This is a genomic window from Chelatococcus sp. GCM10030263 (genome assembly GCF_042666455.1).
Lineage (GTDB): Bacteria > Pseudomonadota > Alphaproteobacteria > Rhizobiales > Beijerinckiaceae > Chelatococcus.
Map to the genome: position 1 here is coordinate 225326 of NZ_JBHTDB010000016.1, position 57089 is coordinate 282414.

Genomic DNA, 57089 nt, shown 5'->3' on the forward strand with positions numbered 1-57089 from the left:
TCTGTCTATCGGAATTTCCGCGAGCCCCAGGATTTCAAGGCGCTGATCGGCGAGCTCGCTCTGGAGGAGCCGGGCGGGGAGGGTGAGGCGGAGGCCGCCACGAAGGATCGCTGATCGGCAGATCGCTGTCCTTCTGTCCGTCCAGCTTTCGTGTCACGGTTTCGCATGCCATCACCGGTCCTGAGCGCCGATCCCGCTGCCGACATCCGCTTCATGCGCGATGCGCTGGCGCTCGGCGCCCGGCATCTCGGGCTCACCTGGTCCAATCCGTCAGTGGGCGCGATCGTGACGCGCAACAGCCCGACGGGGCCGGTCATCGTCGGCCGTGGTATGACGCAGCCCGGCGGGCGCCCGCATGGCGAGCCCGTGGCACTCGCCGCCGCGGGAGATGCTGCGCGGGGCGCGACGCTTTATGTCGCCCTGGAGCCCTGTTCTCACTGGGGGCGTGCAGGCCCCTGCGCGGATGCGGTGATCGCCGCCGGCATCGCCCGCGTCGTCTCGGCCATCGAGGATCCCGATCCGCGGGTCGCCGGAGGCGGGCATGCCAAGCTGCGTGCGGCGGGCATCGCGGTTGATACCGGCGTGCTCGCGGCGGAAGCCGCGCGCTGCCATCGCGGCCATGTCCTGCGGGTGCGGCAAGGGCGGCCGGCGGTGACGCTGAAGCTCGCCGCAACTGCAGACGGTTATGCCGGGCTCGCCGGCGAGCGCCTCCTCATTACCGACCCGGCGGCGAATGCGCGCGTGCATCTCATGCGCGCCCATGCGGATGCGGTGATGGTGGGCATCGGCACGGTGATCGCCGATGATCCCCTGCTGACCGTGCGCCTGCCGGGGCTCGCCGAGCGTTCGCCCATCCGGATCGTCATCGATACGCATCTCAGGACACCGCTGACGGCCCGCCTCGTCGCGACGGCCCGCGAGCGGCCGACCTGGATCATCGCGGGCACTGCCGCGCCGGTGGGGACGGAGCGCGCGCTGGTGGCGGCCGGCGTCGAGGTGATGCGCGTCGCAACAGTGGACGGCCAGGTCGATCTCGCTGCCGCCCTGCAGCTCCTCGGCATCCGTGGCCTCACCCGCATCTTCTGCGAGGGCGGCCCGCGTCTCGCGGATGCGCTGGCCGGCGCCGGGCTCGTCGACGAACTGATCACGATTACGAGTACAAGACGGCTCGACGATGCAGCCGCCCCTCTTGGCATTTCCGCTTTCGGTCCCCATCTTGCCGCGGCCCTCGGCAACGGCACCTTCACCGCCGTCGACAGCTACCTGATTGCCGGCGACAGGTTCGCGCATCTGGAAAGGCCCGCCCTATGTTCACCGGCATCGTGACCGACATCGGCAAGATCATCGCCGCCGAGGACTACCAGGGAACACTGCGCCGGCTACGCATCGCCTGCCACTATGCACCCGAGAGCATCGCGATCGGCGCCTCGATCGCCTGTTCCGGCCCATGCCTCACGGTGACGGCCGTGGGGCCGTGCGAGGGCGGCGCCTGGTTCGAGATCGATGCCGCGGCGGAAACGCTGGCGCGTACCACCGTTGGCCGTTGGACCGTCGGCACGCGTATCAATCTCGAGCGCTCGCTCAAGATAGGCGACGAACTCGGTGGGCATATCGTCACGGGCCATGTGGATGCGATCGCCACCATTGTGGCGCGCGAGGATGTCACGGGAACCACCGATGGCGCATGGGGCGCGACGGCGCGTTTCGATATCCGCGTTCCGCGGGAGGTGGCCGCTTTCATCGCTGCCAAGGGGTCTGTCGCCCTCGATGGCTGTTCGCTGACCGTCAACAGCGTCGAGGATAGGCAGTTCTCGGTTCTCCTCATTCCGCATACGCTGGACGTCACCACCTGGGCGGACCGTCGCCCGGGCGACGAGCTCAATCTCGAGGTCGATCTCATGGCGCGCTACGCCGCGCGCCTTGCAGAGGCGCGGGCGGCGGGCTACTGAGCAAGGCGGTTCGACGACGCGTTCTTCCGACCGACCCCTCACGATTGCAGTTCGAGGTTCGATCTTTCCCATGGCAGTTCCACGCCAAAGCCAGCCGTTCGTTCCTGACGCCGCCGGCGCGCGCGTGCTCATCGTCGAAGCACGGTTCTATGACGACCTCGCGGATGAGCTTCTGCGGGGCGCCCGTCAGGCGCTCGCGGCGGCGGGCGCTGTCGCCGATGTCCTCACCGTGCCCGGCGCGCTCGAATTGCCGGCGGCGCTGGCCATCGCTCTGGATGCAGCGGAGGCCAAAGGGGCGCCTTATGACGCGGCGGTGGCGCTCGGTTGCGTCATTCGCGGCGAAACCGGCCATTACGACATAGTGGCGAACGAGAGCGCCCGCGCCTTGATGGATCTCGCAGTGGGGCGGCGGCTGCCTTTCGGCAACGGCATCCTGACGGTCGAGAACGACGCGCAGGCCTGGGCGAGGGCGCGCGTCAACGAGCAGGACAAGGGCGGCGGCGCCGCTATTGCAGCGCTCGCGGTGCTGCGCATCAAGCGCGACCTCATGAGCGGGACGCGGGCGTGATGGCGAACGCGACCTTGTCGAAAGGGGAACGACGCAGCGCCGCCCGTCTGGCGGCAGTGCAGGCGCTTTACGAAATGGATGTCGCCGGCACGGGCGTGCTGGAGGCGGTTGCCGAATTCGAGAACCACTGGATGGGCCTCGAAATCGACGGCATGTCGTTCAAGCAGGCGGAGGCCGCCTTCTTCCGCGACATCGTCGCTGGCGTCGTGCGTGAGCAGAAGCCGGTCGATCGCCGTGTGGATGCCGCGCTCGCCAAGGGCTGGCCGCTGACGCGAGTGGAAATTGTGCTGCGCGCGGTGCTGCGTGCTGGCTGCTACGAACTGATGTTCCGCCCCGACGTGCCCGCCAGGGTGGTGATCACCGAATATGTCGACGTTTCCCGCGCCTTCTACAGCGAGGACGAGCCGGGCTTCGTCAATGGCGTGCTCGATGCGATCGCTCGCGAGGTGCGGCCGGGCGAGCTCGCACCGCGCAACTGACGATCCGGGCCGGCGCGGTACCTCGCCGGCCCTCGCTGCCTCTTGTCAATCGACCGGCGCCGCGTCAGAACAGGTGCGACGGAGAGGTGGCCGAGTGGTTGAAGGCAGCGGTCTTGAAAACCGCCGTGCGGGCAACCGTACCGTGGGTTCGAATCCCACCCTCTCCGCCAAATGCCGTTGATTATTGAGCACTCCACCGTCAAAGCCAAAACGGTCCGAATCGTCCTACCGCAACCAAAGCCGGGCCATGCCGCGGTGTCTGCTTCTGACTCATTGACGTGCTGCAGCGGGCGCATGCGCGTCGAGTTCATCGTGGTCGGCTATCAGCCGAGCCAAGCCATGGGCGGCGGTTGGGCAACCTGTGCGCCTGGCGCGACGAGACCGGATAGCTGCCTTACGCTGGCGGAGTCGGCGTCGGCCAAATTGATGTGCCGAGTGGGCCGCCGGGACGATCCGACGCTTAGCGCATGGCCTTGGCATCGGCATGCTTGAGCGCGCCAACCGTCGCGCATGAGCATCCGCCGTGTCGCGATCGACGAGCAGGCCTGAAGTCCGGCTGTCAGTAGGAGCTCTTCGCGCTGACGGAGCCCATGCCCGACCGCATCGAGCCGACGCTCGCCGGCCCCACGCGCAGCGGCGAAAGCGTCATCATGAGAGCGATAGGGAACAGCACAAGCATAGAAATAATCGAGAAGACCGCGGCGACGTTGCCGTAATTGCCGCCCACGGCGGGGCAACCACCATAAAAGCCGAAGAATATGAAACAGGCGATCGTCATCACGAACTGACGGCGGAGCACATCGTCGCTGTAGACCTTATCCAGGACAACAGGCGCGAGGCGGCGGAAAAAATCCCAGGCCGCCCATACGGATGGCAGAACCACGAACGGAAACAGTGTCCAGGCAGAGATGCCGAGCCCCTGGGCGGCAAGCGCCATATCGCCATGCGTCGTAATCGTACGCACGGGCGCATAGCTCCAGAGATTGGCGCAGGCCATGAGCGCCAGCCAGAATAGAAACAATGCACTTGCGGGCCGCATCCGGGACAGATGTCGCCTCAGGATCAGCCTGAGGGCCACGTAGAGAACGCCGTTGCCTATCGCTGCACCAGACAGCGCGATCGCCGCCGCGGCATAGCCATGCCCGGCATCGAATATCGGCTTATAGTCGACATTCTCGTCGATCTCCTGTTGCAGCAGGATGTTCGATAAATCCAGATGACCGTAATGAAGGTGCAGGGGGTTCGACTTGAACCCGAGCAGCCACGCCATTGCAGCATGAGAATACTCATGCAAGAAGAAGGCAATAGCGTGCGTGACGAAGAGAGCTCCCACTGTCACGATCGCGAATCGAAGGTCGGTCGCACGCGTCGCAGGGTCGAGAGGCTCAAGATCAACCGCGCCTTTGCCCATAAAAACCCCTACTTCACCGTGGCTGGGTTCGGCGGGTGACGACGGCACTGTCAGCTCAGCCGGGCGTGTCGGTAAGTGCCCACGCTTCTGTTACGAGTATACGACTTGAGCCTTATGGCAAGGCTCGTGCTTAGCCTTCGATCAACGACGCGTCCCGCAAACGCGAGGCGCGTCAGTTTGAGTTCGGCCCAAGCCGCGTGCCCCGGCCCACGATGCCAAGCAATTGCGTTTAGGCAGCGGCGTCCCGGCTGTTGGCAGCCATTCCCGGCCATGCCTGCGGTGGCGTCCATTCTTGCGCTTCACACCGACTGCCGCATGGGCCGCGATGAGGCCATTTTTGCCGTCTCGGAATGGACCAAATGTGACGTGCGCGCCGGCTCGTCAGGCCGAGGCGTTGTCGCCACCCATCATGGCTTGAGGGTCCATCCACACCAACTCGAACACATGGCCGTCGGGATCCTCGAAGGTGCGGTTGTACATGAAGCCCAAATCCATCGGCTCGCGGATATCTGCCTTGCCGCCGGCCTTTGCCGCGGTTTCGGCGAGCGCGTCCACCTCTGCGCGGCTATCGCGCGACAGGCAGAGCAGCACCTGGCAGGTGGCATGCGCGTCGGGGATCTGCTTCGAGGTGAAGGTCGAAAAGTAGTCGCGTGTCAGCAGTTGGAAGGTGATCACGTCCGACCAGACCATGGAAGCTGCGTTCTGGTCACTGAACTGCTCGTTTTTCTCACAACCGATCGCCTGATAAAAGCGGGCGGAAGCGGCGAGATCCTTCACCGGCAGATTCACGAAGATCATCTTGGGCATCGCTCGTCTCCTTTGATCGAGGCTCCTTGCCTCTGCGCTGCGCACATCTTACTGGCCGGTGGCTCGCAACGGCGCCGCCCCTGTTGAGTCAGCTTTGCCGGACGGCTCCCGTACAACGGGAAACAGGGCCCTGAGGCGCGGGTCGCGGAGCCAGAGGCCGCCCCACATGAACAGTCCGAGATAGACGCTGAACAGGATATGGCTGAAGAGCGGGCTGCCGGCCCGGATCTGGGTCGCCATGGCGCCCCCGAGCAGTCCCATCATCAGCACCGCGCCGAGCAGCCTTGTGCGTGGGGCGAGGTAGAGCACGAGGCAGGTCAGCTCGATGATGCCGATCATGAAAGCATAGCCGGGAGGCCAGCCAAGCTGGGCCATCGTTTCCTCCGCCACAGGCAATTGGAGCAGCTTGGGAGCGATGGAGGCGCCCAGCAGGAAGAGGGCGAAAAGCCCGGTCAGAATGCGACCGGTCCAGAGCATCGCGGGCGTGTTCATGCTGTCCTCCCGTGTTTATGCAGCCAGTGCGCGAGCCGGTCGAAAGTGCCCGTCCAGCCGTGGCGGTGCCCGGCAAGGCTTTGCTCGGACTTCAATCCCTGCTGCGTGAAGTCCATTTGCGTCCGCCCATCGGGGAGCGGGGTGAGGACGACGGTTACGAGCGTCTCGACCGGGGTGCCGTCCTCATGGTCGTCGCTCTCCCATTTGAAGCTGAACACCAGCCGCTCGGGCGGAACGACCTCGCGGTAGATGCCGCCCTGCCAGAGCAGGCGATCCTCCGTCGGCGAGCGCAAGCAGGCGCGCCAGGCACCGCCCGGACGCAAGTCCTGCTCGGTGTGCACCGCCGGCCATTCGGGCGGCCCGAACCATGCGATCAGCATCTCCGGCCGCGTCCAGGCGTGCCAGACGAGTTCGCGCGGCGCATCGAAGGTGCGGCGCAGGTGGAGCGACGGCGGGGCAGGGCCCTCAGTGGGGGGCGCCATCGTCGCCAGCCGGTTGAATGCTCTTAAGGTAGACGTCCAGCCGTTCGAAGCTCGATTCCCAGAAGTGACGATACTGATCGATCCAGTCGGCGATCCCCTTCATCGCAAGCGGTTCGATCTTGGCCGGCCGCCATTGCGCGGTGCGGCCGCGACTGACGAGGCCGGCATTCTCCAGCACCTTGAGGTGCCGCGAGATGGCCGGCAGGCTCATCGCGAAGGGCGCCGCCAGATCGTTCACCGACGCCTCGCCTTTACTTAGCCGGGCAAGTATCGCCCGGCGTGTCGGGTCCGCGAGGGCCGCGAACTGGATGCTCAAGGTATCGGTCTGCAACGGCAATCCTCGTATTTAACAGGAGTGTTAAGTACGCGGCGGAAGGCTGTCAAGCACCGGGCTGTGTCCGCTCGCAAGCGCGCAGCTCAGCGAAGAAGGGCAGGTGGCCGGTATTCCGCTGATTTTCACGCCTGACGAGACGTCCGGCGATGGCCGGATCCGGCGGGAGCTCGCCCGTTTGCCCCGGGCTGCTCAGTCGATCGGAATGTCGAAATGCAAAACTTCCTCCCTGACGCCGAGCTTGTCATAGAGCGCGACGGCAGGTTCATCCGGAGGATCGGCCTGGACGAAGATGACATAGGCACCGCGTGCCGCGCCTATGGTCTTGAGCCGGTTGATCAGGGCGGTCGCCACGCCCTTTCGGCGATGGGATGAGGCGACAGCCAGGTCGTAGATATAGATCTCGCTGCGCGCCTGCTCGAATTTCGGCAGTTCATAGGCCGCAAGTCCGCCGATCACGGTGCCGGCCTCCAGTGCCGCCAGGGCAATGAAATGTTCCCCGGCCAGCAGCTTGCGCAGATAGGCCGTGTCCGGTTGCGCGCCCGTATAGGTGTCGAACTCATCGAAGGCCTGGCCCATGACGGCCAGCATTTCGCGGAACAGCGCGATATCGTCACCGGTCAATCGGTGAAGGGTAGAGGATGTCTGCGTCATGGCCTTCTCCGGCAATGCGCGCGACCATAGCCCAATCCCTGTTACCGCGACAGAACGGGTGACCGCACCGGCGCGCCGCCGGCCGCTCGATTTCGCGACTGGCTCTACCCTCGATTTCGCGACTGGCTCTACCAAGGAGTTTCACCGAGCTGCGCGGGAACGATAGCCGTTGCGAGGCCGTTTCGGTGTTGCGGTAACGGGGTGAGTATGCGTCGGCGATGGCCAAGGCAGGGACGATCCGCATCGGCATCTCCGGCTGGACCTACGGCCGCTGGCGCGGCGTTTTCTATCCCAAGGGTCTGCCCCACAAGAAGGAACTCGCCTATGCGGCCGAGCATTTCCGCTCGGTCGAAGTCAACGGCACGTTCTATGGGCTACAGCGCCCGGAAAGCTTCGCCCGTTGGCGCGAGGAGACACCGGATGATTTCGTCTTCGCCATCAAGGCTTCGCGCTACATCACGCATATGCTGAAGCTCAAGGACGTGGAGACGCCGCTCGCGAATTTCATGGCCTCCGGCCTTCTCCGGCTCGGTCCGAAGCTCGGTCCCATCCTTTGGCAATTCCCCGAGCGGATGCCTTTCGATGCCGAGCGCTTCGAGGCTTTTCTCAAGCTCCTGCCGCGCAACACAGCGGAAGCCTCGGCTTTGGCGCGGCGCCACGATGCGCGGCTCGACGGGCGCGACTGGCTCGAGAGCGACGTCGAACAGCCGCTTCGCCATGCCTTTGAAATCCGGAACGAGAGTTTTCGCGCGCCCGCCTTTATCGAACTGCTGCGCCGCTACAATGGGGCGCTGGTCTGCGCGGACACGGTCGACTGGCCGCTGCTGATGGATGTGACCGCCGACTTCGTCTATTGCCGGCTGCACGGCTCGGAAGAGCTCTATGTGAGCGGCTATGACGACGAGGCGCTCGACCGCTGGGCTGCCCGCGTTCACGCCTGGGCGCATGGGCGCGAACCGGAGGACGCCGAGCGCGTTCTCCCGCCGACCAGGCCGCGCCGTGCCGGGCGGGATGTCTTCGTCTACTTCGACAACGACGCGAAGGTGAGGGCGCCGGCCGACGCCTCGGCCTTAGCGGCGCGGCTCGCGCGCATGGCTGAATAGGGCCGTGCGCCGCTGAAGGTTTTTTGCGCTTCCTTGAAGCGCGAACAGAACTCCAGCCTCTATCGCGTTTTCCAACGCGAGCCGCGATCCGCGTCTCTAGAAGAGCGCTTATGCCCGCCGCTTCAATGCTCGCGGAAGGCTTTCGACAAGGCGTCGGTCAAGGGGCGCACGAGATAGCTCATCACCGTGCGCTCGCCCGTGTTGAAGATGACCTCGGCCGGCATGCCCGGACGCAGGCGTCCCCTGAGCGCCTCGGGAATATCCGTATCGGCGACGGCGACCTGAGCGAGATAGTAGGGCTCGCGCGTCGTCTCGTCGACGAGGCGGTCCCGCGAGACATTGCGCAGCCTACCGAGAATGAGCGGCGTCGTGCGGGAATGAAAGGCAGGGAATCTCACCTCCGAGGAGGCTTCGCCGCGCAGGTTGTCGATGTCGTTGACCTGGACATGGGCCTCGACAATGAGTTCGTCATCCTCGGGCACGATCTCGAGCAGCGTGTCGCCGGGCTTCACCACCGCGCCGATGGTATAGATGCGCGGGTTGACGTTCTGAGCCTCGCCGGAGCGCGGGGCGCGAATTTCGGTGCGGCGCAGCACGTCCTCGGCGATATTCAGCTTCTCGCGCAGATCGCCGAGCTTTTGGCGGATGTCGAGCAGTTGCGAGCCGACATCCTCCTGGAACTTCTGCTTGATCTGCTGGGCCTGGAGCTCCATCTCGCCGATGTTGTTCTGCGCCTTGGCTGCATCGGCCAGATTGCGGCCGACGACGCCGTCGAGGCGGGCCTTTTCGCGCTCGAGCGCCGATTGGCGCGACTTCGGCACGAGCCCCTTCAAAGCGAGCTCACGGATGCCCTGCAGCTCATCATTGATGAAATAGAGCTGCTGTTCCGCGGACTTGCGTTCCCGTTCCAAGCCGTCGAGCTCGGAATGAAGCTGGCCGATCCGCTCGCTGATGATGCCGAGCTGGCCTTGAATCGACGCCCTGCGATCGCGAAACTGGGCCGTTTCGTCACCGATCACGCGCTTGACGACCGGGTCGTCGGGATTGTCCGTCAGCATCGTCGGGAAGGCGATCGTCGGCGCGTCGTCGCGCTCGGCGACCAGCCGCGCCTCCAGGGCCCAGCCCGCATAGGCTTGATGGCGAACGGAATCGCGGTTGGCGAGCGCACTCGTATCCTCAAGGCGGAACAGGAGCTCGCCCTCCCGCACCTCCTGGCCTTCCCGAACATTGATTTCTTTGATGATGCCGCCTTCGAGGTGTTGAACGACTTGGCGCTTGCTCTCGACTGAAATGAGACCGGGCGCGACGACGCCCGCATCGATATTGGCCAGCGCGGCCCAACTGCCGAGACCACCGAAGGTAAGCGCGATAACGGCATAGCCGGTGAGAGCGATGCGACGGAAGTCGCTGCTCGGTATGGCTTGCCCGCTCGCGGTGGTAATAACCGGCTCGTTCTTCTCGCGTGCCGATTGATCCGGATCGACCATGCCATCGGCCGATGATGGCCGGCTCTCGCCGGTCAATTCGTCTAAACCGGCGCGCTGGGCTTCGTCCGCAGCGCTGGCCGACGCGCCGAGTTTTCCTGCCACCGGGGGCGGGGTGGGTTGGGACGCTTCGGACATATTGGACATGGTGCCTCCCAGACTTGGCGGGCAAACCGGTTCGGCGCAGCAGTGGCGCCGGAGGATTTGCAAGAACTATCAAACTTCGCGATCGTCGATCTTGCCGGCTCCGATACGGGCCGTCTTCAGGCCGGCGCCGCTGCGGCGGCCACCCCGCTTTGACCCGCGGCGGGCGGTGTGCCGACGATCCGCGGACCGAGCACCCGTGCCAGCACCTCGTCCCGGGGGCCGAAAGCCTGCACCGCCCCGTCGGCCAGCACGAGGATCGCGTCGCACAAGGTGAGCGAATTGGTCTTGTGGCTGATGATGACGACGGTGCGTCCGGCTGTTTTCAACTGCCTGATGGCGTTCATCAGTGCCTGTTCGCCTGCGGCGTCGAGGCTCGCATTGGGTTCATCGAGCACCAGGATAGGTGGCAGGCCGTAGAGTGCGCGGGCGAGCCCGACGCGCTGCCGCTGTCCGCCGGAGAGCACCTGCCCGCTCTCGCCGATCTGCGTGTTGTAGCCTTCCGGAAGGCGCTGGATCATTTCGTGAACGCCGGCGAGCTGTGCGGCTCGCACGATCGCGATTTCGTTGGTGTCGCCGAAGCGGGCGATGTTCTCGGCGATGGTGCCGGCGAACAATTCCACATCTTGCGGCAGATAGCCGAGGAACTTGCCGAGCTGTTCCGGATCCCAGTGGGTGAGATCTGAACCGTCGAGGCGGACTGCCCCTGAGGCGGCCGGCCACACCCCGACGAGCGCGCGCGCCAAGCTCGATTTGCCGGCGGCGCTCGGACCGATGACGCCGAGCACCGTCCCGGCGTTGATGTTGAAGGAAACACCCTTCAGGACCGGCACATCACGGCCGGGAACGCGCACGATCAGATTTTCGACCGACAGGTCGCCCTTCGGATCGGGCAGGCGCATTCTCTCGCCGGGCGGCGGCACGGCGCGCAGCAGGGATTGCACCCGCTCGAAAGCCGATCGCATGCTGATCAGCGACTTCCAATTGTTGATCGCCATCTCGATAGGCTGGATGCAGCGGCCGACGAGGATCGACGCCGCGATCATCATGCCCGGCGAGATCTCGCGCTGAATGGCGAGATAGGCGCCGATACCGAGAATGAGGCTCTGCATGAAGGTGCGGTTAAACTTGATGCCGGCCATCAGGAAGCCCGCCCGGTCGGAGGCATTCGCCTGATGACCCAGCGCCTCGTAGTGGTGCTTCACCCACCGCTCGCGCAGCCTGCCGACCATGCCCATGGCATGCAAAACCTCTGCATTGCGGAAGGTAGTGAGGGCATGGTTGTGAGCGACGATATTGGCCTTGGTCGCCTGGTCGAGGACTGGGCGGGTGGCGCGGTCGTTGAAAAAGGCGAGGGTGGCCGAGATGATCGCCGTCGCTACCGCGAGAATGCCGTACCAGGGATGGAGCAGCGTCGCAGCGATGATGTAGATCGGCACCCACGGCACATCGCAGAAGGTGATGAGCCCGGAACCCGTGAAGAACTCGCGGATGCTGTCGATGTCGCGAAGCGCCTGGGTGTGCCCCGGGCCCGGCTGGCGCACCGAGGCGCGCTGCACGGCATTGAAAGCCTCAGCGTTCACCTCCTCGTCGAAACGCACGCCGGCGCGCACCAGGAGCCGGGTGCGCAAGGACTCCAGCGAAGCCGAGACCATGTAGAGGAAGGCGATGAGAACCGTCAGCAGCGCCAGCGTCATCAGATTGCGGCTCGTCAGGACGCGGTCATAGACCTGCATCATGTAGAGCGAGCCGGTCAATCCGAGCAGATTGATGAAGAAACTGAAGGTGATGGCCGTAATGAAGGCCGGACGGGTCGCCTTGAGCGCCGCGTTCAAGGCGGTCGGGCCTTTTGCCGCCGCGTTCGGTGAAGCTTGGGAGACCTGAGCCATCACGACCTACTCCACTCGGACAATGAGATAATAAAGACTATAGGAAGCGCTGTATATGCTGCGTGTCAGACTAATCGATCTCAATAGCAATTTCTGCCGGTGCTCGATCGCCCTGGAATGAACGGCGGAGCTGATGCCGCCGTCCATCGGGTGAGCTGTCTCCGGCGGGCACCCCGGAGATGGGTCGGTCATCAGGTCAGATCGGCCTGATCGACGGTTATTCCGCCGGCGAGGCCAACCGCGAATTCACTCGTCAGCGGGCCTCGCGCATCGGCGAAGGACGAGGCTGGCAGCTGCAAGACCTCAATCGCCTCGATGAGCGTGTTGCTTGCGCTGTCGATGAACACGTAAGTCTTGTTGTTGTGCACGAATGTACCGATCTGGCCGTCATCCTGACCTCCCTCTTCCTTCGCCGCCTTATGCAGCCGGTAAAGGCTGGCATGAGTCGTGAATTTATCAGCGGCCGCCTGGACAGCGGTCTGATTTTCGGGGGTGAGGACGGTGGCCTTATCAAGGAACGGAAATACGATCGTATCGCCTTCGGCGGCATTGAAGCCGACGAGCTTCGTCATATTGCCGTTACCAAGACTCAGTGTGGATGTCGTGTCCGTTGCAATTTCAACTTTATCCGCTCCGCTGCCGAGAGTGATGACATCGTCACCACCGCCCGCGCTCACGGTGTCGGATCCGCCCCCCGTATCAATATCGTCCGCACCACCCCCCGTGCGGATCACGTCGTTGCCCGAGGAGGTTTTTACCACATTGTCCTGGGAGCCGGATAGCGCAATTTCGTTGTCGCCCGACGCGCCGATTACATGAAGGGGCTGACTTTCCTTGGCACTGAAGACGAAATTTCCCTTGAGCGCGGAGGCGTCGAGGAGTGTCAAGCCAGCCGGTGCATTGTCCGGGAGCGCGAGGTTGAATGCCCCTTCTCCGCTGACGGTGATCGTCTTCGCCTGGGCCGCATACAAGACCAGCGAACTTTCCCCGCGCACTATGATGTTGAGATGTTCGATGCCGTCGACCCGCAGCGGGCCGAGGTCCTGATCGATGATAATGGAGGCGCGGTCGTCGGAGCCTTCGGATCCCTCATAAGTAACGGCGGGGATCGTGTGCTCCCGCCTCAGCCCGATCGCCTCGCCGACCTTTGCGGTAATGACCTGCGGCTTCGATACATTGTGCCACCGCACCGCCTGCACGTCCGGCTCGTCCGTGGCTGGCGGGATATCCGAACGCTCCCTCTCCGCCGGATCTGTCATCAGGCGATTGTCAGCCTTCGGGTCGGTGGCAACGGGGGCATCCGGATCTGGGGCCACAACGACCGGCGGTTCGGACTGCACGGTCTTGCGATCCGTCATCTCCTCTGCGACGACCTCGGGGGCGATCTCGCCGTCTTCCGACGGTGCGTCAGGGATCTTGGGCTCGGTAGGCGCTTCCGCGGCTGGCGTAGGGGCGACGGCCGACGGTTCCAGTCGCGCGCTCCTCGGTTCGTCCAGATCTTGTGCCTGTGGAGAGGATTGGGGCAGGGCCCGCAACGGCCGCTCGTCCTCCACTTCGATAGGAACCTCTCTCTCCAAAGGCGGATCGCTTACGGGCGGCGCATCGCCCGTCCGGTCGAGGGGAAGATCGCGCCCACCGACTTCCGGCAGAAGTGGAGAAGCGCTCCCCCGCTGGAGCTCCGTTCCCACTGCGAGGTCCTCCGACGAGGTCGGCGCCGTCTCTGTTGGCTCTGTAAGCTCGGCCGGCGCAGTCTCGGCGGCTGCCTCCTTCGCCACTCTGGAGGGCTCGGGTCTGTCATCAGCCTCCGCAGCCGTCTCAACAGGTTTCACTTCGGTAGGAGCGACTATCTCCAAAGGCGGTGGAGCGGTGACGGGCAGCAGTTCGCCCGTCATTTCGAGCGAGGGATCGCGCTCGCCTACTCTCGCCGGAACCGGAGCGGTGCCCCCCCGCTGGATGTCCGCTCCCACTGGGAGGTCCTCCGAAGAGGTCGGCAGCGTCTCGGTTGGCTCGGTGAGTTCAACCGGCGCAATCTCGGGAGTCGCCTCTTTCGCTGTTCCAGGTTGCTCGATTTCCTCGGGGCGATCGTTGTTCACGATGGCGTCGACAACGTCCGAAGCCGCCGAAACAGGAAGGACCGTGGCTGGATTGGGCCTCACCGATGGGATTTGGTAGACGGAGCCCGTAAAGGGCTGGTCCTCTCCAAGCGTGACCAGGAAGGCGTCGACATAGGGTCGGATGTGTTCTACGACGGCCGGGTTTTCGGAAATCATGGCCGCCAGTTCAGAACTATCGCGCTCGAGGTAGTCTTGTCTCCAGGCGAGGTCGTCATGGGTGGTGAGGTCGCTTTCACCGCCTAGGGCATTTTCTAAGAAGCCTCGGAACAAGGATTCCTTATCCTGATGACTGTGCTTCAGGGCGAACTGGTCCGATTTGACCAGGACCTCGGCAAGGGAGGCCAGATTCGTCTCGCCCTTCTCGAAATCGGCCGTCCAGGAATTCAATCTAGCGACGTCTGGTACACGCTGGTGCACGGTCTCGTAGAGACGGACGATCGCCTGCATCACAGCTGCCCGGTCCGTCGTTGTTGAGTTGCTGAGAGCTGAATTCTCATCGGGAGTGAGGGCCATGAAATATATCCTATAGGTTGAAAATGATATCCCGTCCTTGTGATCAAAGACATTACAGTAATAGGGCTCTATTATCTCCTTGTATTAGCAGTTAGTGCCCTCATAATTGGCTGGAATGCTAAAAATGATTAAACTATTATTTTTTGTAGGCTTTTTTGGTGTTGAAAAAACAACTTTCATATCTCGGTGATTTGTTTGCGAAGTAATCCGACCGGTGGCGCGACGGGTTGCGGGTGACGGGCACGCAAGCGGCCACGCTCGTCAAGCCGAGCGGGTCTGTGCAGGTTCGCTGGAACTGCATCGGACCATCCGGCGCGGTCGGTCTGCGCAGCTTTGCTGCCGAAGCGGCAGGCTGACGCCCGCCGATCGGCGATCGTATCTGCGCTAGTCGGTTAGGCCAAAGGCGAAGTTGTCCGCTGTGAGCCGGACGACGCCGGCGAGCCTCACCATGGTGTGCTCATCGTTGTCGACGAAAACATAGGTGTGGGGACCGGTGCGGCCGCTGTTTGGATCGGGATGGGGGCCGAAGGTGAACCATCCGACCTTGTGCTTTCCGACGCCCTGCACGTCGGTTGCCATATCATAGGCGTCGTAAAGAGTGGCCCTGGGTCCAAGGTCGTCGACGGCCTTCTGGATCTTGGCCTGCAACTCGGTGCTGACAAGGTTGCGCTGAGTAAGAAAGGGGAAGTCGATCGTATCGTGCTCGCGGGGGTTGAAGCCGAAAACGTCCGTGAAATTGGCTCGATCACCGCCAAGGGTCGAATTCGCTGCATTGCTGATGACGATGGTATCCGCTCCGGTGCCGGGAAAGATCACGTTCGGGCCGCTGCCTGCATCGATTCGGTCGGCGCCACCAAAGGTTTCAAGCCAATCTTGGCCAGGTCCGGTGATAATCTTGTTCGATTTATTTCCCTTGAACAGAATATAGTTAGAGATGGCTCCCGATTTAAAGTATATGCTCTGTTCTTCCCTCAAATCGAGCTTCATATCTCCCTCGAAGCCGCTCGCATTAATCGTTTTCAAGCTGCGCGCGGTTTCATCCGGGACTCGAAACCAGGCATGCCCAGTTCCGCTGATGCTCCAGTCGGCGAGATGAGATGCGTGAAAGTCGGCGTCCGTTCCGCCTTCCACCTCCATCTCGACAGTCCGCACATTAGGTACATCGAGGCGTTTGACCGCACCGGACAGCTTGAGATGTGCGGCGCCCCCAAAGAGCGGTTGCCCCCGATACTGAACTGTGGTCGCGTGAATGGCGTTGCGGACGCCGACCTCCGTGTTCAACTCTAGTCCGCTGATGGTGAGGTCGCAGGAGGATGCGTCGTTCCACATGGCCAAGGCGCCGCTGACGAGGCTCGCATCGAAATGGGCGCCCGATGGTCTTGGTTCGTCACCGGCGATGACAGGTGCCGCCTTGATCCTGATCTCCTCTATGTCCAGGATCGCAGGTCTCACGGGCTTCAGACCGATACGGGCATGCAGCTCGTCCCAACCCTGACGGCCGGCGAGCGTATCTCCGTCCGAAAGGGTCGGATTATGCTGGGGCCTCTCGTTCGGAGCGTGCTTCGGCATCAGGCGCGCGTAAAAAACATCATCGAAATCGGTGCCGATGATGCTGTCATCGGCCAGTGTGAGCCTGTAGACCTGCCCCGTCTCCGGCTGGGCCACGGTTGGTGGCGGCGCGGACAAGGCTTCCGGCTCGGGGACGGGCAGGGGCTGCTCGGGAACCGGCGATGGCGGATCGGCTATCTGTGGTAGCGGCTCGGGCTGCTCCTCGGGAGGCGGCGGAGGTAGGCGTTCGAAGAGCCGTCCCGCATAGGTCTCGGTGCCCTTATGGGCGCCATCGAGAAAGATCTGGATGTGGGAGCTGAGGCGGGAGACCACCTCCGGCGCTTGCGCCACGGCGAGAAGCAGGTCGATCGGAGCCGTTGTCTCGCTGATCTGATTGGCGATTGCATCGATCTTCGCCCGCAATGTTTCGTCCGGTTCGGTCGATCCGGGGCGGGCATTGCGGGCGAGCGTGGCGAGCAGGTCGCGTGGGCGATGGCTGCCATAGCTGTCCCGAAATTCCTGCACCTGGCAGAAGACCTCGGCGAGACGACGCGGCATCACCTGTTCATCTTCGACCGTATTAAGGTACCGCTGCCAGTGCTCGAACCCCTCCTTGTCAGGAACGCGATTGAAGGTGATCTGATAGAGTCGCACGATCAGGGCGGCGGTATCGTTCCAAGATAAGGTCGACGTTTGACTGGAGAGGGAGGACCCGATCCTGTTATCGATGTCGTTTGCAACCGGCATGGAATATCGCCTCGTTTGATACGGTGCTGCAGTGCGATGCAGTTTTGGTGCGCTTGCGAAATAAAATAGACCTCTCAACGCTGATTGGTGCAGCAATCAGCGCATGAAGGATGGATTATTAGGTATATCTTTTCAGGTATACAGAACTTCGATGCGATTTTTATGGAATATAGACGAATCATATCTGATAAAATCTGTAATTCGACTTCATATACAGTATTTTTCCATGTAATTAGAGATAAATTCGAATTGTCATCGCGTAATGTGACGCTCCAGCCAAGTAGCTGGTCTAAGCCTGCGCAACGCCGAGCCGGGTGAGAAGCGGCAGTTGCTCTTCGTTGAAGGTCGCAATCCGGGAGGCGATCGCGGCGTGGTTGTCCGCCTCCGCGTCAAGCGGCTTCCCGTCTTTCATCAGCCGCTGCCCTTGGGCGGCGATCATGGACCAAATGAAGGCCGGACTATCGTTGACGCTGTCGCGGCGCGCCAGCAGGGCGAGTTGGCCGATGCGATCGACGGGAATGCCGCTGCCGGTTACCGGAGAAGCGAGGAAACCGAGCTTGCCGCTGAAGCGGGCAGCGTCGATCACGGCGTCGTTGAAACGGGCCGTCCGGATCGCCCGTATATCCTCGCCGGCGGCCGGAAGAGCGGGGCTGACGCTTCCCTGGCCGATCAGGATCATCAGGGCCTGGCGGGCGCGTGCCCAGCCGATCTCGGCGAGCGATGGCTCCTCCATCAAGTCCTGAACGGTTTTCGGCCCGTCGCTCAGGGAGGCGATGATCGGCCGGTAGATCGGCTCCTGAAGGGTGACCCTGCCCAAACCGCAGTTGACCTTCAACTCGACCCCTTCGGCAGCGGTTGTGAGCGCCACCCTGACGTCAAGCCATTCATCCATCTGTCGCGAAGCGTTGATGGCGAGGCCGCCGCGGATGAAGACGTCCCGTCGGAATTGCCGGTTGAGCATGATGTCGCCGATCAACTCGCGGAAGGGGGCGTCCTTGATGTCCGCGAGGATCTCGCGCTGCTCCTTGGTGAAGTTGATGAGATCGACGCCGTCGGTGAGATTGGCCTGGGCCGCATAGGTCAGCTTGGCTTCGCCGAAGTCCCTCTGGACATCGGTCGAATAGAAGGGCGTCCATGTCGTGTTCAGATATTCATGGACGAGATAGTTCTTCTGGTGTTTCGCCATATTGGACAGGCGCTCGGCCAGCATTGGATTCTGGCTGAAATAGCGGGCCTTTGCACCGTGCAATCGTTCGGCGAAGGCGCGCGCGGCATCGAAACGGTCGGCCACGGCGCCTGAAGCGTGGGCGGCGGTTTCGGCGATGAGATGGCGCAGCGGTGCGGCCGCTGCCCAGCCGGGCAGGGCGTTATAGGAGACATAAAGCAGGCCGCCGGTTTTCAACCGTTGGCGGACAATGTCGCGGATGAAAGCGCGATTTTCGGGAGATACCCAGCTATAAATCCCGTGCAGGGCAATGATGTCGTAGGTCGCCGGGCCGCCATCACCCGCGATCTCGGCGAAGCTAGCCTCGCGTAGTTCAATGTTGTCGATGCCGGCGCGGCGTGCCAGATCCTCCGCCTCCGCGATATGTGCGGGATTGAAGTCGACGGCGGTGACGGCGACGTCCGGGTGCGTGGCGGCAATGAGATTGGCGCTGAAGCCCTGGCCGCAGCCGAGCTCCAGATAGCGTGTGGGGGCGCAGATCTTGAAGCCGGCCGTCAGCGCCGCGAGCCGCAAGTTGAGCGGCAGCAGCTCCCGGTAGAAGCCGTGCGTATAGCCGACCTCGGTGACATAGCCGTCCGTCCAGTCAGCCATAGTCCACCTCGTCTCTCACCGCCTCGACCGGGCCGGAACGGCCTGCTCGCGGAATTCGATTATGAATAGGAAGCCACACCGTGCCGCACGGAAAAAGCCCCGGTTGGGGGGACCGGGGCTGGAAAAGGTCGGCGACATGATGCGCCGGAGAAGGGGCGGCGGTTGAAACCCGCCGCCCGGTTCGGCTCAGACGAAGTCCGTCGTGTCGAGGACCCCGGTGGCTCCGGTCACCTTGACGATGGCGTCGTCTCCCCCGAAATCCGTGCCTGCGCCATCGGCCGCCACGAGGTAGGTGTCGCCCTGCCAGGTGAACAAGCCGGCGGCATTGGCCACGTTGTTGAGCACACCGCCGGTCTGGAAGAGCACGTCGACCGCGCCCTGCAGGCTGGCCCCAACCAGCGCCGTCGCCACGCCGTCATTGACGACATCGTTGATCACGAACTGCAGGTTGATCGTATCCTGCTGCCCGGCGAAGACATCGGTGCCGAGCTTGAGGTCCGTGATCGTGTCGATCGCATCGACGGGGGTACCATCGATGACGTTGAACTCGGCGAAGGTCGAGCCGATGAACACGAACTCGTTGTTGCCCTCACCGCCGGTGAGGATATCGGCATTGAGCTCGCCGCCGACGACGGCCGCCTCAGGCGCGACGTGGCTGGCGAGGTCGACGGAGATCGACTGGTCGTTGGTTCCGGGCGGCTGAGCCGCGACATTCACGACATTCGGCGTGCCGTGATCGGTGACCGGGACACCTGGGGTGGTGACCGCCGTCGCCGTACCCGTTCCTGAAATAGAGGCGGTGATCGGCTCGCCCAAGGGGTTGCCTTGGTTGTCACCGATGACGATGGCCGTGCCGGTCGAATAGACGACATTGGCCGGGCTCGGCAGTTGGGCGAGGATGGCCGCCTGATAATTGGCTACGAAATTGTTCAGCGTGGTGGCCAGGTTCGTGTCGAAGGCTTCGGAATAGGCGGTGCCGCCGACCGTGATCACGAGCGACTCGCCCGGGGCGTCCAGGCCGGTCGGCGTGATCGTTACGAGCTCGGGTGTCGGCGCCACGTCCACCGGCGCTGCAGCCGTCACGGTGTGGTTGGCACCGGGGATTGTGCCGGTGACGACGAAGTTGTCGCCATCCACCGCCGTCGAGATCTGCAGTCCGGCGGCGACACCGGCATAGGCCGCGGCGAAGGCTGTCGCGACGGCATTGCCGCTGCCGCTGCCGCCCGTATCGACGCCGACCGTGATCGTTCTCACCACGCCATCCACGGTCAGCGAGAGCTGATCGCCGATGTCGTAGGTCGAGGCGAACTCGACCGTGCTGCTGGCTGGCGCGCCGGCGAAGTTCTCGGCCTGCACATTCACAGTGAAGGCGTCGCCGAAGACGTTGCCCAGGAGGACGATATTGCCGCCCTGGTTGTTCGCCGTGACGCCGCCCGTGTCGGCCGCGTGGGAGTCGATGAGATCAGCGATCTGGGTTCTGATCCCGAACTGCGTCGGAGCAGGAATTGGAACGTTGTAGACGATGTTGAAGCCATTGATGGTGATGGTGATGACATCACCAGCCCCTGCATTCTGCAGCACCAGCGTGTCCTGCTGGCGAACGCCGGGCTCGACGATGGTGAAGCCCTGGTCGCCCTGAAGCTCATCGTCGCCGGCGCCGCCGATGATCGCGTCCTTGCCGTCGCCGCCGGTGAGATCATCCGCCGCCGAGCCGCCGACGATCGTTGCGCCGCTGTCGACTGCACCGCCGGCATCGACAACGATGTCGAGAGAGCCCAGTGCCGCCGAGCCGTCGACGAGCTTCACGCCCGAGGAGATCTGATCGATATCCGTGAAGCTGTCGGCAACCGACTTGACGATGAGGGTCTGAAGTCCCTTGTCATCGTCGAGATCGATAAATGAGCCGAAGAAGTTATCCGATATGTTGTCGATCGTGACGGTCTCGACATTCGGCGTATTGAGTCCGACGTCGGCGCCATCGTCCACCACCAGGGTGAAGCTGTCGGCCGTGCCGGTCGCGGCATCCTTCACATTGATGAAGAGCGTGCCGTTGTCCGGCGTGATCACCGTGCCGCCGCTGGTGAAATTGTCGATCGTGGCCGTGCCGAGGAAGTCCGTTACCTTGACGGTGTCGAGCCCGCCGACGTTCTCGGCATCGAGCGTTCCGAAGAAGCCGTCGACCTCGAGAATTTCGACATTGGCGATCTTGGAATTGTCGGTGATCTGTTGCTGGCGCCAGATGGCGAGGGTGTCGCGGCCAGTCCCGCCGTTCACATCGTCATCGTCGTCGAAATTGTTGTCGAAATAGAAGTAGTCGTCGCCCGAGCCGCCAAGCACCTTGACGTCGCTGCTGTTGTCGAAATTGAGATCGACGCCACCGGAATTGGCCGTTGCATCGACGAGTTCGATGGCTGAATTGATGGCGTTATTGATATAAACGCTGCCGGTGCCGGAGATGTTCAAGGTCTTGATGTCGCCGCCCGACCAGAGCTCGACGACTTCGTTCTCGCCGGTGACCGCGACGTTGACCGTCTCGAAGCCCGTGCCCGCCCCGTCGTCGGCCTGCAGGTCCTCGATATTGGCGTTGTTGAGCTCGACATCGAGCGCGCCGCTCACGGCGTCTGTTTCAAATTCCACCGTGAAGTCGTCGCTGCCGTCGCCGCCGTTCACGCCGACGAGGGCCTTTTCCTGAACGTTGGTCACGGTGAGATTCGACGTGGAGTTGTCGCTCCAGATCTCAGTCGCGCCGGTCACGTTGATCATATTGAAGACGGGGCTGCCCGAGAGCGCCTGCAGGTTGAAGATCTCGACATTTGTCGAATGCAGCGACTCGGAGCCGCCCGTCAGAGTCGCATCGAAGCTGTCGGTGCCCTCGACGCCATCGATGCGGTCGGCCGGATTGATGGTCGAATTCTCGCCGATGAAGGTGTCGTCACCATCCGTGCCGGTGAAATTGTCGACCGCGGTCGTGAGAACGAAGGTGTCGCCGACATGCGGCAGCTCGAAGAGCGAGCCCGTATAGATGCCCTCGCCGTCGGCCGCCGCAAGCAGGAAGGCGTCCACGTAAGGGTCGGAGTTGCCGATGAATTCGGGGGATTGGGAGAACTCCAGGACGAGCTGAGCGAGGGTGCCGCCATTGTTGAGGAAGTTCGTCCAGAAGGCGACGCCTTCGGGGTCGCCGGCGCGCTGCAGCACGTTCTGATACATGCGGCCGACGATTTCACTGTTCGTCAGTCCGGCATATTGCGACAGGAACTCGTCGGAGGAGGCAAAATTGCTCGAGATCTCCTGGAGCGTGGTTCCGGCGGCGAAGACGCCCACCCAATAATTGAGGCCGCCGGAGTCCGGAACGCGTCCGAAGACCGCCTGGTAGAGGCGCACGATCGGATCGACAGAAACGGAGGCCGCATTGAGGAGCGTGGCGTCGAGGGCAGCCACGTTCGGAAGCGTCGCCAGCGCAGCGACCTGCGCCTGCGACGGCGTCATTCGAAGAATTCCCTCATAGCGCTGGATAACGATTGCCTGAGAAACAGCCATGGTGACCCTCTTGTGAACAGAGACTAGACCCAGCCGGTCGCCGGCATCGCCAGCGCAGCTCGCGACCCGCTATACAGTGATCACCATACCAGTGTAAATGTTTCATATGCCCAAATAATACCTATAACGTCACAGAATACGTCGTTTTAGCAGATACATACCCCCTTTGTGCATGGGCTCGCGCTATGGCGAATCGTGGGCAATCCATATAGTAGAAGCGCAATGGCGCTCCATGCGTGTGGCACCGGGTTAATCAACGTAATGACATCGTGGGCATGTGAGTTTGCCCGCGCCGGAAAAGTCGTCGCTTGTCGGGCGTTAACCATCTAAGCAGCACACAACACAAATGTTTTCGAGGGGTGGGGCGGTCCTCTGGCTTGATCTTGGTCGCACGAGGGCTTATGCTAAGCGCGGTGCGCGGCAGGCCAGTTGATCGAGACGGTCATGTATGGAAATCCCCAAAGACGTAGTGCCAATGATGTCCAGGAACTTCGACGCGAGGCTGGGCGTTGGCTGAAACAGCGTCGCGAGGCCTGCGGTCTTTCCCAGCGCGAGCTGTCGCAGCGCGTAGGCACGGAGTACTATACATTCGTCTCGCAGCTCGAGACGGGACGGGGACGTATCCCGCCTGACCGGTATCGGGCCTGGGCCGAGGCACTGCAGATGAACCCTCGGGATTTCGTCAAGGAAATCCTCAAATATTACGACCCGGCCACCTATGAGATCCTCTTCGAGGATACTTGAGGCCGTCATTGGGATCTGACGCTTGCCGTCGCGCGCGGAGCTGCGTCGGCAGAGAGGCACGGCAGAAGGCCGTTTCGGGATCGTCATGGAAGGCAATGTCGCCCAGCTCTTCCCCTTCCGATCGCGTTCGAGGGACTGGAGCAACCAGGAACTCGCGGAATTCTACCGGGTCGAAGCCGCCCTGGTGCAAGCCGGCCTGACGATCGAGACCGATCGCGGTCTGTCTGACGAAAACGAGCCCTGGTTCGCCTTCTGTCATGCCGATACCGGCGAGGTCATCATTCATTTCGCTCGCATCGGCGGGGTCTATGTCGCGGCGAGCGGCGCCTTCGAGGGCGTGCTGCGGGGCGTGGACTTCCGCTCCTTGGTCGAGGCGCTGCTGATGCGTCACCCCCTCGTGGTGCCGCGTAAGGGCGAGAAGATCAGCTTGCACCCGAGCGCTTTGCTCGTGGCCCTCGTCGCGACCGCCTTCTTTAAGCTGTCGGAGGCCGACGCGCAGGCCAGCACCATCGAGCCCCGTAACGGAAGTGGCCAGGCGGCTGAGCCGGCCTTGAGTGGGCGCACCATTTGGGTGGGGGCCGCCGAGGATGCCCGGCATGCGGTCGTCCATCTCGACCGCCGCCAGGCGGCCGTCATGCTGGCGGCGATAACGATCGCCGTCACACAGCACGACCTCAACCTGGGCTCTGCCCAATGGCTATGGGCCGGTCACGGCTCGCAGCTAGGCGACGCGGCGCTGGACCAGGCGCAGTCACAACTGGTGAGCGACTTCCTTCCGTCGGTGCGATCCGCACATCCGCTTTTTCCGAATGATGATAAAGGCGGGAATGATCCTGCGATCGTGCTGCTGGGACAGGCTAAACCGATGCCCCATGCGCCGATCTTGGCGGAGAAGCTCTCGGTCATCAGCCTTCTGTCCGGCCTCATGAGCCCCCTCCCGGATGGTGAAAAGATCGTGCCCGTCACTACCGAGGTGATGCCGAAGGAGAAAGATAAGCTGGTCGACGTCGAGGACCTCAGCAGTTATCAGCCGCCGCATGATGAGCATGATGAGTCGTCCGCGGCCCCTTCGTCCGCTGCGCCGTCGTCATCACCTAATTCTGCATCCGCTTCATCCTCGTCGTCGACATCGGTGACATCCTCTTCGTCGCCAACATCGGCGACATCCTCATCCCCATCCTCATCGTCATCGTCGTCAGAAGACGGGCACGCGAGCGATGAAAGCATCGATGTATCGAGTGATACGGGATCGACCATCCCGGTCATCCTGCAGCAGTCGACGCACGTGGCGCTGCCTGTCGCCGATGCGGTCAGCTTCGTCGAGAGCTTTCTCGCCGGCAGTGCCACTGCAAAGACGATCTTCCATCTCGATGATGGTTGGCTCGCTGATTTATTTGCTGGGGAGCTCACAGCGCCGGTCTTGCCCGCCGCGGACGACGGGGTCGTCTTGGCACCGGCTACCGTGAATGTGGCACCGGCACCGGAAGGCGTCGAGGACCCGGGCGCCGATATCACGGCTCTCCTGGAGGAATTATCCACGGAGCAACTTCAATTCGAGGCTTCGGAAGACGGTTCCGGCGAGAACTACGGCGAGATGCTCGCCTTGTTTGCAGAGCGCAATCCCGATTTCCATGTGGCCCTCTCCGGCAAGGACGCGCTGTTTTATAATCCTTCCGCTGACGAAGCAGATGCCCCTCTGGGCTTTCTGACCTGGTCCTTCGACGATGGATCGACCGTCAGCCTCATGGGCGTGCTGCCTCAGGTCGTCCCAGCGACCGACGAGGTCCTCGTCTGAGCACGCAAAGCGCTTCGGTCGCTGTCTGCCATCATTCAAGCGCTATTTCGGATCGATGGGATGCGTGGGCAGGCCGAGTTCCCGCTCGATCCAGCCCGCGAAGGTGAAGAGCGCGCGCTCGCGGCGCGGATGCGCCAGTATCTGGATGCCGATCGGTAATCCACCGGCTGAGAAACCGATAGGGATGGCGATCGCGGGACAGGCAGTCAGCGAAGTAATAGCTGTGATGGCGATCCAGTCGAGATAGTTGCGGATCGGTTGCCCGTCGACCGTTGCCGGCGTGAGGATCTCGATCGGGAAAGGCATCACCTGCGTCGCTGGGCATATCAGGAATTCGTGCTCATCGAGCAGGTCGATGGTGCGGCGGTAGAAGTCGGCGCGGCACCGCTCGGCGGCGGCGAGCGCCGATCCCGACTGCGTGAAGCCGCGCTCGATATCCTCCATCACCGATGGCGGAAAGAGTGCGCGGTGGGTCTCCAGGAACGGTTCCCAGGACGCCAGGAAGCTCGCGCCGCGCAGTGCTTTGAATGCATCAAGCGTGCCGGAGATGTCGGGGGCGGCTTCCGCAACCGCGACGCCGGCCTTGCCGAGCCAGGTGGCGAAACTCTCGAAAGCCGTGCGGATGACGGGATCGACCGGCAAGCCGCCGAGATCGGCCGACAAGGCCGCGCGGGCCGGTTTGGCCGGCGCCAGCGCAGCCCCCAGAAACGGTGGTTCGGTCGAAGGAGCTGTCAGCGCGTCGCCGGTGTCATGGCCGACCATGGCGTCGAAGAAGAGGGCGAGATCGGCCACATCGCGGGCCATCGGTCCTTCGACGGCAAGTGTATCGAAGGGGGCTGCGAGCCGCTTGCGCGGAACCCGGCCGGGTGTCGGGCGCAGGCCCGTGACATTGCAGAAGCCGGCCGGGATGCGCAGGCTCCCACCGAGATCGTTGCCGTGGGCGAGCCAGGTCTCGCCCGTGGCGAGTGCCACAGCCGCGCCGCCCGAGGAGCCGCCGCAGGTGAGCCGTACGTCGTAAGGATTACGCGTTGCTCCGAAGACCGCATTGGTGGTCTGGGCCCCGCCGAGTTCAGACAAGTTCGATTTTGCCATGGGCACCGCGCCGCGCGCTTCCATCAGCGCGACGGTGCGGTCGGATGTCTCGGCGATCCGGTTGCGGAAGATCGGCGTGCCGCTCGTGGTGCGCACGCCCCCGACGTCGCAATTGTCCTTGACGACAACCGGTAAGCCCGCCAGCAGCGGCAAGGTCTCGCCGCGGGCGCGGCGACCGTCGAGCGCCGCGGCCTGTTCACGGGCGCGCTCCAGACAGAGGGTCGGCAGCGCATTCAACTTCGGCTCCACGGCAGCAATGCGCCGCGCCGCCGCCTCGACGAGGGCGAGCGACGAGATCTCTCCCTGCCGCAAGGCTTCGACCATCCGGCGGGCGCTCGCGCCGATCAGCTCATCCGACATCGGCCTTCTCCGTGTGGAAGTTTCGAAAGGGAGCAGTCGTGGATTGGCGCGCGATCAGGCTCGGCGACAGGATCCGTGTTTCGCCCGGCCCGGTTCGCGCGCCGCTCATGCGCCCGATCAGCATGTCGAGCACCTCTCGGCCCATGTCGGCGACAGGTTGAGCGACGGTGGTCAGGCGCGGCGTGAAGGCCCCGGCCCATGGAAAATCGTCGATGCCGACGACGGAGATGTCCTGCGGGCAGGTGAGCCCGGCATCGGCGATGGCACGCATGACGCCGATGGTCATGACGTTATTGGTGGCGAAGAGCGCCGTCGGTGGATCGCCGGCCGTGAGAAGCCGCAGGGTCGCGGCATAGGCCTCCGCCTCACGATAACGCCCGTCGAGGACGAGATCGGGATCAAAGGGAATGCCTGCGGCGAGCAGCATCTCGCGATAGCCCTGCAGGCGATCGGCGGCCGTGCGCAGGATCTCCGGTCCATTGATCAGGCCGATGCGTCGATGCCCCGCTGCGAGAAGGTGGGCGGTCGCGAGTTCGCCGGCGCGGCGGTTGTCGAGCACGACGGCATCATAGCCGAGCTCGACCATTCCGCGGTCGACGAGCACGACGGGTACGTCGAGGCTCGCCAGGATGGACGCGCGATTGACCGCGATGGCGCCCGTTGGCGCGAGAATCAGTCCGTCGATGCGCTGCGTGCGCAGCATCGCGAGATGCTGCTCCTCGCGCGCGAAGGTCTCGCCGGAGTTGCACAGAAGCATGGAATAACCGCGCATCGCGGCGGCGTTTTCGACCGCCTCGAACAACTCACTGAAGAACGGGTTGGTGATGTCGGCGACGACCATGCCGATCAGACTGCTCGCCCGTTTGCGCAGGCTGCGCGCCGCCGCATGCGGCGCATAACCGAGCTTCTCCACGGCCGCATGAACGCGCGCGCTCAGCGCCGGGCTCACCCGCCCCGGCGTGTTCAAGGCGTTCGAGACGGTGGTCACCGATACACCGGCCAGGCGCGCGACGTCTCGGATGGTCGTCATTCAAGATCCAGAAAAACGTTTTACACAGACCACTTATTTGTCACGTCCAACGGGCTAATGGAATTAGAATCTGAGGCGTAGATTTCCATTGCGAAAGTCTGATCCGTGTGAGAGCAATATGCGAAACGATAAAATCGCGGGCAGATGGGGATGACCGTTGGGGCGGAACACCCCAGCGTCGAGGGGAGGTGACATGGGGCGCTACGTGTTGCGCCGGCTCGTCGGCACCGTGCCGGTCTTCCTGTTCGTCGGCCTGTTCACATTCTTCCTGCTCAGGCTGACACCGGGGGATCCGGCCGCGCTCATTGCCGGCGACCAGGCGACCACGGCCGAGGTCGAGGCGGTGCGCCAAAGGCTCGGCCTCGACCGTCCGCTCATCGAGCAGCTCGCCGTCTGGGCGGGGCAGCTCGCGCGCGGCGATCTCGGGCAATCCGTTTTCTCGAACATGCCGGTCAGTCATCTCATCGGCCAACGTGCCGAGGCGACGGCCATGCTCGCGCTCGTCGGCATCCTGTTGTCGCTCGTCATCGCCTTGCCGATGGGTATCGTTGCCGCTGTTCGTGCAGGGGGCGTGCTCGACAGGCTGACCATGGGCTTTGCCGTGCTCGGCTTTTCAGCGCCGGTTTTCGTGGTCGGCTTTCTTCTCGTCTATGTATTTGCGCTCTGGCTCGGCTGGTTTCCGACCCAGGGCTATTCGCCTCTCGCCAAAGGGCTTGGAAGCTGTTTGCGCAGCCTCTTTCTGCCGGGCCTGACGCTCGCCTTCCTCTACGCCTCGCTCATTGCGCGCGTCACGCGGGCGAGCCTGCTCGAAGTGCTGAACGAGGACTACATCCGGACCGCCAATGCCAAGGGTGTTCTGCCGCGCCGTGTCGTGCTGCGGCATGCCTTGCAGAACGCGGCGGTGCCGATCGTCACGGTCGTCGGCGTCGGCATGGCGGCCCTCCTCGGCGGGGTCGTGGTCACCGAGACGGTCTTCAATATTCCTGGGCTTGGGCGTCTGACGACGGACGCGATCCTGCGGCGCGACTATCCCGTCATACAGGGCCTCATCCTCCTCTTCTCGTCGATCTACGTCACCATCAACCTCCTGGTCGATCTCAGCTACGGGCTGTTCGATCCCCGGGTACGCTATTGAGGCGGCCGAGATGAGCGACCAATGACGATCACGAACGTCGACCACCCGTCCCGCATCGCCACGCCGGCCCGGTGGCCGTCTGACTTTTGGCGCTTCTTCAGAAAAAATCCGGTCATTCTCGTCGGCTTGGTGGTGCTCGGGCTGTTCGTCGCGGTCGCTGCGCTCTCGCCGCTTGTTCTTCCCGATCCGGCCCGGCTCGATCCGGTTCAGCGCCTGAGGCCGCCGAGCCTCGGCGAGCTTTTCGGCACCGATCATCTCGGCCGTTCGGTTCTCTCGCGCACGCTGAACGGAACGACTGTCTCACTGGCGGCGGGCACGCTGGTGATGCTTTCGACCACCGTTTTGGGCGTGCTGCTTGGGGTTCTCGCGGGGTTCTTTCGCCGGCTCGATGGCATCCTCATGCGCTTCATGGATGGCGTGATGGCGATCCCCGGCATTCTGCTCGCCATCGCCCTCATGTCGCTGTTCGGCTCGAGCCTGCAGAATGTCGTGATAGCGATCACCGTCGTCGAGGCGCCGCGCATGGCCCGCGTGGTGCGCAGCTCGGTGCTCGTCCTGCGCGAGCAGCCTTATGTCGAGGCCGCGATCACCATCGGCACGCGCCTGCCGCGGCTGCTCGTCCGTGAGATCCTGCCGAATATCGCGGGGCCCGTCCTAGTGCAGGCGACCTATGTCTTCGCCTCGGCCATGGTGGTCGAATCGATCCTGTCTTTTCTGGGCGCGGGCACGCCGCCGACGGTCCCGAGCTGGGGGAACATGCTCGCCGAGGGACGCCAGTATCTGCAGCGGGCACCCTGGATCGCGGCATTTCCGGGCGTCCTGCTCGCGACCCTCATTCTGACCGTCAATGTGCTGGGGGATGCCCTGCGCGATGCGCTCGATCCCAAGCTCAGTCGCCGCCGACAGTAAGGCATGAACCGGCCAAGTTCACGAATAACACGTTCACGAATGAACACGTGTGATGGACAGAGGGAGGTCAGCATGAACGATCACATCACGAGGCGAAGGCTTTGGCCGGGCATTACGGCCGCTGTTGCCATCGCGGGGCTCTGGGCGATGCCGGCGGCGGCGGAGACGGTTTTGAAGGTGCGACCCTTCGGCGATCTCAAGACCATCGATCCCATCACCACGTCCGACTACATGGTCCGCAACCACGGCTACATGGTCTATGACGTGCTCTTCGCCCAGAATGCCAAGGGCGAGATCGTGCCGCAGATGGTGGAGAGCTACACCCATTCCGATGACGGCAGGAGCTGGACCTTCGTGCTGCGCGACGGGCTGAAATTCAGCGACGGCACGCCGGTGACTTCGGCCGACGTGGTTGCCTCCCTGAAGCGCTGGGGCGAGCGGGATGGCCTCGGGCAGCAGATGATGGCTCATTCGGTGAGCCTCGAAGCCGCCGATCCCAAGACCGTCAAATTGACACTCAAGGACGGCTGGAGCCTGGTGCTCGAGGCGCTCGGAAAGCCGAGCTCCAACGTGCCCTTCATCATGCCCGAGCGCATCGCCAAGACGCCGGCGAACGAGAACATCAAGGATCCGATCGGGTCCGGCCCCTTCGTGATGAAAACGGACGAATGGGTGCCGGGGTCCAAGATCGTCTATGTGAAGTCGCCGACCTACGAGCCGCGCAAGGAAGCGCCGGACGGGCTCGCCGGCGGCAAGACGGTGAAGGTCGACCGCGTCGAATGGCAGGTCATCCCTGATGCGCAGACGACGCTCAACGCGCTCCAGGCGGGCGAGATCGACATCTTCGAGGAGGTCCCGCCGGACATGATTGGGCTCCTCAAGGACAATCCCGACGTAGGCGTTGCCAAGCTTGCCGCGTTGCAGGGCGTCATGCGGCTCAACCAGCTGCAGCCGCCGTTCAACAACCAGAAGCTCCGGCAGGCCATTCTGACGCTCGTCGACCAGGATCCGGCGTTGCGCGCCTATGTCGACGACCCCAACCTCTATACCAACTGCCCCTCGTTCTACATGTGCGACTCGCCCTATTTCACCGACGCGGGCTGGCCGAAGCCCGATGCGGAAAAGGCCAAGCAGCTCGTGAAGGAATCGGGCTATGATGGTGCTCCGATCGTTCTCCTCGACGCCACCGAAACCGCGCTTCACCCTGCGACTCTCGTTGTCGCTCAGGCGATGCGCGACATCGGCCTCAACGTCGATTACCAGGCGATGGACTGGGGCACGTTGTCGAGCCGGCGCACGAGCAAGAAGCCGGTTTCCGAGGGCGGCTGGTCGGCCTTTCTCTCCGGGCCCGCCGCACCCGACATGACCGAGCCGGTCGGCCATATGGCACTGCGCTCCAATTGCGATAAGGCATGGTTCGGCTGGCCCTGCGACGAGACCATAGAGACATTGCGCGCCGAGTTCACGATGGCGCCCGACCTTGCCGCCCGCAAGGAGATCGCCAAAAAGATCCAGCTGCGCGCTATCGAGACGGTGCCGTATGTCTCGGTCGGCCAGTTCTATCTCGTCCGCGGCATTCGCAAGGATGTCACCGGTCTCCTCGCCTCCGGCGTTCCCGTCTACTGGAACGTCGCTAAGGGCAATTAAGCCGCGAGCCGACCGACTCAGGTCGCCTGCATAACGCGCGGACGGGGGCCGGCTCATCGGGCGGTGAGCCGGCTTTCGTATTTCTGCGGAAAAGCTCGCGCTCCGAGATTTTATATAACATTCTGAAATTGCTTATTGATCTTCATGAACTCACTCGCAGTCGGAGGCCCCTTGGCCCCAAAAGGCAGCCTTGGTAGGAAAAAATTTGCCATCACCAGCGCATCTGGAAGGACTGCAATGCGATCACAGGGATTCGCTCATGACGGTCATCCGGTTTCCGCATCGGTCTTCGCGCAAGACCTATGAGGAGGAGTTTCTCCGGCTCTGCGCGCTGCGGCGTGAAATCGACGCGCAACTCGACCAACTCGTCGAAATGGTGGACGACTTCGACGACGACGAGATCGACTATGATCCGGTGGCCGTGATGATGCATGCGCATAATGCGAGCCGGGGCGGGTGAACGCTGTCCAGGCTTCGGCATGCGTTCAGTTCTTGCGTCGGCCCATGACCTGATCGGCCCTGTGAACCCGTTCACAGCCGAGCCACGCAAAGGCTTCTAACATCCTCCTCCGGAACGTCGCCGGGATGACCGGGCGACGATCTGGAGGATCGAAGAATGACCATTCAAGCCGAAGGCGCGGCCCAGACCGCTCCCAGCATCGATAAACTGACCCAGCTTTTCGACGAGGTGCGGGCGGAGGCTTTCGCCGAGCGCATGACGGCGGCGATCAATCAGTCCGCCGTGACGCTGATGGTCTCCATCGGCCACCGCACTGGGCTCTTCGACGCTATGGCGCTCCTGCCACCATCGACGTCGCCGGAGATCGCAAGGGCGGCCAAGCTCAACGAACGCTACGTGCGCGAATGGCTGGGCACCATGGTGACCGGCGGCATCGTCACTTATGATCCCGCCACTCGGCGCTACCAGCTGCCGGTGGAGCACGCCGCCTGGCTCACGCGCGCCGCAAGCCCCAACAATCTTGCCGTTTCCGCTCAGTGGATGCCGATGCTCGCCCGCTCCGAAGATGCGATCATCGAGCGGTTCCATCGGGGCGGTGGCACGCAATATCGCGAATACTGCGGCTTCCATCAATTGATGGCCGAGGAAAGCGCGCAGACTGTCGTGACACCCCTGTTCGATCACATCCTGCCGCTGGTCCCGGGGATCACCGAGAAGCTGGAGGAGGGCATCGACGTGCTCGACGCCGGCTGCGGCTCGGGCCGGGCGCTCATTGCCATGGCCAAACGCTTCCCGCGCTCACGTTTCGTCGGATACGACCTCTGCGAGGAGGCGCTCGAAAACGGGCGCGGCGAGGCCGCGCGGGCGGGCGTCACCAATCTGAGCTTTGAGGCGCGCGATCTCACCGGCTACGACGAGCCTGGCCGCTTCGATTTCGTCACCACCTTCGATGCCGTTCACGACCAGAAGGACCCGGCGAGCATGCTGCGGGGGCTGGCCCGCGCCCTGAAGCCCGGCGGCGTCTATCTCATGCAGGACATCGGTGGCTCGAGCTATGTCGAGCGAAATACGGAGCACCCGCTCGGCCCGTTCCTCTATACGGTCTCGTGCATGCATTGCATGGCGGTCTCGCTCGGGCAGGGCGGGGCAGGGCTCGGCGCCATGTGGGGCGTGGAGCTCGCCGAGACCATGCTGCGGGAGGCGGGATTTAGCGACATCACGATCCACCGCCTGCCGCATGACCCGCTCAACGCTTATTTCGTTTCGCGGATTTGGCGGATTTGAGGTCTCAGAGGGAAGAGCGGCGGACGGGATGCTAGCGGCATCCCGTCACGCCGCCATGTGCCAGGCTGAGGGTAATGCCCTCGGCGGTCATGACGATCACGCCGTCGCGCGCCAAGGCGCGGAACTGCTTATTCACCGCCTCGCGGGTCACGCCGAGCATCTGGGCGAGGTCCGTCTGTGTGAAGCGCGTCGGCACCTCGCAGCGCGGGCCGTCGACCTTGCCATGGGCGATCGCGAGCTCATGCAGCAGGTTGAGAAGCCGCTTTCTGAGGTCCAGGAAGGTATTGTCGTTGATCTGGCCCGTATTGCGCCTCAGCCGGTCGCACAGCACGAGGATGACGTGCTTGCCGATCTGCGGGAAATCCTCGACGAGACGCAGGAACTGCGGCCGGCTCACAAAGGCCGCGCGGGTCGGCTCGAGGGCGGTGGCGGTCGCCGTGCGCGGCAGCCCATCGAGCAGGGCGATTTCGCCGATGACATCGCCGGGCTCGAGCAGGGCGAGCGTCAATTCCCGCCCGTCCACATGTCCGAGATGAATGCGCACGAGGCCTTCGGCGATGATGTAGAGGCCGTCGGCCTCGTCCGATTGCCGAAACAGGCAGTGGCCGGCCGGGAAGCTGACGATGCGCGTTGCTTCGGCCACGCGTGCCAGGCACGTGGCTTCAAGGCCCCCGAAGATGCCGGAGGTCGTCAGCCAGCGGTTGATCTCGTTCGGCTGCATGAAGTCCGCGCCACAGTCGCAGAGGATGCCGGGCTCGCGTCACAATCCGCGCGCTCCGTCGCATTCTGCCATAAAGCGGTGCAATGGGAGATGCTCATGTCAGAATTTCACCCTGAGCGGGGGGACGCCGCCGTGCAGAAGGACGGGCGCCACCGACGAGGCGCACTCCGCTTGGCTCATGCGGGTCTGGGCAGTCTTCTCATTGGCCTGGCGTCCCAGCCCGCTGCCGCCCAGATGGCCGGCTGCACGACTGTCGCCGGCAATGTTGGCCAGACCGTCGTGCGCTGCCGCCACGTGACGATCGAGGTGGCGCGCGGCGCCGATGCCGGGCTCGTCGATGACAACGGCGACGGCGCGCCGGACGCGGTCGAGCTCAAGGCCGGCGCGGTCTATATCGAGGACGAGTCGCAGGGCGGAGGCAGGCGCTTCCAGGTGCAGACGCCGCATGCGGTGGCCTCCGTTCGCGGCACAACCTGGGCGGTCGACGTGACGGCGCAGCAAAGCGCTGTTTTCGTCGAGACCGGCCGCGTCGGCGTATCACGGCTTCGCGGCGGACGCGGTGTCGTGCTCGGTCCGGGGGAGGGCGTCGACGTCCGGCCGGGAACGACACCGCTCGTGGTCACCCGCTGGGGCGCGCCGCGGGTCAGGGCTCTGCTCGCCCGGTTCGGGCGCTGACCCATGCCGCGCGGCGACGGGGCGCGTCCGCTGACCCTCGCGGCCATCCTGCTCGCGCTGGTCTGGAGCGCCTATGTCGCCCATTGGCAGGTCGCGGGCCGCGCCAGCGCGCTCGACCGGCTCGAAGCCGTCGCGCTCGATCTGCGAGCGGTCTTTGCGCCGCGCAGGCCACCGCCGGCGGATCTCGTGATCATTGCTATCGATGACGAGACGGTGCGGCAGGCTGGTCGCTATCCCCTGCCGCGCGACGTGATGGCCACGCTGGTGGCGGCGATCTCCGCGCAGAAACCGCGCGCACTGGCGCTCGACATCCTGTTCGCCGATCCCGGCCCGCGGGATCAGGACGCGGCGCTCGCCCGAGCACTTCAGGAAACTCCGGCCGTCATCGCGGCGGCGGGGCTGTTCGGCGAAGGGCGGGACATGCGCACGGAAGGCGCCGTTAGCCGCGTGCCACAACCGCGCCAGCTGCTCTGGCCGGTCGAACCGATGGCGACGGCGGCGGATGTGGGGCTCGTCAATGTGGCGACGGATTACGGCGGCATCCCGCGCCACGCGCCGCTCCTGTTCCGCGGCTCGAGCGGCCTCATTCCGTCCTTCGTCCTGCTCGGCGCTGCGCTTGCCACCGGCGCGGAGCCGCAGTTGACCGGCGAGGCGCTGCGCCTGGGGGCCCGTTCGATCCCCCTCGATCTCGGACAGCATCTGGCGCTTCGCTACTACGGCCCCCGCGGGACGATACCGACCATCAGCGCGGCCCGGCTTCTCGCCGCGCCGGCAGCGGGGCAGGCGGCCCCCGATCTCGCCGGCAAGACGATCGTCATCGGCGCGACGGCGGTCGGCAGCGGTGACAGCTTTCCCACCCCCTTCTCCGCCGTGGTCCCCGGCGTGGAGGTGCTCGCCACCGCTATCGGGAATCTCGTGGCCGGGGATGCGCTCACGCGCACGGCCATCAGTCGATGGCTTGATGCGGGCGCAGCCGGCATCCTCGCGCTTGCCGCGATCGGCCTCATCAGCATGCGGCGGGTCGCGACCGGACTGCTGCTCGTCGGGCTGCTCGCCGTCGCCTGGGTCGGCCTTTCCTTCGTCGGCTACATACTGGGATACTGGGTCAGCACGACTGTGCCCCTCGCGGCGATGCTGCCGGTCGCGGCCGTCTATGGCGCGGCCCGCCTCTGGCTGGAGCGGCGCAAGGTCCGGCATCTCACCGGCGTCGAGGAGCGCCTGCTGCCGCTGCAGCCGCGTCCGATCGCGATCAGCTTGTCGGAGGATCCGAATTTCCTCGCCGCGCCGGTTGCGCAGGATGCCGCAATCCTGTTCGTCGACCTCGCCGGCTATACCGGGCTTTCGGAAGCCCTTGGCGCGGAACGCACGCGCGAACTCCTCAAGGGCTTTCAGAAGCTGGTCGATGCCGTCGTCAATGCGCATGGCGGCTTCGTCGTCACCTTCATGGGGGACGGCGCTATGGGGCTCTTCGGCTTTCCAGATCCTGAGGACGGCGCGCTGCGTGCCTTGCGGGCGCTCGATGAACTCGACCGGCGCCTGCGCGACGACTGGGCCGGCGAAAGCCTCATGGAGCATGCGCCGCGTCCGCGTGCGCGCCTCAGCGCCCATTACGGGCCGGTGGTCGTTTCGCGCCTGGGCGGGGAGAGCCACCAGCAGGTCACGGCGACCGGCGACACGGTGAATGTGGCGAGCCGGCTCCTCGAAGTGGCCAAGGCGCAGGGCGCGACCGTCGTCGTCAGCGAAAGCATCCTGCACGCCGCGGGCGAGGGCGCCTTGCTCGCGCGTTACTCCCCGCCCATGGAGGTGCCGATCCGCGGCCGGACGGCGCCTGTCGCGGTGCGCATCGCCGCCGCGCGCGACTGATGCGCGGATAGCTCACCGGGCCTGGGGACAAAGCGTTTGCCTGTCATGCAGATGTTGCAGAGGGCCGGTAGCTCACCGGATCAAGCCAGTCTGGATTTGTTCCAGTGAGAATGGAGCCTTCGCGATGACCGAACAGACGCCACGCGCCACCGCGTTTCCGACCAGTCTGCTGGAAGAAGCGGACGGAGAGGGGCGCAACCCGACCGCCAATCCCACCATGGGCGAAATCATTTCGACCCGCTTCTCGCGCCGCGGCCTGCTCAAGGGCTCGCTCGCCGTGTCCGCCATCGCAGCGACCGTGAGCCCGCTCGCCCTGGTGACGGCCGACAAGGCCAAAGCCGCGAGCTCGGCCTTCTCCTTCACGGAGGTCGAAGCCGGCGTCGACGCCAATCACCACGTGGCGCCCGGCTATGATGCCGACATCCTGCTGCGCTGGGGCGATCCGCTCTTCCCGGATGCGCCTGCCTTCGACCCGCGCAACCAGAGCGCCGAGGCGCAGCGCCGGCAGTTCGGCTACAACAACGATTACGTCGGCTATATTCCGCTCGACGGCTCGCCGACGCATGGTCTGCTCGTTGTCAACCATGAATATACCAACGAACATCTGATGTTCCCGGGCATCGTGCAGGTCGTCGACGGGAAGGCGAAGATCGCCCCGGCCGACCAGAAGCGCGTCGACATCGAAATGGCCGCCCATGGCGGCACGATCGTCGAGATCCGCAAGGTTGACGGCAAGTGGCAGGTCGTGCGCGACGGTCGCTACAATCGCCGCATCACCTCCGCGACGCCGATGGAATTGACCGGCCCCGCCGCCGGGCACGATCGGGTCAAGACGAGCGACGATCCGACCGGCACCAAGGTGATCGGCACCGTCAACAACTGCGCCGGCGGCGTCACGCCCTGGGGCACCTATGTCATGGCCGAGGAGAATTTCCACGGCTACTTTGCCGGCAAACTGCCCGAAGGCCATGCCGAGGCTGCCAACTACAAGCGCTATGGCGTGCCGGAGTCGACCTATCAGTGGGCCAATTTCTACGACCGCTTCGATATCGCGAAGGAACCGCACGAGCCGAACCGCTTCGGATGGATCGTCGAGGTCGATCCGATGGATCCGAACTCCACGCCGAAGAAGCGCACGGCCCTCGGCCGCTTCAAGCATGAGGGCGCGGAATCGATCGTCGCGAAGGATGGGCGCGTCGTGTTCTATCTCGGCGACGACGAGCGCTTCGACTATGTCTATAAATTCGTGACGGCCGGCCGCTTCGACCCGAACAACCGCGCGGCCAATATGAACCTTCTCGACGAAGGCACGCTCTATGTCGCGAAATTTGCGCCGGACGGCACGCTGACCTGGCTGCCGGTCGTCCATGGCCAGGGGCCGCTGACGGCTGCGAACGGTTTCAACAGCCAGGCCGACGTGCTGATCGAGACGCGGCGCGCCGGCGACCTGCTCGGCGCGACCAAGATGGACCGCCCCGAAGACATCCAGCCGAACCATGTCAATGGCAAGGTCTATGTGATGCTCACCAACAACACGCGGCGCACGGCCGACCAGGTCGATACTGCTAATCCGCGCGCCAAGAACGCCTTCGGTCATATCATCGAAATCGCCGAGGACGGTGGTGACTTCGCCGCCACGACCGGTCGTTGGGAAGTGCTGCTGAAATGCGGTGATCCGTCGGTCGCCGCGGTCGGGGCTTCCTTCTCCACCGAGACCACAAAGAACGGCTGGTTCGGCATGCCCGACAATTGCGCCGTCGACAGCGCCGGGCGCCTGTGGGTCTCGACCGACGGCAACTCGCCGAAGGACACCGGCCGCACCGACGGGCTCTGGGCGGTCGATACCGAGGGCGAGGCGCGCGCCACCTCCAAGCTGTTCTATCGCGTGCCGGTTGGCGCTGAGATGTGCGGCCCCTTGTTCACGCCCGATGACGAGACGGCCTTCGTCGCCGTGCAGCATCCGGGCGATGGCGGCGAGGATTGGGAGGGCTTCGCCCGTCCCTCCTATTACGAAGACCTCTCGACCCGCTGGCCGGACTTCAAGGACGACATGCCCGTGCGTCCGTCCGTGGTTGCCATTACCAAGCAGGGCGGCGGCAAGATCGCGGTCTGAGCAAGATCGCGGTCTGCGTTTTCCGCAAACGACAACGGGGCGGCTTCGGCCGCCCCGCTCTTTTTACAGCACTGAATTCAGTCGGTTCAGCGTGCCTGCACGAGGGAGGAGATGATCCCCGTCGCCATATTGATCATCGCATAATTGCCGTCGACCTCGACCCACTGATGGCCGCGGGGCGGCCGGCTGAGCCGATGGCGGCGCCAGTCGCGGTCAGACACGACGTGGCGGCGGTAGGACGATGGCACGGCCTTGCCACGGGCCCACCAGGCCGGGCGCTGCGTGGCGCGTGGGCGCGATGCCGGTCCCCGCTCGAACTGTTGCGGACGATGATCGCGCATGTTGTCGTGGCGTACCGGGCCATGATCCGGGGATCGATCATATCGTTGTTGGGCAAAAGCGGCACTTGAATCGATCAATGCCAATGCCAAACCAGCAATAAGAAGTTTTTTCATGTCTTGAGACCTTTATCCTTCAACTGCATCGCCACACGATCGGCGATTCGCGATGAACGGAACATGAAGATCCTGATTAAGCTTTTGTAACAAGACGGAAACGTTGTTCCTCGCGCATGCGAGGTCTGCGCGAGAGGCCGCACTGCTGGATCTCGGCGACGCGTGACGTTTTGGGACTTTTTTCGAAGGCGCGTCGCTTCTACCATTTGGCCATGTGTGGTCGCATCGTCCAAGCTAGCCCGTCCGAACTTCTGGCACTCGGCCTCGTCATCGGCGAAGGTCTGCAGGCCGGCGCGGGGCAACCCCGTTTCAATGGGGCACCGGGGCAGGAGCTAGGGGTGGTGCGCCGGCATCCGCAGACGGGGCGCTATCACCTCGACCGGCTGCTCTGGGGACTCGTCCCTTTCTGGCTGGCCGATCCGACCGGCGGCAGACGGCCGATCAACGCCAAGGCGGAAACGGTGCGCACGCTCCCGAGCTTCCGTGAGGCCTATGCGCGGCGGCGTTGCCTCCTGCCCGTCGACGGCTTCTTCGAATGGCAGCAAATGGGCCGCGGTGCCAAGCGGCCGCACGCCATCACTATGCGCGACCGCGCGCCCTTCGCGCTGGCAGGGCTTTGGGAGAATTGGCGGCACCCGGAAACGGGGACCTGGATCCGCACCTTCTGCGTGCTGACGAGCGAGGCCAACAGCCTGATCAGCGCGATCCACCACCGCATGCCGGTGATCATTCCGCCGCGGGCCTATGTGCGGTGGCTGTCGGGGGAGGCGGATCCCGCCGATCTTCTTGCGTCCTTTCCGGCCGATGCCATGGCGCTCTGGCCCGTATCGACCCGGGTGAACAGCCCGGCCAATGACGACGCTGCGTTGCTCGACCCCGCTGCCGATGCCGTTGTCGAAGACCGGCTTCTCTGAAGTCGGGCGTTATCGTCCGGCTTGACGGCGGTGCCTCTATAAGACCTATCGATGCTCGCGCTCTCCGGAACCTCTGCGGGAGGCACGACCCGGGACCGAGGCATGGAGCATCTTTTCACGGCCGTCGAGCCCTTTGTGCGCGCGCACGGCTCGCCTGTCGTCGGCATCGTCCTGTTCTTCGAATCGCTCGGGCTGCCATTGCCCGGCGAATCCATGCTGATCGTGGCCGGTGTGCTCGCCTCGCGCGGCGAAATATCGCCGACCCTGCTCATCCTCTACGCCTGGATCGGTTCGGTGCTCGGCGACAATGCCGGCTATGTCATCGGCCGTCTGCTCGGGCGTCAGGTGCTGTTGCGCTATGGGGGGAAGGTCGGCCTGACGGCAGAGCGTTTCGCCCGCATCGAGGAGGTTTTCGCCCGCTACGGTCCGGTCGCCGTGGCCTTCGCGCGCTTCGTCAATATCCTGCGCCAACTCAACGGCATCGTCGCGGGCGTCGCGGGCATGCCGTGGGAACGGTTTCTCCTGTTCAACGCGCTTGGCGCTGCGCTGTGGGTCGGCGTCTGGGGTGGAGGCGCGCTCCTCTTCGGCAGGCATATCGGCACCTTCGAGGGCCTTCTCCACCATCTCGGGCCCTGGGGGATGGCGGCGCTGGCCGCCGCAGCCATCGCCAGCGTCGCGGGCATCGTCTGGCTTGCCCGCCGCACGGGCTCGGTAAAGGGCTGAACTCATTGGGTTTTCATCTGTGCCGCGGTCCGGTGGCGATGCGCACCATTACCCCGCGTTAACATTCCGGTCATCATGTCATGGTTTTGCCGCATTTGGCCGCACTTTTGATGGCCAAGTCTTGTTCACACCGTTGTGCGCGATTCGGCTGAATTCTGGCCGATTCGTTTCAGTGCCCCGTAAGCGCCAGTCTGGCACGCTCGACGATGGCTGGAGGTCTTCAGCGGCTTCCCGGCGGATGCGCTTGCTTGCGTGTTCTCCGGCAGGTCTGTACATGGACTTCGTCCGCAACAACAACGGGATGGGCCGATGCCGGTAACGCAGAAGACGCCAGGAAGCCGACGCGCTCGTGAAGCCGCCGATGAAATTCCCGGAAATCTTCCGCGTACCGCGAGTCTAAGACCCTTTCCGATATTGGTGCTGCGGGCGGCCGCGGCATCCGCGGTTGCTCTGATTGCGGCCAATTGCGTGCCGCAAACCGCCAAGATCGATCCGAAATCCAGCGACCCGGCAACTGTGGCAGACAAAAGCACGCTGCCCAAGGGTGGCGGCCGCGATCACGTCGGCAAGCCCTATAAGGTCGGCGGCAAGACCTTCCATCCTAAGGAAAATGCCGAGTATTCGCGTGTTGGCCTGGCATCCTGGTATGGCGGCATCTTCCATGGCCGTCGCACCGCCAACGGCGAGATATTCGACAAGAATTCCATCGCCGCGGCGCATCCGACCTTGCCCTTGCCGAGCTACGTCCGCGTCACCAATCTCACCAACAGCCGCTCGATCATCGTTCGCGTCAACGATCGCGGCCCGTTCCACGGCAACCGGCTTATCGACGTCTCGCAACGGACGGCTGATGTCCTCGGTTTCAAGCAGGCCGGCACGGCGCGCGTTCGCGTCGATTACATCCGCCGGGCGTCTATTCGGGGCACCGACGATCGCATGCTTCTGGCAACATTGACGGAAGGCCGTCCGGCATCATTGCCAGGTAGTGCAGCGCCCACCGCGGTGGCGCAGGCCGCGCCGGCGCGGCCGGCGCTCGCCTTCCGGCAGCCGGAGAACGTGAATACGACGCAACCGCCCATTCAGCAGGTCGCCTTCCGTGCGGCGGCGCCCTCCACGCAAGCTGCCAGTCCGGTATCCTCCTTTGCGACGGCCCCGGTGCCGCAGTCGGTGCGCCTGGTCAGCAATATGCCGCTTCCGCCCGAGCGGCCCTTCGATCTGGGCACGACCAAAGTGACACCGAAGCCGGCAGGTTCGCGTGGACCTCGCGAGGCGACCCGGCAGGAGCAGCGCCCGATCAAGACGGCTGCCTTGGCCTATGGGGCGGAGACGCCGAGCCGTTTCGTCGTAACATCGGCGTTCAATAGCGTAAATTCGCAGGGCTTCGTTTCCTTCAAGTAGACCGTGCGGGATTAGAAGCCTCCCTCCAACCGTTGATTTCGCGGCAGGCCGGGCGCAAGGTCCCGGCTGTGTCGCGTTCTGCTGGTGGGAGTAGCCGATATGCTTCTTCGCGTATCCGGAGTCGTTCGCCTATGTCGGGCCGTTCCCCCGTATCGGGCCGTGGCGATCGCTTGCGGGCTCGTCATCGCGATGTCCCTGCCGGCGGCTGCGCAGGACTTTCGCTCGGCCGCGCCACATGCCCTGCTGATGGACTTCGGCTCGGGGACGATCCTCTACGACAAGGCGGCGGACGAGCGTATCATCCCGGCGAGCATGACGAAGATCATGACGGCCGAGGTCCTGTTTCATGAGATCAAGGCCGGGCGCGTCTCGCTGGATACCGAATTCGTCGTCTCCGAGAACGCTTGGCGGCGCGGGGGCGGGCCGTCGGGCGGTTCGGCCATGTTCGCGGTTCTCGGAAGCTCGGTCAAAGTGGTCGACTTGATCCAGGGAATAGCGGTTCAATCCGGCAACGACGCGGCGATCACGGTTGCCGAAGGCATCGCGGGGACGGAGGAGAATTTCGCGCGCATGATGAACGACCGCGCCCGGGAGATTGGCCTCAAGGATTCGGTCTTCGTCAATTCAACGGGGCTCGAAGGCCCCGGCCAGCACACGACCGCGCGGGACCTCGCCATCCTCTCCGCCCATCTCATTCGCACCTATCCCGATCTCTACCGCTATTTCGGCGAGGCCGAATTCACCTGGAACAAGATCCGGCAGCGCAACCGCAACCCGCTGCTGACGAAGAACATTGGCGCTGACGGCATCAAGACGGGCTATCTCAAGGAGGCCGGCTACGGCATGGTCGGCTCGGCGGTGAATGAGGGACGGCGGCTGATCGTTGTCGTGGCCGGCCTGAAAACGGCTCGCGAGCGCGGCGACGAAGCGCATAAGCTCTTGTCCTGGGGCTTGCGTTCGTTCGAAACGCGGCGGCTGTTCGATGCGGGCGAGGAAGTCGGCCAGGCCTCCGTCTATGGCGGCGCGCAAGGCTCGGTCGGTCTCGTATCCCCCACGCCCGTCGACGTGCTCATTCCGCGCGGCACAGCCGACAAGCTCGTGGCCAAGATCACCTATACCGGGCCATTGCTGCCACCGCTCGATGCGGGTAAGGAGGTTGCTCGGCTCAAGGTAACGCGTGGCGACGCCGAGGTGCTCGACGTGCCGCTGGTCACGGCTCAGCCGGTTACCGCCGGGTCGGTTTCCCAGCGCGCCCTCGATGCCGCCCTCGAGTTGTCGACCGGCTTCATTCGCGATGCCTTCAACAAGCTCTAGCCCGCGGCGGCGGACAACCATGACGGCACCTTTCATCACCTTCGAGGGCGGGGAAGGCGCCGGAAAATCCACACAGATCAAGCGGCTGGCAGCGCGTCTTGGTGCGGCGGGCATCGACACGCTGGTGACGCGCGAGCCCGGCGGCTCGCCGAAGGCCGAGCGCATCCGCGACGTTCTCTTGTCGGGGCGCGTCAAGCCCTTCGGTGCGCTTGCCGAAGCCGTCCTGTTCTCGGCGGCGCGTATCGATCATATCGACACGGTGATCGCACCGGCGCTCAAGCGCGGCACATGGGTGCTGTGCGATCGCTTCATCGATTCCACGCGCGCCTATCAAGGCGTCTCCGGCGAGGTGGATGCGCGTGAGATCAGGACGCTCGAACGGGTGGTGGTCGGCGAGCTCAGGCCGACCATGACCTTCATCCTGGATATCCCGCCGGAACTCGGACTTGAACGGGCAGCGGCGCGCCAAGGCGACGGGGGCAGGGACCGGTTCGAGGCCGAAGGCCTCGCTTTCCACGAAAACCTGCGCAACACCTTTCTCGAGATCGCCGCGGCGGAGCCCGAGCGCTGCGTCGTCGTCGATGCGCGCGACGACGAGGAGGCTGTCGCGGAGCGCATCTGGAAGCATGTCTCGGGACACCTGCCGGTTCGCCCGCCGCAACGCCGCAAACGGTCTCGCCGTGCCACCGTCTGACGGTCTGGAAGCTGATCGTTTCGGCGACGCGCCGCATCCGCGTGAGCAGGCCCTGCTCGTCGGCCACGGCGCCGCGGAGGCAAGCTTTCTCGATGCCTTTCGCGCCGGGCGGCTGCACCATGCCTGGCTCATCGGCGGGCCGCAGGGTATCGGCAAGGCGACCTTCGCCTATCGGGCAGCACGCTTCCTTCTCGCTCATTCCGACCCCGCTGACCCGGCGGTGACGGCCGCGACCGATCTCAGCGTCGATCCGGCCAATCCGGTGGCGCGCCGGGTCGAGGCGCTCTCCCATCCCGATCTCGTCGTGCTGCGGCGGACGCCCGGCACGGACAAGAAGGGACCGTCGACCTTCATCCCGGTGGACGCGGTGCGCCGCGCGCTCGCCGTCTTCGGCTCCACGGCCGGGGCCGGCGGCTACCGCATTTGCATCGTCGACAGTGTCGAGGATCTGAACACGGCCGGCGCCAATGCGCTGCTGAAGGTGGTCGAGGAGCCGCCGCCGCGCTCGCTGTTCCTCATCGTGGCACATGCGCCGGGACGAACCATGGCGACGCTGCGATCGCGCTGTCGCAAGCTCGCCCTGCGGCCGCTCGCCGCCGAGGACGTTGCGACCGTTCTCGGCCAGCTCGACCCTGCGGCAGATACCGCCGCCATCCGGCGCGCGGCGGAATTGGCGGAAGGGTCGGTGCGCAACGCCCTTCAACTGGTCGATCCCGATGTGATCGCCCTCGTTGAGCGCGTGCGCCGGACGCTCGACCGGCTGCCCGACGAAGACGTGCCCGAGCTCTACAGCTTGGCCGATCTTCTGTCCGGCCGGGCCGAGGAGGAACGCTTCGCGACTTTTCTCGCGACCGTCGGCGATTGGGTGTCCGGGCATATCCGCGCCCGCGCGCCGGAGGGCGCCTCGCGCCTTGCGCCGCTCGTGGAGGTATGGGACAAAGGCCAGCGCGCGGCGCGTGAGGTCCAGGTGCTCAATCTCGATCGTCGCCCGTTCGTACTCTCCCTTATCGGCGACCTCGCGGAGGCCGTTCGACGCACCAGCGTCGTGTGAGCCCATGGGGCGCTTCTGACGGTTGGCGCATGGTCGAGAAGTCCAAGTTCTACATCACCACGGCGATCTCCTATCCCAATGGCGCGCCCCACATCGGCCACGCCTATGAGGACGTCGCCACCGATGCGATCGCTCGCTTCAAGCGGCTGGACGGTTATGAGGTCTTTTTCCTCACCGGGGTGGATGAACACGGCCTGAAGATGATGCAGACGGCGGCCAGGGAGGGCTTGACGCCGCGGGCTCTCGCCGATCGCAACAGCGCGCTCTTCCGGCAGATGGCTGAGACTTTCGCCGCCTCGCACGATCGCTTCATCCGCACGACGGAGCCGGCGCATTATGCCGCTTCGCAGGAGCTGTGGCGGCGCATGCGCGATGCCGGTGACATCTATCTCGGCACCTACGCCGGCTGGTACTCCGTTCGGGACGAAGCCTTCTATGACGAGAGCGAGACGCGGGTCGAAAACGGCCAGCGCCTCGGCCCGCAGGGCACGCCCGTGGAGTGGACCGAGGAACAGACCTATTTCTTCCGGTTGTCTGCCTATCAGGAGAGGCTGCTCGCCCACTACGAGGCTAATCCCGGCTTCATCGCGCCGGAAACGCGGCGCAACGAGGTGGTGAGCTTCGTCAAGGGCGGGCTGCAGGATCTCTCGATCTCGCGCACGGCGCTGACCTGGGGCGTACCGGTGCCGGACGCCCCCGACCATGTGATGTATGTATGGGTCGACGCGCTCACGAATTATCTGACCGGCGTCGGCTTTCCCGATGCGGAGGCCGCAACCTTCGAGCGCTTCTGGCCGGCCGACGTCCATATCATCGGTAAGGATATCACGCGCTTTCACGCGGTTTATTGGCCGGCTTTCCTGATGTCGGCTGGTCTGCCGCTGCCCAAGCGCGTTTTCGGCCACGGTTTTCTCTTCAACCGCGGGGAGAAGATGTCGAAGTCGGTCGGCAATGTGATCGACCCCTTCGCGCTGGCCGATGCCTATGGCCTCGATCAGCTGCGCTATTTCCTGCTGCGCGAAGTGCCCTTCGGACAGGACGGCAATTACAGCCACGAGGCGATCGTCAATCGCATCAACGCCGATCTCGCGAATGATCTCGGCAATCTCGCGCAGCGGTCGCTGTCGATGATCGCCAAGAACTGCGACGGCACTATTCCGCAGCCATCGGCCTTCACGCCGGCGGACGAGGCCCTGCTCGCGGCTGCCGACGCGCTCCTGGCGAAGGGGCGCGCCGCGATGGAGGACTTTGCGTTGCATGCCATGCTCGCCGAGATCTGGAGCGTGGTGGCGGAGGCCAACCGCTATTTCGCGGCGCAGGCCCCCTGGACACTGCGGAAGTCCGATCCGGCGCGCATGGCGACCGTTCTCTACGTCACCGCCGAGGTGCTGCGCACGGTCGCGATTCTTGCCCGCCCGGTCACTCCGACGGCTGCGGACAAGCTTCTCGACCTTCTCGCCGTTTCGGCCGCGGCGCGCGATTTCGCCGCGCTCGGCCCGAAGGGGCGCCTTGCCGCCGGCGCCGCCTTGCCACCACCCATGCCCATCTTCCCGCGCTACATGGAGCCGGAGGAGGGCGCCGCGTGACGGCACTGGTCGATAGCCACTGCCATCTCGATTACTACCAGACGGATCTCGAGGCCGTGCTGGCGCGCGCACGCGCGGCCGGCGTCGGCCGGCTGGTGACGATCTCGACCCATGTGAGCAAGGTCGACACCTATCGGACGCTGGCGGAGCGGCCGGGCGTCTTCTTCTCCGTCGGCACCCATCCGCATCACGTCGGTGAGGAGCCGGACGTGCCAGTTGCCACGCTGATCGACCTCGCGCAGCATCCCCGCTGCGTGGCGATTGGCGAAGCTGGGCTCGACTATTTCTACGACCGCAACCCGCGCGACCTGCAGCAGATGGTCTTCCGCACGCATATCGCGGCGGCGCGGGAGAGCGGCCTGCCGCTCGTCATTCATGCACGCTCGGCCGATGAGGACGTGATCGCGATCCTCGAGGAGGAGATGGCGGTTGGGCCCTTCACGGCCGTGCTGCATTGCTTCTCGTCGGGGCCGGAGCTTGCAGCGGTCGGGCTCCGCCTCGGCCTCTATATCTCCTTCTCCGGCATTCTCACCTTTCGCCGGTCGGAGGAGTTGCGTGCGATTGCCGCGAGCGCTCCTATGGACCGACTGCTGGTGGAGACGGACGCGCCTTATCTCGCCCCCGAGCCCTTTCGCGGCAAGCGCAACGAGCCGGCCCATGTGGTGCATACAGCGCGTGTGCTTGCCGAGGTCAAAGGCGTGTCCGTGCCCGAGCTCACCGTCGCCACGACAGCCAATGTCGAGCGGCTGTTCCACAAGATCGGCCGCGACGAGCTGGAGAGCGGGCCGGCGGAGGCCGCCCCGTGACCCTCGTCGTCACCATTCTCGGCTGCGGATCGTCTGGGGGCGTGCCGCGCGTCGGTGGCGGCTGGGGCGCCTGTGATCCGGGCAATCCCAAGAACCGGCGGCGCCGTTGTTCCATTCTGGTCGAACAACATGGTGCGGCCGGAACGACGCGCGTCCTCGTCGACACCTCGCCCGACCTGCGCGAGCAACTGCTCGGCGCCGGCGTCCAGCATCTCGACGGCGTTCTCTACACCCACCAGCATGCCGACCATACCCATGGCATCGACGACCTGCGCCCGCTGTCGCTCCACATGCGCCGGTCTATTCATGTCTATGCAAATCGAGTGACCGACGATTTCCTGCGCGAGACCTTCGGCTATTGCTTCGCGACACCGCTCGGCAGTGATTATCCACCTTTTCTCGTCGATCATTCCGTCGAGAACGGTGAGCCCCTCGTCGTGAAGGGGGCCGGCGGGCCGCTCGAGGCGGTGCCCTTTCGCATGCAGCACGGGAGCATCGAGGCCTTAGGCTTTCGATTCGGCCGCTTCGCCTATGCAACCGATGTGAGCGCCATGCCGGAAGAAAGCGTCGCAGCGCTGCTCGGGCTCGACCTCCTCGTCGTCGACGCCCTGCGATACCGGCCGCATCCGACGCATTTCAGCGTAGCGGAGGCGCTCGATTTCATTGCGCGGGTCGCGCCCCGTCGGGCCGTGCTCACCAATCTCCACAATGATCTCGATTACGCGCGTCTCGCCGCCGAATTGCCACCGCATGTGGAACCGGCCTATGACGGGCTGAGATTGGCCGTCGACGAGAACGCCTGAGCCGCGCGGCGCAAAAGCCACGCCTCTCCGCCAATTCCCTTCCCTGAGCCCGATCTGCCATTCCCGCGACCCCTTCTGCGCGACCTGCATTGCCGCATTCGATCCATTTGCCATCCTGGATTGTATGTATTGAAGAGTATCTCCTCATGGCTGTAATGCGGAATTGGCGGGATCTATCATGCGCCGCGATCGGCACGGCCTTGCGCGACGGATTTGGTTGCTCTGGGCACTCATTCTTGCCGGTGGTGCGCCGATCCCCGCGGTTGCACAGGGCTGTTCCTCGCGCCTGGCCGATCAGGCTGCGGCTGCCGCTTGCCGCGCCGCGGACGAGGTCCAGCGGAACGCTGCGGCCTTGCCGCTGGTAGAGATCGGCTTGGGCCAAACCGGGCTTGCCGCAAGCCTGCACGCGCCGCCCTGGAATGGCGCAGCATTTTCCGGCGCCCTCGACCTGCTGCGCCTGCGGCAGCTCAATGGGGCGCCCGCCGTCCCCAGCGTACCGACGGATGTGCGCTTGCAAGTCGGCGTTCGTGCGCAGGGAAAGCCCCTGTCTCAAGCCGATGTGCTGTGGTTCCAGGCAGCTTTCGCCGAGGGAGCCTTTCTCTATTTCGGCCAGGCGGAAACGCCTCTTGCGGCGCGATCCGATCTAGCGCGCAATCCGGAGGGATTGGCGCAATCGCTCGGGTGGGGGTTTTCGTCGGCGCTGTTGCATCAGTGGATGCCGTCGCTTCGCCAGAACTTCTTCGCGAGCTTCGCGCTCGTCGGCCCGCCGCAGGCGCCTTTGCGCGCGGCTGATGGCGTCGGCGATCTCGGGTTCTTCCGCACCGGCTCCAGCCTCGTCTGGTCACCGACAGACGGCGTCGACCTCGGGCTGGAGGTGCTCTACCGGCATGTGGGCGAAGTCAGCCGGCGCCGGGTGAATTTCATGGACCCGTCGGCGGAAGGCACGGTGGACGCGCGCCTGCGCCTGCAAACCGACTTTTGATGAGCGGGGCGTGGGCGAGGGCTCAGCCGCGGTCGTCGACCCGGTTCACGAAGCGCAAGATGATCTTCATGACCTGCGGATCCCAGGTCAGCGGCGGATGGCCCTGGTCGGGAATGGTGACCGCTTCCAGCCGCGGATGGGAAGCCTCCATCTGCGCCAGCGTTTCGGCCGAGAGAATGTCGGAATTGGCGCCGCGCAACGCGAGCACGGGAACGCCGCGCAGCGTGTCGAAAGCTCGCCAAAGGTCCGGCAACGGCTCTTCCAGATCGACGGCCTCGAGCGTTTTCACCAGGGCGGGATCATAGGCCGGCACGAGCTTGCCGTCCTGCTCCGTCCAGGTGCGGCGTGCCATCAGGTCCCAGTCGGCGTCGCCCAAATTGGGGTATTGGGCGCTCGACAACAGCTTCAGTACCTGACCGGCCTCCCGGAAATTGGCTGGCGTCGGGAGCTTGCCGATCGTGCTGCGGATGCGGATCAGGCCTTTTCGGTCGACGACAGGCCCGACATCGTTGAGGACGGCGGCGCGGACCATGCTGCCTCGCGAGACCGCGAGCGCCATGGTGATGAGCCCGCCACGCGACGTGCCGATGAAAATCGCACGGGGCACGTCGAGAGCGGTGAGGACGTGAAGGAGATCCTCCGTCTCGATGCGCAGGTCGTAATTCGCCCAGTTGGGATCGCGTTCCGAGAGACCGCGGCCGCGATAATCCACCGCAATCACCCGCAGCGGCTGTTTGGCGTCCGAAGAGAGGGCGACAGCGAGCTCATGGAAATCGGCAGCCGTGCGCGCAAGCCCCGGCAGGCAGACCACCGTGGGCACGTCGCTGGGATGCGGGCCGTAGATGCGCACATGTAGGCGCAAGGCATCGCCGCCGCTGACATAGACGTCGCTGTGGCCGTCGGAGGCGCTCATGGAAAACCGGTCCTAGAAGTCTGCAGCTATGGAAAAGAGCCGCGATGAAGATCTTGCTCGATCAGCAGGGCCGTGCGGTCGCCGAGGATATGCCGGTAGACCTGCAGATTCTCCATGATCCGCTGCACGTAGTTTCGGGTTTCCTCGAAGGGGATGCGCTCCACCCAATCCACCGTATCGACGCCCTCGCTCCGTGGATCGCCATAGGCGGCGATCCACTTGCGCACATTGCCAGGCCCGGCATTGTAGGCGGCAAAGGTCAATAAATAGGAGCCTCGCCAATAGGCGACGAGATCTCCGAGATGGGCCGTGCCGAGGGCGGCGTTATAGGCGGGGTCGCTCGTCAGCCGGTCGAGGTCGTAGGGCAGCCCTGCGCGCTGGGCGGTGAGCTTCGCCGTGGCCGGCATGAGCTGCATGAGCCCACGGGCGCCGGCCGACGAGACGGCATCCGCCTCGAAGGCGCTCTCCTGACGGGCGATCGCGAACGTCATAGGGCGTTCGACAGAATTGCCGACAGCCTGGAACTGAGGGATGCCGGTCGTCGGAAAGCCCGCCCATTCGAGCGGGAAGCCGCGATAGAGGGCCCGCTTGCCGACGACCAACTCGGCGCGGGTGTCACCGAGCGAGGTGGCGATATGCGACAGTGCGAGCATCGCATCCGCTCCCTCCACGCGCTTGGCGAATTCGCCGAGGATCATCGTCGCGAGGTCGCGTTCCTCGAGCGCATAGAGGAGGCGTATCGCCTGCACGATGCCGCGCTGCTCGAGGGCTGCACGCACCATCATATCGCCCTGCCGCGGCTCACTGACGGGAAGATCGGTCATTCCCAAACGGGCGCGGGAGAGCTGCCCGTAATAGGTGGTGACATGCTTGGCAGCCGCTTCATAGAAGCGCTTGGACAATGCGATCTTGCCGGCCGCTTCGGCCGCCCGGCCGCGCCAATAGGCCACTCGCGAAACCGAGGTCGACAGATCCGCATGGGGTTCCGCCAGGGCGAAGTGCCGTGCGGCCGTCTCAGGCTCCTTGAGAAAACGTAAGGCGATCCAGCCGGCGAGAACCTCCGATTCGATGTTGTCCGTCTCGCTCTCGGCGACCTCGGGGCTCACGACCTTATAGGCTTCACGTGGCGAGCCGGCATCCAGTAGCCCGCGCGCCAGGCGCCGCCGCTCCCCTGCCCATTCGTCGCCTTCGATGACCTTGTCAGGAGCCGTCGGTGCCTTCGCTATCACCTTGGCCGCTTCGTCTTTTTTGCCGCGGCGCCGGAGTTGTTGCGCCTCCGCAAAGACGACCAGCGGATCGATGCGGTCGGCGGCCGGCAATTCGGCGAGCGCTTTCGCGGGATCGACACCCCGGTCGAGCGCCATGCGCGCCTTGAGAAGGCGCTCCTCTCGCGGGCCGATATCGCTCGCGAGCCGCTGGGCCGTCGTCCAGTCCTTCCTGAAGGCCAATCGCTCCAGACGGCCACGATCGTCGTCGTCAGTCAGGACATCCGGAAAACTGTCGCGGATGGCGCGTTCGAGATCGCGATCGACCGGGTCACGGCGCCAGGCTTCCCTAATCAGCGCAGCCGCCGCCTTGTCCTTGCCCTCAGCCCGGCGGACGAGCGCCAGGGCGAACTTGCCGTCGGCGCCTTCTGGCGCGCGCGTGGCAAAGAAGCGGGCGATGGTCTCGGGCGTCGCCTTCTCCCGCCACAATGCCTCCTCGGCATATTGCTGGATCGTGTCCTGCTGCGGCCAGTCGCGGTGCTGGTCGAGAAAGGCCGAGAGCCGTGCGAAGCCGATATGTGCGCCGTTGTGGCGGATCGCCACCCATTCGAGAAGCGTGCGTGCCGCAGAGCTCGATATCGCCCGGGCGGCGGCATCGCCCTCGGTGATCTCTCCCTTGCGATAAAGGTCCAGCGCGGCTTTTACGGCTGGCGCCTCGGCGGTGATGGTCGCGAGATCGGGGCGCGCCAGATCGGGGCGGGTGGGCTGCGCCAGATCGGGCGGCGCAAGCGACGCGGTTTCCGCAGACGGCGTCTTGACCGCGGCGACGCCAGGATCGGCATAGGCGAGCTCGGGCGAAAGGGGTTTGGTCGCAGCCGGCTCATCCTTGGCGGGCGGGGATGCAATGGCCGAGAGCGCCTGCACGGCCGGCGCGCCGCCATCGACTGGAGCGGGACCGGCCGGCGTCTGTTCTTGGTGAGGCGCAATCGAGGCCTGTTGCGCCGGGGCGGCAGGCGCCGGCGGCAAGGGAAGGGGACGCGCAGGGACAGGCACCGGTTCGTCCTTCCCGGGAAGGACGATGGCGGTCGACAGAACGGCAACCGTCAATCCCGCGGCGAGGCGCGTCAGCGGCTTCATTCGGTGTCTCCCGGACCGAGGCGTGGATGTCGTCCATCCTGCCTCACGTTCTTTGTCGCTTCCCGATCTTAACGAATTCCAAATCACAAGCTTGACACCTTATACTATGCGGATCCTGAGGCGGACCCTTTGCGCCTTCACGATGAAGCAGCTATGAGTGCCTTCGCGTGCAGGCGGCAGACCGCTGACTAGACAATACGAGCGATGGGAGTCCCCGTGCGGGGGAGGCGAGACCAATGACCACATATGCCCCCTTCAAGGGATCGATCCCCGCCCTCGTCACGCCGTTTCGCAACGGTGCCCTCGATGAAGAGGCCTTCCGGGCCCATGTCGCCTGGCAGATCGAGAACGGCAGCCACGGGCTCGTTCCCGTCGGTACGACGGGAGAAAGCCCGACCTTGACGCATGCCGAGCACAAGCGCGTGGTCGAATGGTGCATTGACGAGGCGAGGGGGCGTGTGCCGGTGATCGCGGGGGCGGGGTCCAACAACACCGCTGAAGCCGTCGATCTCGCGCGCCATGCCGAAAAGGTCGGTGCCGACGGCGTCCTTGTGGTCACTCCCTATTACAATAAGCCCGGCCAAGAGGGGCTGTATCAACATTTCAAGGCAATCAACGACGCCATCGGCATACCCATCATCATTTACAATATTCCACCACGCTCGGTGATCGACATGTCCGTCGACACCATGAAGCGGTTGTTCGAACTGCCGAATATCGCAGGCGTGAAGGATGCGACCGCCAATATGGCGCGCGTCAGCCTGCAGCGGGCGGCAATGGGTCCGCAGTTTAATCAACTTTCTGGCGAAGATGCGACGGCGCTGGGCTTTATGGCGCACGGCGGCCACGGCTGCATCTCCGTGACCGCGAATGTGGCCCCGAAACTGTGCGCGGAGTTCCAGGAGGCCTGCTTGGAGGGCGATTATGCGACCGCCCTCGCCATCCAGGATCGGCTGATGCCCTTGCATCATGCCTTGTTCGTCGAAACCAATCCGTCGCCGGTCAAGGAGGCGCTCGCGCTTCTCGGCCGCATGACGCCGGACGTGCGCCTGCCGATGGTCGCCGTGTCGGAAGCCACGCGCCAGATGCTGCGCGAGGCGCTCCGGCATGCCGGCCTGATGAACGGGTGAGGTGATGGCGGAGGCGAAAGATGCCGTCCGGAACGTCGCGGAAAACCGCAAAGCTCGCTTCAACTACGAGATCGTGGAGCGGCTGGAGGCCGGCATCGCGCTGACCGGTACGGAAGTCAAATCGCTTCGTGAGGGCAAGGCCACGATCACCGAGGCCTATGCCGGCCCTTCGGGCGAGGAATTCCTGCTGTTCAACGCCTATATTCCCGAATATCTGCAGGCCAATCGCTTCAATCACGAGCCGCGGCGACCGCGCAAACTCCTTTTGCACAAGCGGCAGATCAACAAGCTGATCGGCGCCACGCAGCGGCAGGGCTTCACCGTCGTGCCGCTCAAGATCTATTTCAATCCGAAAGGCCGCGCCAAGATCGAACTCGCCCTTGCGCGCGGCAAGAACCTCGGCGACAAACGTGAAACCGAGAAGAAGCGCGATTGGGACCGCGAACGCGCGCGGCTGATACGCGAGAAAGGTTGAGCGTCATGGGCAATGTTGTGCCGGACCCGACAGTTCTTCCGCCCAATCTCCCCGTTCCCGAAAATGACGGTGCGGCGAACCATCTGCCGGGAATGAGAGTGCCCGGTATTGCGCTCGCCGGGACCGACGGCACGCAGGTCAATCTCGCCGACCTCGCCGGCGTGACCGTCGTTTATGCCTATCCGCGCACGGGCCGTCCTGGCGAGGCCTTGCCGGCGGGGTGGGACATGATCCCCGGCGCACGAGGATGCACACCGCAGAGCTGTGCCTTCCGCGATCACCATGCCGAACTCAAGGCGCTAGGTGTCCATCATCTTTTCGGGCTGTCGACCCAGGATACGGCTTACCAGCACGAGATGGCCATGCGCCTCCATCTGCCGTTTCCGGTTCTTTCGGACGCAGACCGTAAGCTCACCGAGGCGCTGCGCCTGCCGACGCTCATCGCGGCAGGCATGGTGCTGCTCAAGCGGCTCACGCTGGTCATCCGGGATGGGGTGATCGAGCATGTCTTCTATCCGGTTTTTCCGCCGGATAAGAGCGCGGAAGAGGTCGTCGCCTGGCTTCAGGACCGTCCGTCAACGTAGGCAGGTTCGAGCGCGCCGGGCGGCCCCTGTCTCCGCGGTGCGACACCCGCTTGACCGCGGGCCGGAAGCGGCGCATATCGGTGCGCATGAGTTCGAACATCGCCACCTGCCGGTCTTACTACCGCCCGCTCCCATAAGAGCGGCAGCGATCGATTTCGCTTATTGATCCAATGCCGCCGCCCGGCGGCATTGTTGTTTGAACTCTGTCCCCGTGCGGCGGCCAGCCTCCGGGGATGACATGACCAAAGCCGCCGAAACGCAATCAGACGAGGAGCACCAACCCGATGGGCGGGGCTTTGACGAAGGGCCGCGATGGCGGGGCGCGGCACGGCCGAGCCTCGGCCTGTTCGGGCTCGGCGCCTTTGGCGCCTTTGCCGCTTCCCATCTCGCGCCGTTCTTCGACCTCCATCTCTACGATGCGAACCGCGACGTCGGTGAGATCGCCCGCCGGGTCGGGGCGCATGCGGCTGGGGTTGCAAGCGCTGCGTCGCAAGACATCCTCCTCATGGCCGTGCCGTTCGTCGAAATGGCGGCCCTGGCGAAGGAGGTCGCCGTCCATGTCAGGCCCGGCGCGCTTGTCATCGACGTCTGCTCCATCAAGGTGAAGCCGCTTGCCATCCTGGCCGAGACCTTGCCGGCGGATGTAGAGATCGTCGGTACCCATCCCTTGTTCGGCCCGCAGAGCGGACGGGAGGGCGTTCGCGGCTTGGCGATCACCGTCTGTCCCGTGCGCGGGAGAAGCGGTGCGGCGCTGACGCGTTTTCTCCGCCATCGCCTCGGCCTGGACGTGCGCTGCATGACGGCTGAAACCCATGACGCGCAGATGGCTTATGTGCAGGGGCTCACCCATCTTCTCGGCCGCATGGTGATGGCCGTGGAGCCGCCGAGCATCGCTCACGGCACGCGCAGCTTTGCTCATCTGATGCAGATGGTCGAGGCAGTGCGCCACGACTCAGACGAGCTCTTCCGCACGATTACCGTAGAGAACCCCTTCGCGGAAGGCATCCGGAGCCAGCTGTTGCAAGCCGCTCAACGGCTCTGCGGGCCATGATCGGGTTGAACGATGCTGATGGCTGTTACGTCGGAATGCCGCACCGGAGGGCCGGCCGCGTGATTACGCCTTGGAAGGTAGCGTGGGCAAGCGGCTGGTTTCGCCGAGATAAGTGCGCACCCGCAGGAAAACGGCCTTGAACATGGCAGGGGTGAGCACGCGCGTGCTCGTGTTGTAGCGCGAGCAATGATAGCTGTCGAACAATCGGACTGAGCCGACATCGTGTTCGGCGCCGTGGCCGAAGGCGAGGCGCCCCGGCCGCTCGCCGAGGGCGCGCACGGTGCTGTCGTGGGCGATGCGTCCGAGTGCGACAATAGCTGCTAGCCGCGGCATGGCGGCTATCGTCCGTATCAGAAACTGCCGGCAGGTGACGATTTCCGGGCTGGTCGGCTTGTTTTCAGGCGGCACGCAGCGCACCGCATTGGTCAAAAGGGCATCGTCGAGAACGAGCCCATCCTCCACCGACGCACCGTAGCGGCCGTGGGCGAAACCATATTCCGTCAGCGTCTCATAGAGAAGATCGCCGGCATAATCGCCGGTGAAAGGTCTGCCCGTGCGATTGGCGCCGCGCAGTCCTGGTGCCAGCCCGACAATCAGGAGACGCGCGTCGATGGAACCAAAGGACGGAACCGGTCCGTTGTGCCAGTGAGGCTCACGCGAGCGCCAGTCTTCACGGAAGGCAACCAACCGGGGGCAGTAGGGACAGTTCACATCCGGGTCGCCGGCGGGATGCACGTCCGGCGACGCATGAGCCCACGCGTCGCCCACGGGACTTTCGCTCATCAGGCCGATTCCGGGCCGTCCTCATCGCCGCTCACGGCAGGCTGCCGGATGCCGTAGCGCTTCTCGACCGTATAGCGCGACCGCGTTTCCGCTTTTTCTTCGAAGCCGCCGGCCTGGCTGCTGCGTTGCAGACGCTCAGCCCGCTCGGTCGGATCGCGCCCGATGCGGGGGGCGAGCTGCATGATTTCCAGAAACTCGTCCGCCTGCCGCCGAAGTTCGTCGGCGATCATCGGCGGCTGCGTGGAAATGGTCGAGATCACCGATACCCTGACGCCGCGGCGCTGCATGGCCTCTACCAGCGAGCGGAAATCGCCGTCGCCGGAAAAGAGAATCATCTCGTCGATATAAGGGGCAAGCTCGAGGGCATCGATCGCGAGCTCGATGTCCATATTGCCCTTCACCTTGCGGCGGCCGGTGGAATCGACGAACTCCTTAGTCGGCTTCGTCACCACCCGATAGCCGTTATAATCAAGCCAGTCGATGAGCGGGCGAATAGAGGAATATTCCTGATCCTCGATCAGCGCTGTGTAGTAGAAGGCGCGCACCAGCTGACCGCGAGCTTTGAACTCCTTCAAAAGCCGCTTGTAGTCTATGTCGAAGCCGAGCGTCTTCGTCGTTGCATATAGGTTCGCCCCATCGATGAATAACGCGAGACGTTGAGGGCTTGTCATTGATTTTATCTCAGGTGAGCGTTCTCTAGGAGCCGGTCCCATGCTTCGTTAACACGGCTTCGTGGAAAGTACGGCAATATCACCAATTTCCCATGTCAGGTTCAACTGTTGCTGTTGCACAGTTGGCAGGCGAATTACAAGACCATATTGCCGGAGCGTGGTGAAATGTCCAGCGGCCGTGCAACTTTCGGCTTGAGCTTGGGGATTATCGGATCTGTGCAGCGGTAATGGGTTATTACACGTGCGACGGTCCGTCTGTACTCGCAAGGCTCCTGTCGATAGCTTTAAAATGCGGTTAACCATTTCGGCGCGGCGGCTTCAGGATGGAATTCCTTTCAGGGGCTCGACGGAATCCAGGCCGCGGGCACCGGCGGAGAATCGATCGTCTATCAGGTGCGATCTGCCCTGAATGCGACTGACCGAGCACTATAGGCTATTTTTGCCGAAAGCGAACTGCCACGGAGCCGTCCGCCGTAAAAATCCTGTTAGCCGATCGAGCGCTCGACCTTGCTCACGAC

General features: G+C 64.3%; 51 protein-coding genes and 1 tRNA gene (2 of these 52 running past the window's edge). 31 read left to right on the forward strand and 21 right to left on the reverse strand.

The annotated features are described in order from the left end of the window. The 6 genes from nrdR to ACFQU1_RS23475 form a co-directional block, all read left to right on the forward strand. A protein-coding gene (nrdR, locus tag ACFQU1_RS23450) for a transcriptional regulator NrdR (RefSeq protein ID WP_378137321.1) crosses the window boundary here: on the forward strand, window positions 1-114 show its 3' end. 384 nt of this gene lie to the left of the window's left edge; the window shows 114 of its 498 coding nt (coding positions 385-498); its start codon lies off the left edge, out of view; the stop codon is at window positions 112-114. Window positions 115-165: 51 nt separating this feature from the next. After that, window positions 166-1326, forward strand: a complete 1161-nt coding sequence (ribD, locus tag ACFQU1_RS23455) for a bifunctional diaminohydroxyphosphoribosylaminopyrimidine deaminase/5-amino-6-(5-phosphoribosylamino)uracil reductase RibD (RefSeq protein WP_378137323.1) — start codon at window positions 166-168, stop codon at window positions 1324-1326. Next, window positions 1308-1949, forward strand: coding sequence for a riboflavin synthase (locus ACFQU1_RS23460; protein WP_378137325.1), 642 nt, complete (start codon window positions 1308-1310; stop codon window positions 1947-1949). Before ribD ends, ACFQU1_RS23460 begins: the two co-directional genes overlap by 19 nt. 70 nt (window positions 1950-2019) lie before the next feature. Beyond that, window positions 2020-2517, forward strand: a complete 498-nt coding sequence (ribH, locus tag ACFQU1_RS23465; RefSeq protein ID WP_378137327.1) for a 6,7-dimethyl-8-ribityllumazine synthase — start codon at window positions 2020-2022, stop codon at window positions 2515-2517. Beyond that, complete coding sequence (gene nusB, locus ACFQU1_RS23470) at window positions 2517-2996, forward strand: transcription antitermination factor NusB (protein WP_378137329.1); 480 nt, start codon at window positions 2517-2519, stop codon at window positions 2994-2996. The genes ribH and nusB overlap by 1 nt, the downstream gene beginning before the upstream one ends. Window positions 2997-3076: 80 nt before the next feature. Beyond that, a tRNA-Ser gene (locus ACFQU1_RS23475) sits at window positions 3077-3166 on the forward strand. Window positions 3167-3555: 389 nt separating this feature from the next. Here ACFQU1_RS23475 and ACFQU1_RS23480 read toward each other — a convergent pair. The 6 genes from ACFQU1_RS23480 to ACFQU1_RS23505 form a co-directional block, all read right to left on the reverse strand. Continuing rightward, window positions 3556-4407, reverse strand: coding sequence for a hypothetical protein (locus ACFQU1_RS23480; RefSeq protein ID WP_378137331.1), 852 nt, complete (start codon window positions 4405-4407; stop codon window positions 3556-3558). 381 nt (window positions 4408-4788) lie between these two features. Continuing rightward, a complete protein-coding gene (locus ACFQU1_RS23485) occupies window positions 4789-5214 on the reverse strand; it encodes a VOC family protein (RefSeq protein ID WP_378137333.1) in 426 nt (141 codons plus the stop codon). A 48-nt stretch (window positions 5215-5262) separates the two neighbouring features. After that, window positions 5263-5706, reverse strand: a complete 444-nt coding sequence (locus ACFQU1_RS23490; RefSeq protein ID WP_378137335.1) for a DoxX family protein — start codon at window positions 5704-5706, stop codon at window positions 5263-5265. Continuing rightward, a complete protein-coding gene (locus ACFQU1_RS23495) occupies window positions 5703-6188 on the reverse strand; it encodes an SRPBCC domain-containing protein (RefSeq protein WP_378137337.1) in 486 nt (161 codons plus the stop codon). The genes ACFQU1_RS23490 and ACFQU1_RS23495 overlap by 4 nt, the downstream gene beginning before the upstream one ends. Further along, the gene (locus tag ACFQU1_RS23500; protein ID WP_378137339.1) at window positions 6172-6519 is read right to left on the reverse strand and encodes an ArsR/SmtB family transcription factor; all 348 of its coding nucleotides are present in this window, start codon (window positions 6517-6519) and stop codon (window positions 6172-6174) included. The genes ACFQU1_RS23495 and ACFQU1_RS23500 overlap by 17 nt, the downstream gene beginning before the upstream one ends. Before the next feature lie 192 nt (window positions 6520-6711). After that, window positions 6712-7173: an AAC(3)-I family aminoglycoside N-acetyltransferase gene (locus ACFQU1_RS23505; RefSeq protein WP_378137341.1), complete on the reverse strand. Its 462-nt coding sequence runs from the start codon at window positions 7171-7173 to the stop codon at window positions 6712-6714. 218 nt (window positions 7174-7391) lie between these two features. On the opposite strand from ACFQU1_RS23505, the gene ACFQU1_RS23510 reads away from it, so the two are divergent. Beyond that, the gene (locus tag ACFQU1_RS23510; RefSeq protein ID WP_378137343.1) at window positions 7392-8276 is read left to right on the forward strand and encodes a DUF72 domain-containing protein; all 885 of its coding nucleotides are present in this window, start codon (window positions 7392-7394) and stop codon (window positions 8274-8276) included. Window positions 8277-8398: 122 nt separating this feature from the next. Here ACFQU1_RS23510 and ACFQU1_RS23515 read toward each other — a convergent pair whose 3' ends face one another. The 6 genes from ACFQU1_RS23515 to ACFQU1_RS23540 form a co-directional block, all read right to left on the reverse strand. Then, window positions 8399-9907: an HlyD family type I secretion periplasmic adaptor subunit gene (locus tag ACFQU1_RS23515; RefSeq protein WP_378137345.1), complete on the reverse strand. Its 1509-nt coding sequence runs from the start codon at window positions 9905-9907 to the stop codon at window positions 8399-8401. 116 nt (window positions 9908-10023) lie between these two features. Beyond that, window positions 10024-11793 (reverse strand): type I secretion system permease/ATPase, encoded by a 1770-nt coding sequence (locus ACFQU1_RS23520; RefSeq protein WP_378137347.1) that lies wholly within the window; start codon window positions 11791-11793, stop codon window positions 10024-10026. Between the two features lie 191 nt (window positions 11794-11984). Beyond that, window positions 11985-14420, reverse strand: coding sequence for a hypothetical protein (locus ACFQU1_RS23525; protein ID WP_378137349.1), 2436 nt, complete (start codon window positions 14418-14420; stop codon window positions 11985-11987). Window positions 14421-14804: 384 nt separating this feature from the next. Continuing rightward, the gene (locus ACFQU1_RS23530) at window positions 14805-16715 is read right to left on the reverse strand and encodes a hypothetical protein (RefSeq protein WP_378137351.1); all 1911 of its coding nucleotides are present in this window, start codon (window positions 16713-16715) and stop codon (window positions 14805-14807) included. A 289-nt stretch (window positions 16716-17004) separates the two neighbouring features. Further along, window positions 17005-18531, reverse strand: coding sequence for a class I SAM-dependent methyltransferase (locus tag ACFQU1_RS23535; RefSeq protein ID WP_378137353.1), 1527 nt, complete (start codon window positions 18529-18531; stop codon window positions 17005-17007). Window positions 18532-18717: 186 nt separating this feature from the next. Further along, the gene (locus tag ACFQU1_RS23540) at window positions 18718-22017 is read right to left on the reverse strand and encodes a DUF4214 domain-containing protein (RefSeq protein WP_378137355.1); all 3300 of its coding nucleotides are present in this window, start codon (window positions 22015-22017) and stop codon (window positions 18718-18720) included. 495 nt (window positions 22018-22512) lie between these two features. Between ACFQU1_RS23540 and ACFQU1_RS23545 the strand changes: the two genes are divergently transcribed. Both ACFQU1_RS23545 and ACFQU1_RS23550 read left to right on the forward strand, forming a co-directional pair. Then, window positions 22513-22812, forward strand: coding sequence for a helix-turn-helix domain-containing protein (locus tag ACFQU1_RS23545; RefSeq protein WP_378137358.1), 300 nt, complete (start codon window positions 22513-22515; stop codon window positions 22810-22812). An 85-nt stretch (window positions 22813-22897) separates the two neighbouring features. Further along, window positions 22898-24607 (forward strand): hypothetical protein, encoded by a 1710-nt coding sequence (locus tag ACFQU1_RS23550; protein WP_378137360.1) that lies wholly within the window; start codon window positions 22898-22900, stop codon window positions 24605-24607. Between the two features lie 42 nt (window positions 24608-24649). On the opposite strand, the gene ACFQU1_RS23555 is transcribed toward ACFQU1_RS23550, so the two are convergent. Together ACFQU1_RS23555 and ACFQU1_RS23560 are read right to left on the reverse strand one after the other, a co-directional pair. Next, on the reverse strand, window positions 24650-26059 hold the full coding sequence (locus ACFQU1_RS23555; protein ID WP_378137362.1) for an amidase: 1410 nt from the start codon (window positions 26057-26059) through the stop codon (window positions 24650-24652). Beyond that, window positions 26049-27089 carry a LacI family DNA-binding transcriptional regulator gene (locus ACFQU1_RS23560; protein WP_378137364.1) on the reverse strand — a complete coding sequence of 347 codons (1041 nt, stop codon included), beginning with the start codon at window positions 27087-27089 and terminating at the stop codon, window positions 26049-26051. Before ACFQU1_RS23560 ends, ACFQU1_RS23555 begins: the two co-directional genes overlap by 11 nt. A gap of 193 nt (window positions 27090-27282) precedes the next feature. Between ACFQU1_RS23560 and ACFQU1_RS23565 the strand changes: the two genes are divergently transcribed. The 5 genes from ACFQU1_RS23565 (at window position 27283) to ACFQU1_RS23585 (ending at window position 32524) form a co-directional block, all read left to right on the forward strand. Further along, window positions 27283-28224: an ABC transporter permease gene (locus tag ACFQU1_RS23565; RefSeq protein ID WP_378137366.1), complete on the forward strand. Its 942-nt coding sequence runs from the start codon at window positions 27283-27285 to the stop codon at window positions 28222-28224. A 21-nt stretch (window positions 28225-28245) separates the two neighbouring features. After that, complete coding sequence (locus ACFQU1_RS23570; RefSeq protein ID WP_378137368.1) at window positions 28246-29133, forward strand: ABC transporter permease; 888 nt, start codon at window positions 28246-28248, stop codon at window positions 29131-29133. Between the two features lie 72 nt (window positions 29134-29205). Continuing rightward, on the forward strand, window positions 29206-30780 hold the full coding sequence (locus tag ACFQU1_RS23575; protein ID WP_378137370.1) for an ABC transporter substrate-binding protein: 1575 nt from the start codon (window positions 29206-29208) through the stop codon (window positions 30778-30780). Between the two features lie 259 nt (window positions 30781-31039). Next, window positions 31040-31240 carry a hypothetical protein gene (locus ACFQU1_RS23580; protein WP_378137372.1) on the forward strand — a complete coding sequence of 67 codons (201 nt, stop codon included), beginning with the start codon at window positions 31040-31042 and terminating at the stop codon, window positions 31238-31240. A gap of 156 nt (window positions 31241-31396) precedes the next feature. Next, complete coding sequence (locus tag ACFQU1_RS23585; protein WP_378137374.1) at window positions 31397-32524, forward strand: class I SAM-dependent methyltransferase; 1128 nt, start codon at window positions 31397-31399, stop codon at window positions 32522-32524. 31 nt (window positions 32525-32555) lie between these two features. Here the strand turns inward: ACFQU1_RS23585 and ACFQU1_RS23590 are convergent, their stop codons facing one another. Further along, complete coding sequence (locus ACFQU1_RS23590; RefSeq protein ID WP_378137376.1) at window positions 32556-33245, reverse strand: Crp/Fnr family transcriptional regulator; 690 nt, start codon at window positions 33243-33245, stop codon at window positions 32556-32558. A gap of 96 nt (window positions 33246-33341) precedes the next feature. Here ACFQU1_RS23590 and ACFQU1_RS23595 point away from each other — a divergent pair, with 96 nt between their 5' ends. The 3 genes from ACFQU1_RS23595 to ACFQU1_RS23605 all read left to right on the forward strand — a co-directional run bounded on the left by ACFQU1_RS23595 (window position 33342) and on the right by ACFQU1_RS23605 (window position 37896). Then, the gene (locus ACFQU1_RS23595) at window positions 33342-33920 is read left to right on the forward strand and encodes a FecR domain-containing protein (protein WP_378137378.1); all 579 of its coding nucleotides are present in this window, start codon (window positions 33342-33344) and stop codon (window positions 33918-33920) included. A 3-nt stretch (window positions 33921-33923) separates the two neighbouring features. After that, window positions 33924-35783 (forward strand): CHASE2 domain-containing protein, encoded by a 1860-nt coding sequence (locus ACFQU1_RS23600; RefSeq protein ID WP_378137380.1) that lies wholly within the window; start codon window positions 33924-33926, stop codon window positions 35781-35783. A 124-nt stretch (window positions 35784-35907) separates the two neighbouring features. Next, window positions 35908-37896, forward strand: a complete 1989-nt coding sequence (locus ACFQU1_RS23605) for a PhoX family protein (protein ID WP_378137382.1) — start codon at window positions 35908-35910, stop codon at window positions 37894-37896. An 86-nt stretch (window positions 37897-37982) separates the two neighbouring features. Here the strand turns inward: ACFQU1_RS23605 and ACFQU1_RS23610 are convergent, their stop codons facing one another. Further along, entirely contained in the window at window positions 37983-38351 is a 369-nt protein-coding gene (locus ACFQU1_RS23610; protein ID WP_378137384.1) for an RcnB family protein, read from the reverse strand. Between the two features lie 212 nt (window positions 38352-38563). On the opposite strand from ACFQU1_RS23610, the gene ACFQU1_RS23615 reads away from it, so the two are divergent. The 10 genes from ACFQU1_RS23615 (at window position 38564) to ACFQU1_RS23660 (ending at window position 48622) form a co-directional block, all read left to right on the forward strand. Then, window positions 38564-39265 (forward strand): SOS response-associated peptidase, encoded by a 702-nt coding sequence (locus tag ACFQU1_RS23615; protein ID WP_378137386.1) that lies wholly within the window; start codon window positions 38564-38566, stop codon window positions 39263-39265. A 102-nt stretch (window positions 39266-39367) separates the two neighbouring features. Next, on the forward strand, window positions 39368-39988 hold the full coding sequence (locus tag ACFQU1_RS23620; protein WP_378137388.1) for a DedA family protein: 621 nt from the start codon (window positions 39368-39370) through the stop codon (window positions 39986-39988). A gap of 516 nt (window positions 39989-40504) precedes the next feature. Beyond that, window positions 40505-41386, forward strand: coding sequence for a septal ring lytic transglycosylase RlpA family protein (locus ACFQU1_RS23625; RefSeq protein WP_378137390.1), 882 nt, complete (start codon window positions 40505-40507; stop codon window positions 41384-41386). Window positions 41387-41545: 159 nt separating this feature from the next. Further along, the gene (locus tag ACFQU1_RS23630) at window positions 41546-42700 is read left to right on the forward strand and encodes a D-alanyl-D-alanine carboxypeptidase family protein (protein ID WP_378137393.1); all 1155 of its coding nucleotides are present in this window, start codon (window positions 41546-41548) and stop codon (window positions 42698-42700) included. A gap of 19 nt (window positions 42701-42719) precedes the next feature. Further along, the gene (gene tmk, locus ACFQU1_RS23635) at window positions 42720-43394 is read left to right on the forward strand and encodes a dTMP kinase (RefSeq protein WP_378137395.1); all 675 of its coding nucleotides are present in this window, start codon (window positions 42720-42722) and stop codon (window positions 43392-43394) included. Further along, entirely contained in the window at window positions 43327-44445 is a 1119-nt protein-coding gene (locus ACFQU1_RS23640) for a DNA polymerase III subunit delta' (RefSeq protein WP_378137397.1), read from the forward strand. The genes tmk and ACFQU1_RS23640 overlap by 68 nt, the downstream gene beginning before the upstream one ends. A gap of 29 nt (window positions 44446-44474) precedes the next feature. Beyond that, window positions 44475-46031: a methionine--tRNA ligase gene (metG, locus tag ACFQU1_RS23645; RefSeq protein ID WP_378137400.1), complete on the forward strand. Its 1557-nt coding sequence runs from the start codon at window positions 44475-44477 to the stop codon at window positions 46029-46031. Beyond that, entirely contained in the window at window positions 46028-46837 is an 810-nt protein-coding gene (locus ACFQU1_RS23650; protein ID WP_378137402.1) for a TatD family hydrolase, read from the forward strand. Before metG ends, ACFQU1_RS23650 begins: the two co-directional genes overlap by 4 nt. Then, the gene (locus ACFQU1_RS23655) at window positions 46834-47640 is read left to right on the forward strand and encodes an MBL fold metallo-hydrolase (RefSeq protein WP_378137404.1); all 807 of its coding nucleotides are present in this window, start codon (window positions 46834-46836) and stop codon (window positions 47638-47640) included. Before ACFQU1_RS23650 ends, ACFQU1_RS23655 begins: the two co-directional genes overlap by 4 nt. A gap of 178 nt (window positions 47641-47818) precedes the next feature. Beyond that, window positions 47819-48622: a hypothetical protein gene (locus ACFQU1_RS23660; protein WP_378137406.1), complete on the forward strand. Its 804-nt coding sequence runs from the start codon at window positions 47819-47821 to the stop codon at window positions 48620-48622. A 22-nt stretch (window positions 48623-48644) separates the two neighbouring features. Here ACFQU1_RS23660 and ACFQU1_RS23665 read toward each other — a convergent pair whose 3' ends face one another. Together ACFQU1_RS23665 and ACFQU1_RS23670 are read right to left on the reverse strand one after the other, a co-directional pair. Continuing rightward, a complete protein-coding gene (locus ACFQU1_RS23665; RefSeq protein WP_378137408.1) occupies window positions 48645-49535 on the reverse strand; it encodes an alpha/beta fold hydrolase in 891 nt (296 codons plus the stop codon). A gap of 26 nt (window positions 49536-49561) precedes the next feature. Continuing rightward, on the reverse strand, window positions 49562-51877 hold the full coding sequence (locus tag ACFQU1_RS23670) for a transglycosylase SLT domain-containing protein (protein WP_378137410.1): 2316 nt from the start codon (window positions 51875-51877) through the stop codon (window positions 49562-49564). Window positions 51878-52113: 236 nt separating this feature from the next. On the opposite strand from ACFQU1_RS23670, the gene dapA reads away from it, so the two are divergent. The 4 genes from dapA (at window position 52114) to ACFQU1_RS23690 (ending at window position 55117) form a co-directional block, all read left to right on the forward strand. Next, a complete protein-coding gene (gene dapA, locus ACFQU1_RS23675) occupies window positions 52114-53007 on the forward strand; it encodes a 4-hydroxy-tetrahydrodipicolinate synthase (protein ID WP_378137412.1) in 894 nt (297 codons plus the stop codon). 4 nt (window positions 53008-53011) lie between these two features. Further along, window positions 53012-53482, forward strand: a complete 471-nt coding sequence (gene smpB, locus ACFQU1_RS23680) for an SsrA-binding protein SmpB (protein WP_378137414.1) — start codon at window positions 53012-53014, stop codon at window positions 53480-53482. Window positions 53483-53487: 5 nt separating this feature from the next. Continuing rightward, window positions 53488-54066 carry a peroxiredoxin gene (locus ACFQU1_RS23685; protein WP_378137417.1) on the forward strand — a complete coding sequence of 193 codons (579 nt, stop codon included), beginning with the start codon at window positions 53488-53490 and terminating at the stop codon, window positions 54064-54066. Between the two features lie 238 nt (window positions 54067-54304). After that, window positions 54305-55117, forward strand: a complete 813-nt coding sequence (locus tag ACFQU1_RS23690; RefSeq protein ID WP_378137419.1) for a prephenate dehydrogenase/arogenate dehydrogenase family protein — start codon at window positions 54305-54307, stop codon at window positions 55115-55117. Between the two features lie 63 nt (window positions 55118-55180). Here the strand turns inward: ACFQU1_RS23690 and ACFQU1_RS23695 are convergent, their stop codons facing one another. The 3 genes from ACFQU1_RS23695 to ACFQU1_RS23705 form a co-directional block, all read right to left on the reverse strand. Continuing rightward, window positions 55181-55900, reverse strand: a complete 720-nt coding sequence (locus tag ACFQU1_RS23695) for a uracil-DNA glycosylase (RefSeq protein WP_378137421.1) — start codon at window positions 55898-55900, stop codon at window positions 55181-55183. Beyond that, window positions 55900-56571: an NYN domain-containing protein gene (locus ACFQU1_RS23700; protein ID WP_378137423.1), complete on the reverse strand. Its 672-nt coding sequence runs from the start codon at window positions 56569-56571 to the stop codon at window positions 55900-55902. The genes ACFQU1_RS23695 and ACFQU1_RS23700 overlap by 1 nt, the downstream gene beginning before the upstream one ends. 485 nt (window positions 56572-57056) lie before the next feature. Further along, window positions 57057-57089 carry the final stretch of a RelA/SpoT family protein gene (locus ACFQU1_RS23705; protein ID WP_378137425.1) on the reverse strand. It continues 2172 nt past the right edge of the window, so the window shows 33 of its 2205 coding nt (coding positions 2173-2205); its start codon lies beyond the right edge, outside the window — the gene reads right to left on this strand; its stop codon occupies window positions 57057-57059.

Coding starts and splice junctions, on each gene's coding strand:
- ACFQU1_RS23685 (WP_378137417.1), top strand. CDS start 53,488: ATGGGCAATGTTGTGCCGGACCCGACAGTTCTTCCGCCCAATCTCCCC.
- ACFQU1_RS23585 (WP_378137374.1), top strand. CDS start 31,397: ATGACCATTCAAGCCGAAGGCGCGGCCCAGACCGCTCCCAGCATCGAT.
- ACFQU1_RS23555 (WP_378137362.1), bottom strand. CDS start 26,059: ATGTCGGATGAGCTGATCGGCGCGAGCGCCCGCCGGATGGTCGAAGCC.
- ACFQU1_RS23495 (WP_378137337.1), bottom strand. CDS start 6,188: ATGGCGCCCCCCACTGAGGGCCCTGCCCCGCCGTCGCTCCACCTGCGC.
- ACFQU1_RS23695 (WP_378137421.1), bottom strand. CDS start 55,900: ATGAGCGAAAGTCCCGTGGGCGACGCGTGGGCTCATGCGTCGCCGGAC.
- ACFQU1_RS23670 (WP_378137410.1), bottom strand. CDS start 51,877: ATGAAGCCGCTGACGCGCCTCGCCGCGGGATTGACGGTTGCCGTTCTG.
- ribD (WP_378137323.1), top strand. CDS start 166: ATGCCATCACCGGTCCTGAGCGCCGATCCCGCTGCCGACATCCGCTTC.
- ACFQU1_RS23515 (WP_378137345.1), bottom strand. CDS start 9,907: ATGTCCAATATGTCCGAAGCGTCCCAACCCACCCCGCCCCCGGTGGCA.
- ACFQU1_RS23600 (WP_378137380.1), top strand. CDS start 33,924: ATGCCGCGCGGCGACGGGGCGCGTCCGCTGACCCTCGCGGCCATCCTG.
- ACFQU1_RS23480 (WP_378137331.1), bottom strand. CDS start 4,407: ATGGGCAAAGGCGCGGTTGATCTTGAGCCTCTCGACCCTGCGACGCGT.
- ACFQU1_RS23520 (WP_378137347.1), bottom strand. CDS start 11,793: ATGGCTCAGGTCTCCCAAGCTTCACCGAACGCGGCGGCAAAAGGCCCG.
- ACFQU1_RS23530 (WP_378137351.1), bottom strand. CDS start 16,715: ATGCCGGTTGCAAACGACATCGATAACAGGATCGGGTCCTCCCTCTCC.
- ribH (WP_378137327.1), top strand. CDS start 2,020: ATGGCAGTTCCACGCCAAAGCCAGCCGTTCGTTCCTGACGCCGCCGGC.
- ACFQU1_RS23570 (WP_378137368.1), top strand. CDS start 28,246: ATGACGATCACGAACGTCGACCACCCGTCCCGCATCGCCACGCCGGCC.
- ACFQU1_RS23615 (WP_378137386.1), top strand. CDS start 38,564: ATGTGTGGTCGCATCGTCCAAGCTAGCCCGTCCGAACTTCTGGCACTC.
- metG (WP_378137400.1), top strand. CDS start 44,475: ATGGTCGAGAAGTCCAAGTTCTACATCACCACGGCGATCTCCTATCCC.
- ACFQU1_RS23560 (WP_378137364.1), bottom strand. CDS start 27,089: ATGACGACCATCCGAGACGTCGCGCGCCTGGCCGGTGTATCGGTGACC.
- ACFQU1_RS23610 (WP_378137384.1), bottom strand. CDS start 38,351: ATGAAAAAACTTCTTATTGCTGGTTTGGCATTGGCATTGATCGATTCA.
- ACFQU1_RS23640 (WP_378137397.1), top strand. CDS start 43,327: ATGTCTCGGGACACCTGCCGGTTCGCCCGCCGCAACGCCGCAAACGGT.
- ACFQU1_RS23575 (WP_378137370.1), top strand. CDS start 29,206: ATGAACGATCACATCACGAGGCGAAGGCTTTGGCCGGGCATTACGGCC.
- smpB (WP_378137414.1), top strand. CDS start 53,012: ATGGCGGAGGCGAAAGATGCCGTCCGGAACGTCGCGGAAAACCGCAAA.
- dapA (WP_378137412.1), top strand. CDS start 52,114: ATGACCACATATGCCCCCTTCAAGGGATCGATCCCCGCCCTCGTCACG.
- ACFQU1_RS23485 (WP_378137333.1), bottom strand. CDS start 5,214: ATGCCCAAGATGATCTTCGTGAATCTGCCGGTGAAGGATCTCGCCGCT.
- ACFQU1_RS23490 (WP_378137335.1), bottom strand. CDS start 5,706: ATGAACACGCCCGCGATGCTCTGGACCGGTCGCATTCTGACCGGGCTT.
- ACFQU1_RS23550 (WP_378137360.1), top strand. CDS start 22,898: ATGGAAGGCAATGTCGCCCAGCTCTTCCCCTTCCGATCGCGTTCGAGG.
- ACFQU1_RS23605 (WP_378137382.1), top strand. CDS start 35,908: ATGACCGAACAGACGCCACGCGCCACCGCGTTTCCGACCAGTCTGCTG.
- tmk (WP_378137395.1), top strand. CDS start 42,720: ATGACGGCACCTTTCATCACCTTCGAGGGCGGGGAAGGCGCCGGAAAA.
- ACFQU1_RS23565 (WP_378137366.1), top strand. CDS start 27,283: ATGGGGCGCTACGTGTTGCGCCGGCTCGTCGGCACCGTGCCGGTCTTC.
- ACFQU1_RS23545 (WP_378137358.1), top strand. CDS start 22,513: ATGTATGGAAATCCCCAAAGACGTAGTGCCAATGATGTCCAGGAACTT.
- ACFQU1_RS23540 (WP_378137355.1), bottom strand. CDS start 22,017: ATGACGCCGTCGCAGGCGCAGGTCGCTGCGCTGGCGACGCTTCCGAAC.
- ACFQU1_RS23690 (WP_378137419.1), top strand. CDS start 54,305: ATGACCAAAGCCGCCGAAACGCAATCAGACGAGGAGCACCAACCCGAT.
- ACFQU1_RS23595 (WP_378137378.1), top strand. CDS start 33,342: ATGTCAGAATTTCACCCTGAGCGGGGGGACGCCGCCGTGCAGAAGGAC.
- ACFQU1_RS23660 (WP_378137406.1), top strand. CDS start 47,819: ATGCGCCGCGATCGGCACGGCCTTGCGCGACGGATTTGGTTGCTCTGG.
- ACFQU1_RS23700 (WP_378137423.1), bottom strand. CDS start 56,571: ATGACAAGCCCTCAACGTCTCGCGTTATTCATCGATGGGGCGAACCTA.
- ACFQU1_RS23460 (WP_378137325.1), top strand. CDS start 1,308: ATGTTCACCGGCATCGTGACCGACATCGGCAAGATCATCGCCGCCGAG.
- ACFQU1_RS23665 (WP_378137408.1), bottom strand. CDS start 49,535: ATGAGCGCCTCCGACGGCCACAGCGACGTCTATGTCAGCGGCGGCGAT.
- ACFQU1_RS23525 (WP_378137349.1), bottom strand. CDS start 14,420: ATGGCCCTCACTCCCGATGAGAATTCAGCTCTCAGCAACTCAACAACG.
- ACFQU1_RS23620 (WP_378137388.1), top strand. CDS start 39,368: ATGGAGCATCTTTTCACGGCCGTCGAGCCCTTTGTGCGCGCGCACGGC.
- ACFQU1_RS23505 (WP_378137341.1), bottom strand. CDS start 7,173: ATGACGCAGACATCCTCTACCCTTCACCGATTGACCGGTGACGATATC.
- nusB (WP_378137329.1), top strand. CDS start 2,517: ATGGCGAACGCGACCTTGTCGAAAGGGGAACGACGCAGCGCCGCCCGT.
- ACFQU1_RS23590 (WP_378137376.1), bottom strand. CDS start 33,245: ATGCAGCCGAACGAGATCAACCGCTGGCTGACGACCTCCGGCATCTTC.
- ACFQU1_RS23510 (WP_378137343.1), top strand. CDS start 7,392: ATGGCCAAGGCAGGGACGATCCGCATCGGCATCTCCGGCTGGACCTAC.
- ACFQU1_RS23535 (WP_378137353.1), bottom strand. CDS start 18,531: ATGGCTGACTGGACGGACGGCTATGTCACCGAGGTCGGCTATACGCAC.
- ACFQU1_RS23580 (WP_378137372.1), top strand. CDS start 31,040: ATGACGGTCATCCGGTTTCCGCATCGGTCTTCGCGCAAGACCTATGAG.